Genomic DNA, 57,483 nt, shown 5'->3' with positions numbered 1-57,483 from the left:
CGCCTGACCGCCGTGCGGACCGAGGCCTCGCCGGCGGTCGAACCACAGCGGGTGCCGGTCGCGACCACGGGAGCGGCGTGAGCGGGCGGGACGGAGCCGGCACGCGCCTCCAGGCCGTCGACCTGCGCACCCGCGCGCTCGACCTGACCGAACTCATGGACGACCCCGACTGCGACCCGCGCGCGCTGGCGCGCACGTTCCGCCGCTTCGCGCTCGTGAACGCACTCGTCAGCGGGTGGCGGGCGGCGTGGCGGACGCACGTCGCCCCCGCGTTGCCCGCGAACGGGCGGGGGCGGATCCTCGACCTCGGGTGCGGCGGGGGCGACCTCGCGCGGGCGCTCGTGCGGTGGGCCGCGGCGGACGGGTTCGAGGTCGAGGTCGTCGGTGCCGACCCGGACGCCCGAGCCATCGACGCCGCGCAGCGCTCCACGCCACGCGGCGTCACCTTCCGACAGCAGTCCAGCCAGGAGCTCGTGGCCGCGGGGGAGCGGTTCGACGTCGTCGTGTCGAACCACGTGCTGCACCACCTCGGCGACGAGGAGCGGCACGGGTTCCTCGCCGACTCGGAGTCGCTGGCGGGCAGCCGGAGCCTGCACTCGGACATCCGGCGCTCCACCGAGGCCTACCGCCTGTACGCGATCGGGTCGGCGCTCGTCGCGGCGGGCACCTTCGTGCGCGTCGACGGGCTCCGATCGATCCGCCGGTCGTTCACGCTGCCGGAGCTCCGGGACGCGCTGCCGACCGGGTGGCGGGCGGAGCAGGCGGCGCCGCACCGGGTCCTCGCCATCCGGGACGCCTGACGCCCGACGCCGGATGCCCGCGCTCGACGCGCTAGCGTCGAGTCCATGGCTTCGACACCGCTGCACCGCGTCGCGGTCCTCGTGCTCGACGGAGCGAAACCGCTCGACGTCGGGATCCCGGCCCAGGTGTTCTCGAACCGGCAGAGCATGCCGTACGAGGTCCGGGTGTGCGGTCCGCGGGTCGGTCGGATCTCGGGCGGGGACGGCCTCGCGTACGCGGTCGACCACGGGCTGGAGGCCCTGCAGTGGGCGCAGACGGTGTTCGTGCCGGGGTACCGGTTCCCCGCGGACACGCCACCGCCCGCGGACGTGGTGGCCGCGCTCGCCCGGGCCCACGAGCGGGGTGTGCGGATCGCCGCGATCTCCACGGGGGCGTTCGCACTCGCGGCGGCCGGGCTGCTCGACGGACGCCGGGCGACGACGCACTGGCACTACACCCGGGTGCTCCGGGACCGGTACCCCGGGGTCGACGTCGACGAGGACGTCCTGTTCGTCGACGCCGGCTCGGTACTCACGAGTGCCGGTGCGGCGAGCGGGATCGACCTGTGCCTGCACATCGTGCGGCAGGACCACGGGGTAGCGCTCTCGAACCACGTCGCACGGCGCCTCGTCAGTGCGCCGTACCGGAGCGGCGGGCAGGCGCAGTACGTACCGCGGAGCGTGCCGGAACCCCTCGGTGACGTGTTCGCCGCGACGCGGGAGTGGGCGCTCCGGCACCTGGCCGACCCGCTCACGCTCGAGGTCCTCGCCCGGAACGCCCGGGTCTCGCCGCGCACGTTCTCGCGTCGCTTCGCGGAGGACACCGGGTACACGCCGATGCAGTGGGTGCTCCGCGCCCGCGTCGACCTGGCGCGTGAGCTGCTGGAGCGCTCGGACCTGTCGATCGACCAGGTCGCCGAGCGTGCCGGCCTCGGGTCGGACGCGAACCTGCGGACGCACTTCCGGCGGATCCTCGGGACCTCGCCGACCGAGTACCGCCGCACGTTCCAGGACTGAGGCGACCCGCGCCCTGTTGGCGAGATCCTTCCGGAGGATGGCTTCCCTGCCACTGGAGCCGCGCCTCCAGGCCGATGAGCATGGACCGCGGAACGAAAGGAAGTCCGCATGACCCGCATCGCCATCAACGGCTTCGGCCGCATCGGCCGCAACACCCTCCGAGCGCTCCTCGCACGTGGGGGTGACGACCTCGAGGTCGTCGCCGTCAACGACCTGACCGCACCCGACACCCTCGCCCACCTGTTCCGGTACGACTCCGCGCTCGGGCCGTTCGCCGGCACCGTCGAGGTCGACGGCGACACGCTCGTGATCGACGGGCGACGCGTCCGCGTGCTGGCGTCCCGTGAGCCCGCGGAACTGCCGTGGGCCGAGCTCGGCGTCGAGGTCGTCCTCGAGTCCACCGGGCGGTTCACGGCACGCGACGACGCTGCCGGACACCTCACCGCCGGAGCCCGCCGGGTCCTGATCAGCGCGCCGGCGACCGGGGCCGACGCCACGATCGCCTACGGCGTGAACACCGACGTGTTCGACCCGGCCGCGCACACCGTGGTCTCGAACGCCTCCTGCACGACGAACGCGCTCGCTCCGCTGGCGTCGGTGCTGGACGACCTCGCGGGCATCGAGCACGGGTTCATGACGACCGTGCACGCGTACACGCAGGAGCAGAACCTGCAGGACGGGCCGCACCGGGACCTCCGCCGGGCGCGTGCCGCCGGGGTGAACATCGTGCCGACGTCGACCGGTGCCGCGAAGGCCATCGGGCTCGTGCTGCCGCGCCTGTCCGGGAAGCTGTCCGGCGACGCCATCCGGGTGCCCGTTCCGGTCGGGTCGATCGTCGAGCTGAACACCGTGGTGTCGCGGGACGTCACGGTCGAGGAGGTCAACGAGGCCTACCGTGCCGCTGCGGCCGGGCCGCTCGCCGGAGTGCTGGCGTTCACGGCGGACCCGCTCGTGTCGACGGACATCACGGGGCGGCCGGAGTCGAGCGTGTTCGACTCGCTGCTCACCCGGGTCGACGAAGGTCGTCACGTGAAGGTCGTCGCCTGGTACGACAACGAGTGGGGGTTCTCGAACCGGGTGGTCGACACGCTGGGGATGCTGGCGCGCGCGTAGCGCGGCCGCGCCGCGCCGCGCCGCGGCCGGCCGGCCTGGGCCGCGAGACTCGGCCTGGGCGACACTTCTCGTGCTCCGGAGCGCGAATTGTGTCGCCCAGGCCGAGTCTCGCGCGGCATCGGCGGCGCGCGGTGGCCACGGCCGGACTGTGGCGCGGAAGCGACAGTGTGCCGCCGATCGTCGGCGGCACGCTGTCGTTTTCGCGTGTCGGGCGGGCGGGCAGGAGGGAGGGCGGGCGGGAGGGAACCAGCCGGGCCGCCGGGCCGCGTCAGCGGATGAGCGCCGTCGTGCTCGCGAAGGAACGGGAGCGCACGGCCTCGCGGTAGCGGTCGAGTGCGGCCTCGTCAGCACCGACCGACTCCAGCGCCGCCAGCCCCGCGCCGAGCACCGGCGGATCGGTCACCCAGGTCGGGACGGCCCCTGGGACCCGCTCCGCGAGCCCCGACACCACCCCGTCCACGAGCAGCGGGTGCCGAGCAGCGAGCACCCCGCCGCCGAGCACGACGGGGACCGGGTGGGCGGTCGACCCGCCGAGACCGAGCCGCTCGAGCGCGACCCCGGCGAGCAGGACGATCTCCTCCGCCTGGCGCTCCACGACGCTCCGGGCCACCAGGTCGCCGGCTCCGGCCACGTCGAAGAGCACCGGGCACAGTCGGTTGAACACCCGCTGGTCGAGGCGGCCGAAGTGGATGGCCTCGGTGACCTCGCGGACGCTGCGGAGCCCGAGCGCCGCCGGCACCGCGTCGACCAGTGCCGTGGCCGGTCCGCGGCCGTCGTCGGCCCGGGCGGCGTGCCACAGCGCCCGGTTGCCGAGGTAGGCCCCGCCGCCCCAGTCGCCGGAGACGTCGCCGATGGCCGGGAACCGGGCCGTGGTGCCGTCGGCCCGGACAGCGAGCGCGTTGATGCCCGTCCCGCACACCACCGCGGCCGCGTCCGGCGACAGGGTCCCCGCCCGCAACAGGGCGAACAGGTCGTTGTCGAGGACGTGCGGAGCACCGCCGTCGGACTCCCAGTGCGCGAGCGCCGTGGTGGCGGCGACGAGCTCGTCGTGCAGGTCGAGCCCGGCCAGGTAGACGTGCGTCGTCCGGATCCGACGATCGCCGAGGTCGCCGACGACCCGGGAGCGGACGTCGTCGAGGATCGGTCCGGCGACGTCCCATCCTCGGGTCTGCGGGTTCGACCCCGGGCCGCGTGCGTGCCCGACGATCGCGCCGTCCAGTGCGATGGCGACGACGTCGGTCTTGCTCCCGCCGCCGTCGACGGCGAGGACGACGTCGCTCGGGTGCGGGGGGACCGGGGCCGGCGGCCGTTCGACCCGGGCGGTGCCCGACGGACCCCGGTTCAGCCCGCCCACGTCAACTGCTCCGATCGCGTCCACGGCAGGTGCTCCGCGTTCGCGGCCAGGAGCAGGTCGGTGAGCTTCTCGGCCTTGTCGACCTGTCCGACGAGGGGGTGTGCCCACATCGCCCGCAGCACGCGGTCGCGGCCTCCGTGCACGGCGGCGTCGAGGGCGAGTCGTTCGTACCCGGCGACGTGCGACACCAGACCGACCATGTCCGGGGCGAGCGGCGAGACCGGCAGCGGGGTGATCGCCTGCCGGGTGACGCGCGCCGGGACCTCGATGACGTGGTCGTCGGGCAGGAACGGGAACGTGCCGTCGTTCCGGACGTTGAGGACCTGCACGTCACCGCGGTCGCCGAGGATCGAGGACAGCACGTCGATGGCGGCCTCGGAGTAGTACGCCCCACCCCGCTGCTCCAGCTCGACCGGCTTCGTGACGACGGACTCGTCGGCGTACTTGGTCAGCAGTGCCGACTCGGTCTCCATCACGGCCTCGGCGCGGGTGCGCTCGTGGAGCTGTTCCTCGAGCACGACGTCGTGGCTGTAGAAGTAGCGCAGGTAGTACGAGGGGACGGCGTGCTGCAGGCGGATGAGGTCGGCGGGCATGTGCACGCTCTCCGCCATCCGGTCGAGGGCACCGGTGTCGGCGCCAAGCAGCTCGGCCAGCACGTCACGCTCGCCTGAGGCGTCCGTGACGTGCACGCCGCGTTCCCACGTGAGGTGGTTGAGGCCGACGTGGTCGAGCCGGACGGCCGACGGGTCGACCTGGAACTCCTTCGCGAAGCGCCGCTGGAACCCGATCGCGACGTTGCAGAGTCCGACGGCGCGGTGGCCGGCCTCCAGCAGGGCGCGGGTGACGATGCCGACCGGGTTCGTGAAGTCCACGATCCAGGCATCCGGCTTCGCGTGCTTCCGGACGAGCTCCGCGTACTCGAGCACGACCGGCACGGTGCGGAGCGCCTTCGCGAACCCGCCGGGGCCGGTGGTCTCCTGCCCGATGCAGCACGCCTCGTGCGGCCAGGTCTCGTCCTGCTGCCGGGCGGCCTGGCCGCCGATGCGGAGCTGGAACATGACGGCGTCGGCGTCCGAGACACCGGCGACCACGTCGTCGGTGACGTGGACCGTGCCGGGGTGGCCGGCGTGGGCGAACATCCGCTTGGCGACACCGCCGACGAGTTCGCGTCGGACGGGATCGGGGTCGACGAGCCAGAGCTCGTCGATGGGCAGCTGGTCGCGGAGCCGGGCGAAGCCGTCCACGAGTTCGGGGGTGTAGGTGGATCCGCCACCGATGACTGCGAGTTTCACTGTGGTGCTATCCCTTCACGCCGGTGAGCGCGATGCCCTCGACGAATGCCTTCTGTGCGAAGAAGAAGATGACGACGACCGGGACCATGACGACGACGGTCATCGCCATCGTCATCGACCAGTCGGTGCCGTGCTGGCCGCGGAACGTCGCGAGCCCGTACGCCACCGGCCAGGCGGCCTGGTTCTCGGAGGCGTAGAGGAGCGGGCCGTAGTAGTCGTTCCAGGAGTGGAAGAACATGAAGATCGCCGCCGACGCGATGCCCGGACGCGCCATCGGCACGACGACCCGCCAGAGCACGCCCCACTCGCTGCAGCCGTCCATCCGGGCGGCGTCGCCGTACTCCTTCGGGATGGTCATGAAGAACTGGCGGAGCAGGAAGATGCTGAACGCGTCACCGAGCAGGTTCGGCAGGATCAGCGGCCAGAGCGTGCCGGTGAGGTGCAGCTGGGACCACATCACGTAGACCGGCACCGCGGTGACCTGCGGGGGCAGGAGCATCGCGACGATGATCACCGTGAAGACCAGGTTCGCGCCCTTGAACTTGATCTGGGCGAGCGCGTACGCCGCCGGGACCGAGCTGACGAGCATGAACGCGGTGGCGAGCACGGCGTACATCGACGAGTTGCCGAACCACTGCGCGAGCGGCAGTTCGGTGAACACCCGGGCGTAGTTCGAGAAGTCGAACGGGCGCGGCAGGATCGACGCCGTCAGGGCCTGGTTGCTCGACATGAGCGAGGTCAGGATGACGAACACGATCGGCGCGATCGTCAGGACACCGAGCGCCACGAGTGCGGCGTGCTCGGCGATCCAGACGAGCAGGCTGCGACGCGGACCGCGCGCGGAGCCGGACGCCGCACCGCGGGGAGCCCGGGCGAGCGGGGACTGGGACACGGCGGTCATCAGGACTCCTCGGGTCGGAAGACGGAGATGCGGCGCATCGTGAGGACGAGCACCACGGCGGTGACCACGAACAGCACCACGGCCATCGCTGACGCGTAGCCGAACTGGAAGTTCGCGAAGCCGTGCTGGTAGAGCAGCTCGGTGTAGGTGAGCAGCGACGTGCCCGGGTAGCCGAGCTGCGCCGCGGTCCCACCGCCGATCGTCGCCTTGCCGCTGGCGACACCCGACGCGACGGCGGCCTCGGTGAAGTACTGCAGGGCCGCGATCACCCCCGTGACGGCAGCGAAGCCGATGACCGGCGCGATCGTCGGCAGCGTGATGTGCCGCACCTGTTGGACCCCGTTCGCGCCGTCGAGCGACGCGGCCTCGTACAGGTCGCGCGGCACGTCGAGGAGCGACGCCAGGAAGATGATCATGATGTCGCCCATCACCCAGACGCCCATGATCACGAGCGAGGGCTTCGACCAGGCGGGGTCGTTGAACCACAGGGGGCCGTCGATGCCGAACACCCGGAGGATCTGGTTGACCGGGCCGGTGCCGGGGTTGAACAGGAACACGAACGCGACGACGCTCGCGACCGGCGGGACCAGGGCGGGCAGGTAGAACAGCGTCCGCCAGAACCCGGTCGCCGTCTTCGCACGGCTCAGCAGCCCGGCCACCAGGAGCCCGCAGACGATCCGGATCGGCACGAGGATCACGACGAACCACAGCGTGTTGACGACCGCCGGCCAGATCTGCGGGTCCTGCGTGAACAGGAACTTGTAGTTCAGCAGCCCGACGAACTCGGGTTCCTGCAGCTGGTTGTAGCGCGTGAACGAGTAGAAGATCGACGCGACGAGCGGGTACGCGAAGAAGATCACGAGGCCCGCGAGGGCCGGGGCCAGCATCGTCAGGGCGACCAGACGACGGCGGGACTCGGCGGAGCGACGCCGACGTGGCTGGCTCCCAGGGGCCGTCGAACGCGACCCGGCGCTGGCCGGCGGCCGGGAGGCGCGGGTGGGCCGCGCCTCCAGGCTGCCGGTTTCAGGGGTGGTGACGTCCGTCATGGTCACGGACCAGCCAGCTGGTTGGCGTTGTCGATGTCCGAGTCGAGCTTCTTGAGCTTGGCGTCGAGGTCTCCGCCGTTCTGCTGGTACGCCTGCCAGAACTTCGTGAACGTGCCGATGTAGGCGGCGCCGTCCGCGGTGCCCGGCGACGTCATGGTGTCCTTGTTGCCGGCGACGTCCACGAAGGTCTTGTAGTTCTCGTCGACCTCGAGCTTCGGTGACTCCAGGGCCGAGGTGAGCGTCGGGATGTTCTTCAGCCCGTTGCCCATCGTGACCTGCGCGTCGGTGTTCGTCGACAGGTACTTCAGCAGCGCCCACGCGAGCTCGGGGTGCTTCGAGCCCTTCGCGATGCCCGCCACGTTGCCCGCGATGTACGTCGAGCCGTAGTTGCCGAGCCCGTCCATCACCGGGGTCGGTGCGGTGCCGTAGTCGAGGTCCGGCTTCTGGTCCTTGATGAAGGCGGTGCGGTACTCACCGTCGATCTGCATCGCGACCTGGCCGGTCTGGAACGCGTTGTCGGCGGCGAACTCCTGCCCGAGCCCCGAGGTGAAGGCCTTGAGCTTGTCGTAGCCGATCTCGTCGACGAAGCCCTTCTGCCAGGTGATGAGCTTCTTCCACGCGTCGGAGGTGCCGATCACGCTGTTGCCCTTCTTGTCGAGCCACGATCCGTCGACCATCGGTGCCCAGTGCTCGGGGGAGTTCTCGTAGAAGTCGATGAGCGGGTTGAAGCCGAGCTGCTTGATGGACCCGTCGGCGTTGTACGTGGTGAGCTTCAGCGCGTCGGCCTTGAGCTCGTCGAGGGTCTTCGGCGGCGTCGTGATGCCCGCCTTCGCCAGGAGTGGCTTGTTGTACATCAGAGCACTCACGTCGGCGAGGGCCGGCAGGGTGCAGCGGGTGCCCTTGTACTGCGTGTACGACTGCACGGCCTTCGGGATGTCGGACAGGTCGACCTTGTCCCGCTTGACGTACGGCGACAGGTCGCGGAAGGCGCCCGACGAGCAGAAGCTGCCCACGATCGCCGTCGAGTAGGACAGCCCGACGTCGATGTTCTGCCCCGACGAGATCGCCTTCTGGAGCTTCTCGTCGTCCTGGCCGGCGTGGATGTCGACGGTGACGCCGGGGTTCGCCTTCTCGAAGCCGGCGACGGCGCTCTTCACGACACCGGCTTCACGCCCGGTGAAGAAGTGCCACAGCGACACGGTGCCCTTGAGCTCCTTCGGTGCGGTCTTGTCGATGGCGTCGGCGCTGCTCCCGGAGCTGCAGCCGGCGACGACGAGTGCACCGACGGCGGCGATGGCCGTGGCGGTGAGGATCCTCGTGGCGGATCGTTTGGCGGAGGGGTGCATCAGTACTCGCTCTCTGGTCTCGATTCGGCGGCTGCGTTTCCGGGCGCGCCGAAGAGCCCTGGGACAGGGCCGGGTGGTGGTGCCTCGAGTGGTGCGGGTGGAACTCCGCTGGGCGGAGCGGCTCAGGGGCGCTCGGCGGGGTCCGGTGCTGGCGCATCGTCACTGATGCGTTCGAGCCGGTCCGCGAGCGCGGTGCGGACGACGTCGATGAGGACGTGCCGCGCACCGTGCAGGACGGGGGTGTCGGGGACGCCGGGTGCCACCACGGCGGTGGACCAGCGTGTGCGGGTCCGGAGCCAGGCGGTCACGGCGGCGGCCAGGGCGGGTCCACCCGCGATCCCGGTCGGGCCGTGCAGGACGACCGTCTCGGGATCGGCGACGGCGAGGGCGGGGAGCACGTTGTGCCCCACGCGCTCGCCGAGGGCGGTGGTGAAGGGGTGCTGCTCGGGGAGCCCGGGCAGCTGCGGGAGCACCTGGCGCCAGTCGGCTGCGGTGCCGTCCGGTGCCGTGATCCCGTGCTCGGCGGCCAGGGCGATGATCGCGGACTCGGAGATGAGGTCCGCGACGATCGTGGCCGTCGGGTCGATGGAGCGTGCGTCGGCGGGCACGCTGAGGTAGCCGATCTCACCCGCGGCACCGGACGCGCCGGTGTGCAGGTGGCCGTGCAGGTCGAGGGCCATGCCGAGGCCCTCCGCCATCCAGAACAGGGCGAACGAGCCGGGAGCCCGTCCGGCGCCCATGTTCCGCTCGGCGATCGCCGCGAGGTTGGCGTCGTTCTCGATGACGACCCGGACACCGAGCGCAGCGGACAGGGTGGTCGAGACCTGGTCGCGGGGCCAGCCGGGCAGCCCGTCGGTGAAGATCAGGGTGTCGGTCGCGTGGTCGACACTCGCCTGGACCCCGACGGCGACCGCGGTGACGAGCTCCGGGTCGACGCCGGCGGCCGCAGCGGCCCGACTGACGGCAGCGGCGACGATGTCCTCGCCGGGGGCACGCATCTCGTGCTCGTCCATCCGGTGCTCGGCGACCGGGTACGAGCGGCCCGTGGCGTCGACGACCGTGGAGCGGACGTCGACGAGCTGGACGTCCACGGCGACGGCGAGGTCGCGGTCGGTCGTTGCCTGGTACACGACGGCGCTCGGGCCGCGGCGACCGGTCTGGGTCGCGGTGCCGGCTTCGTGGATGAGGTCGGCGGCCTCGAGCCGGCGGATGATCTCGGCGGCGGTGGGCTTGCTGAGCCCGGTGCGCTGTGCGATCTCGTTGCGGGTGAGCGGGCCGTCGTCGAGCAGGAGTTCGAGGGCCGCGCGGTCGTTGAGGACACGCAGGAGGCCGGGCTGGCCGGGGGTGCGTCCTCGAGTGGTCATGTCGAGGACTGTAACGGACAACCTTCTTTACTGAAAGGTTTGTTTACCGATTCGAAACACGCGTTCCGCTCCGCGAAACGTGCGGCGGCGGGACGGAGGCGGGACGGGCTCTGGACGCGACCACCACGGGCATGGAGGCGCGGTGCGGGCCGGCACCGCGCCTCCAGGCCCGTGGAGTGGTCGCGTGTGCGCCCTACGGGCGCAGCAGCACCTTGATCGCGCGACGCTCGTCCATCGCGCGGTACGCCTCGGCGGTCTCGTCGAGGGGCAGCTCGAGGTCGAACACCCGACCCGGCTCGATCGCACCCGAGAGCACGTCCGGCAGCAGTTCGGGGATGTACTTCCGGGCCGGGGCCATGCCGCCCGCGATCGTGATGTTCGTGTCGAAGAGGTACCGCGTGCCGATGGTCGGCACCCCGTGCGGGACCCCGACGAAGCCGAGGTTGCCGCCCGCGCGGACCGAGTGCAGCGCCTGGTCCATGCTCTCCTCGGTGCCGACGGCCTCGACCGCGCAGTCGGCCAGGTCGCCGCCGAGCAGGGCCTTGACGGCGGCGATGCCGTCCGCGCCGCGCTCCGCGACGATGTCGGTCGCGCCGAACTCCCGGGCGAGCGCCTGTCGGTCGGCGTGCCGGCTCATCGCGATGATGCGCTCGGCGCCGAGCCGCTTCGACGCGAGGACGGCGGACAGCCCGACCGCGCCGTCACCGACGACGACGACGGTCTTGCCCGGGCCGACGGCTGCGGACACCGCAGCGTGGTGCCCCGTCGAGAACACGTCCGACAGCGTCAGCAGCGACGGCACGAGCGCCGGGTCGACCGGGCCGGGGACAGCGACGAGCGTGGCTTCGGCGTCGGGGATGCGGACGTACTCGGCCTGGGCGCCGCCAACCGGGTCGCCGTAGGCGTCCTTGCCGCCGAAGCCGGACAGGTGGTCGCAGCCCGTGGTCATGCCGTGGCGGCAGGCCTGGCAGGTGCCCTCGTTCATGGTGAAGGGGGAGATGACGAAGTCACCGACGTGCAGGTCCGTCACGTCGTCGCCGACCGCGACGACGGTCCCGACGAGCTCGTGCCCGATCGGGTGCGGCTCCTTCGTCTTCGTGGCGCCGCGGTACGGCCACAGGTCCGAGCCGCACACGCACGCCGCGACGACCTCGACGACGACGTCCTTCGGGGTGATGAGCTCGGGCTGGTCGCGGTCCTCGACACGGATGTCGTTCGGGGCGTGGATGATCGCTGCGCGCATGGGGAGCCTTCCGTCGAGATGGTGGGGGATCGGCCGGTCGACGTCGTCCGGAGCCCTCTCGACAGTACCCTCGTGCGGGTGGACGACGACCGGTACGGCGGGGACGTGCTCTCGGGGGACTGGCGCTCCCGCGGGGTGAAGAAGGTGCGGCAGGTGCCGCTCGAACGCGACATGGTGCTCGAGGACCCGGACTCCGGGTGGGCGGGCGCCGTCGTGGGGCTCGAAGCGGGCAACATCGCCCTCGAGGACTGGAAGGGCCGCACGCGCTCCTTCCCCTTCACGGGGCAGTTCCTGCTCGAGGGGGAGCTCGTGACGCTCGGGCGTCCGCAGGCGCCGGTCGGGCGGTCCGGTGGTCCGTCTGGTTCCGCCGGGACGTCGGGTTCGGTGCACGCGGACTGGAGGCCCGGGGCCGGTCCCGCCGTCCGGCACGCGTCCGACGGTGGTCGCCTCCGCACCGCGTCCGGATCGTTCGCGGTGGAGTCGCAGCGTGCCCGGGTGGCGCTGCCCTCCCGGATCATGGTCGAGGGCAAGCACGACGCCGAGCTCGTCGAGAAGGTCTGGGGAGCCGACCTCCGCGTCGAGGGCGTCGTCGTCGAGGAACTCTCTGGCGTCGACAACCTGGCAGCGGTCCTGGACGACTTCCAGCCCTCGCGCGACCGCCGGGTCGGCGTGCTCGTCGACCACCTCGTGCCCGGGTCGAAGGAGTCCCGCTTCGCGTCCGCCGTGATGCAGGGGAAGTGGGGCGCGCACGTGCTCGTCGTCGGGCACCCGTTCGTCGACGTCTGGCAGTCCGTGAAGCCCGCCCGCGTCGGGCTGCGGGCGTGGCCGACGATCCCGCGGTCCATCGAGTGGAAGAAGGGCATCTGCCAGGCGCTCGGGTGGCCGCACGCCGAGCAGGCCGACATCGCGCGCGCCTGGCAGCGGATCCTCGGGCAGGTGCGGACCTTCGCGGACCTGGAGCCGCAGTTGCTCGGTCGCGTGGAGGAGCTGATCGACTTCGTCACGGAGCCGAAGGCCTGACGCGGGGCGGCGCGCGCTCGGCTGCTCGCGCCGCTCGCGGCTCGCGCTCGCGCCGCGCGCTCGCCTCGCACGGGGCGAGCCGCGCGCCCGCCGTGTTGCAGTGTGCGAGGTTCCGCCCAGTGTGGGACCCGCGCGGCCCCGCACCGCGCCCGGAACCTCGCACACTGCGTCGCGCGTGGCGCTCGCCTCGCACGGTGCGAGGCGCCCCGCCCGCCCGCACCCCGGAAATCCGGGGCGATCCCGGGCGTGGCGCATACCCTGGAGGCATGGACGGCATCGACGGACGCGTGCGCGGCGCCGTCGACGTCTGGCTCCGCTGGCTCCCGCGGTGGCAGATCGGCACGGCTCGACCCCGCACCCGCATCTGCCGCAAGTGCACGGGCTCGCCGATCGCCACCGCCGCCGGGTTCGGCCCGGACGTCCCGCACGCCGTCCAGCACGCCCTGATCGGCCGCATCTCGACCATCGTCGAGGACGCGGTCGACGACTACACCGCCCGGAACCTGCCCTTGCTCCAGCGCGAACTCGAGCGGGCCGCCGCACGGAAGCGGCACGCCGGGTACCAGCCGACCGAGGGCCTGCAGCCGGAGTTCCAGGGGCTCGACGTCGATCCCGAACCGTCGCCCGGTGAGCCCTTCCTGTTCACGCTCGGCGAGCTGACCGGCACCGGCGCGGGCGAGCAGGTTCCTCGTGAGCCGCTGTCGGACGAGGCGAAGTCGGCGCTCCGCCACGAGATCGAGCTGTCCGACGAGTGCGCCCAGGCCACCGGGGCCGCGGTCTGCCTGGCACTCATCGACCACCGACCGCGGATCGCCGAGGCCGTCGAACGCCTGGTCGAACCCCAGATCGAGGCGCTCGTGTCGGACATGTTCCGCGGGTTCGACGGACCAGAGGCCCCGCGCGCCGGACTCTTCTGACCGGTCAGCGCACGGTGCGCCGGCGCGTCCCGCGGAGGACCAGTCGGGCGATCCCTCGCCATCCGAGCAGGAACACCCCGAGCACGATCGTCGCGACGATCACGAACGAGATCGGCAGGGGGTTGCCGTCCACGTCGCCCTGCCCCGTGGCGACACGGATGGCCAGCCCGATGAAGACGGTCAGGATCCACACCACGACACCGGTCGGCCAGAAGCGCAGCGGTCGGGCCCACGCACCACTCGTGACGTAGCCGACGGCCCAGCCCGCGAGGAACGGGTACGCGGTCGTCCACAGCGCGAGGGCGGAGTTCGTCTCACCGTGCGAGGAGCGCCCGATCAGGGCGAACAGGACGATGAGCACGACGTCGATCACGGCTGCGAGCCAGCCCCAGGTGCGTTCGGTCACACCCCATTCTCGCAGCCGACGACCGCCCTGGATTCCGTGCGGCACCCCTGTGGACGGTTCGCGCTCGTCCACAGGTCTCCCGTCGGTGGTCGCACCATGCGACGCCACCACGACGATCGACCGATGACCGAGTCACCTGCCTTCCCCAACGTCCCCGACTGCCCCTGGCACGTCGTCAACGACGACCATCCCGACGTCGCCCGGGTCCTGCGTGCGCGCGCCCGCGCCGGGGAACTCCGACGGATCGCGCACGGCCGGTACGTCCCCGTCGAGGCGTGGGACGGTCTCCGAGCGGAGCAGCGTCACCACGTCCTGGTCAGGTCCCTCGTCGACCGGATCCGGCCGCGCTTCGTCGTGTCGCACCTGTCGGCGGCCGCGGTGCTCGGCGTGCCGTTCCTCCACCCGTGGCCGGGACGCGTCCACCTGATCCGACCGGGTGAGGACGCACGCACCACGAGCGCGACCTGCATCGTGCACGCCGACCTGGACCCGACGATGCGAGGCACCTGGCGCTTCCGTTCGGACGACCTGCGGGTGACGAACTCCGAGCGCACCGCGGTCGACCTCGCGATGACCCTGCCGTTCCTCGACGGTGTGGTCGCCCTCGATCGCCTGCTGCGGCTCGGCGCTGACGTGCGGACCATCCAGGACGGCATCGAGCGCCGTTCCCCTCGCGGCCGTCGCCGTGCCCTCCGCGCGCTCGCCTTCGCGGACGGAGCAGCGGACACACCCGGGGAGTCCGTCGCTCGCGTGCGGCTCGACGAGTACGGCGCGCCGCCCCCGGTGACGCAACACCGGTTCCGGGAGCGCGGGCACCCCGACATCGTCGTCGACCTCTGGCTGCCGGACACCGGCGTCGCGATCGAGTTCGACGGCGAGGTGAAGTACCGCGACCGTGCGCTCCGCGCCGGCGCACCTCCCGAGGACGTCGTGATCGCGGAGAAGTACCGCGAGGACCGCCTGCGAGCGTTCGACGAGGTCCGCCAGGTCGTCCGGCTCTCGTGGGGTGACCTCTGGAGTGAGACGTCGTTCCGTGGGAAGCTCCGCCGCGCGCAGGTCCCGATGCGGCACTGACCCCGCACCGTGCGAGGTGACGACCCGAGCCGTGCGAGGTTCGGCGCAGTGTGCGAGGGAGCGCAGCTCCCACACTGCGCGGAACCTCGCACACTGCGGAATCCGTGAGCGCAGCCGGCCGTTCACTCGCAGGCCACCTGCGGTTCGTCGCGGGTCACCAGGATGGTCCGATGACGTCGACCATGCGCGCGCCCGTCACGTCCGTCACGACATGGGCAGCGGCCGGGAGGCACGGCGTGCGTCCGCCACGGCTCGTCGCCCACCGCGGTGCGCCGCGCGTCCGGCGCGAGAACACCCTGCCGGCGGTCGCGGTCGCGGAGGCCCTCGGCGCGGAGGCCGTCGAGGTCGACGTCCGGCGGACGGCCGACGGCGTCGCGGTCCTGCTGCACGACGAGACGCTCGGGCGGATGTGGGGCGACGGTCGCCGGGTGTGCGACGTCGACTGGTGCGACGTCGCCCGGCTCGGGAACGGCCTCGACCGCATCCCGCGCCTCGACGCCGTGCTCGAACGCCTCGACGGCTGCCGCTCGACCCTGCTCGTCGACGTCGCGGACCCGGCCGACGCGGTCGTCGCTGCCCGGACCGTCGCGGGACACCGCGGCACGACGGGCGTCGCGTGGCGCGGCGCCCCCGCTGCGATGGCCGCCGTCCGAACCGAGCTACCCGACGCCGACATCTGGCTCGCGTGGGAGTCGCTCGTCCCGCCGACCACGGCCGACCTCGAGACGCTGGCGCCCTCCACGCTCGACCTCGACGTCGTGTTCCTCACCCCGCGGACCGTCGAGGCGGCGCACGCCCTCGGCCTCCGCGTCGCCGTCCGGGTCGTCGACGACGCCGAGCCCGCGCTCTGGGCCGCCCGCCTCGGGGTCGACTCGATCACGACGAACGACGTCGCGACGGTCCGCGCGGCGCTGGCCGAGGCCGAACGGGACGGCTGGCCCGAGCGCGAGCGTGAGCCCACCGAGACGGAGGTCGCCTCGCGTGCCCAAGCGCTCGCGCACCGGATCGCGCACGAAGTGATCGCCTTCACCCGGGAGCACCCGGTGGGCGAGGTCACGACCAAGGGGCACCCGGCCGACCTCGTCACCGACGTCGACCGGCTCGTCGAACAGCTCGTCCGCTCGCGGGTCCGGACGGTGTTCCCGACGCACGGGTTCACGGGAGAGGAGTACGGCGACGCCCCCGGTGACCGGCACCGGTGGTACCTCGACCCCGTCGACGGCACCACCAACCTGGCGAACGGCGTCCCGTGGACCTCGATGTCGCTCTGCCTCACCCGCTCCGGACGCCCGGTCGTCGGTGTCGTCGCCGATCCCTGGCGCGGCGAGGTGCTCGAGGCACGGCGCGGGCACGGCGCCACACTGCGGGACCGGACGCTGCACCTCGACGACGCGCCGCGTGCGCTCGCCGGCGCCGTGGTGGGCACGGAGCTCGACGGACACCGACCGTGGCCGGGGTTCGTCGCCCTCCTCGAGGCCCTCGCCGACCGCTCCTGCACGGTGCGTGTCCAGGGCTCCGGGACGCTCACGATCGCCCAGGTCGCCGCGGGGCGGGGCATCGGCGGGTGCGTGTCGGCGTTCGACCCGGTGGACCACGGTGCTGCCGTGCTGCTCGTGCACGAGGCCGGCGGGGTGGTCCTCACCCGCGGTGGCCCGGTCGACGGCTTCCCGCCGGTGGGGGAGCCGTTCCTCGTGGCGCATCCCGGCGCGGCGGACGAGCTGCACGCCGTGTGGACGGCGGCCCTCGCGCGCTAGGCCTGGGCGATCCGGACCATGTTGCCGGCGGGGTCCCGGACGGCGGCGTCGCGGACGCCCCAGAACTGGTCGGTCGGCTCCTGCACGACCTCGGCGTCGGGGCTCGCCGAGATGCGGTCGAACGTCGCGTCGAGGTCCGTCACGCGGAGCTGCAGCATGGAGAGGCCGCCCTTCGCGAGCAGCGCGGCGATCGCGTCGCCGTCCTCCTGCGACCGGCCGGCGTGGGGCTCGGAGAGCACGAGCTCGAGGTCCGCGTGCTCGTCGCTCACGAGGGTCACCCACCGGAAGCCGCCGTTCTCGACGGTGTTGCGGACGGTGAAACCGAGGACGTCGCCGTAGAACGCGACGGCGGCGTCGATGTCGTCGGCGAGCACGTGCACGCCACTGATCTGGATCGTCATGGCAGCGACACTAGGACCGCCGTGCGTCCCCGCGCTTCTCCGATCCTGCTCGAACCGGGCGGGTGACGACCATCGTGTGGCAGCTCCACTGCCCGGCGAGGTCGTCGTGGTCGGCGGCGCGGTACTGCGTGGGGGTCATCCCGACGAGCTCGGTGAACCGCGACGAGAACGACCCGAGGCTCGTCGCGCCGACGGCCGTGCAGACCTCGGTCACGCTGAGGTCGGTGCTGCGGAACAGCGCCTGCGCCCGCTCGATCCGTCGCGTCATCAGGTAGGCGTACGGCGTCTCGCCGTAGGCCGCGCGGAACCGGCGGCTGAAGTGCGCGGCCGACATGAACGCCGACGCGGCGAGGGACGGCACGTCGAGGGGCTCGGCGTACTCGCGGTCCATCCGACTGCGGGCTCGACGCAGCCGTCGGAGTTCGTCGAGGTCCGCTGCCATGCCCACATCCTGCACGACCGGCTCACGGAGGACTCTGTGCGGGCGTACAGTCAGCGGTCGTCCGTGCTCCCTACTGTGGCGACATGGGATTCCTCGACCGCTTGCTCGGACGTCCGGACCGCGACCAGAACGGCGCCGCACAGAACCAGTGGGGGCAGCCACAGTACGGCCAGCAGCCGCAGGGCTACCAGTACGGCCAGCAGTCGTACCACCAGCCCGCGCAGGCGCCCGGCCCGGCGGCGACCTCCGACGACGAGCGCGCGGTCGAGCGCTACCGCTACCTCCTCCGGACCGCCCCGCCGGAGCGCATCGAGGAGGTCCACGCCGAGGCGTTCGCGACCCTGACGCCCGAGCAGCGCCGGATGGTCTACGATGAGTTCACCCGCACGGCACCGGCGGGGGAGGCCCCTCGCGGTGACGACCCGCGCTCGTTGGCACAGGCGGCGACCCGGTCCGAGATCCGGCAGCCCGGGTTCATGGAGCGCTCGCTCGGTGGCGTCCGCGGCGTCGGCGGCGCCGGAGCGCGTTCGGGTCCGTCCTTCGGCAGCATGATCGGTGCCTCGATCCTCGGCACCGTGGCGGGCTACGTCATCGGTTCGGCCATCATGAGCGCCTTCCTGCCGGACCCGGGATCGTTCGACGGCGGTACGGACGCTGCGGGTGACGGTGGTTCGGAGGACACTGGTGCCGACTCCGCTGACGCCGGCGCGTCCGACGGCGGTGGGGTGGAGAGCGCGGGCTGGGGCGACGGCGGATCCGATTTCGGCGGTGGCTTCGGTGACTTCGGCGGTGACTTCGACGTGTGACGCGTCGCAGCTCCGACCGACCTACTGATATTCTCCTGGTCGACAAAGGAGCGACATGGCCATCATCGAAGCCTCCGGGCTGACGAAGACCTACCGTTCGAAGTCCGGGCCGGTCCACGCACTCGCGGGACTCGACCTCTCCGTGCCGCAGGGCACCGTGAAGGCGCTGCTCGGACCGAACGGTGCCGGCAAGACCACGACCGTCAAGGTCCTGACCACCCTCATCACGCCGGACGCCGGCACCGCGACGATCGACGGGATCGACGTCATCGCGGACCCTCAGGCCACGCGTCGGTCGATCGGGGTGTCCGGGCAGTACGCCGCGGTCGACGAGAACCTCACGGGGTTCGAGAACCTCGAGATGATCGGCCGCCTGTACCACCTGGGTCGCCGGACGGCCCGGGACCGTGCACGCGAGCTCATCGACGTGTTCGACCTGTCCGAGGCCGGGGACCGCCCCGTGAAGGGGTTCTCCGGTGGCATGCGCCGTCGGATCGACCTCGCCGGTGCGCTCGTGATGAACCCCCGCGTGCTGTTCCTCGACGAACCGACCACCGGCCTCGACCCCCGCAGCCGGCTGGCGCTCTGGGGCATCATCGAGGGCCTCGTGGCCGACGGCACCACGGTGCTGCTCACCACGCAGTACCTGGAGGAAGCCGACCAGCTCGCCGACGACATCGCGGTGATCGACGGCGGGACCGTCATCGCCGAGGGCACCTCCGACCACCTCAAGGCGCAGGTCGGCGGACACCGGGTGGTGGTGACCCTGGTCGACCAGGTCGACGGCGACGCCGCGACGACCGTGTTGCGGCGGTACGGCAGCGGCGACGTCGAGGTCTCCGGCGACGGCCGCACCCGAGCCGTCGCGGTGGACGCCGGCCCGTCGGCCCTCCAGCGTGTCCTCGCCGACCTGGGCGAGGCCGGCATCGAACTCCACGACGCCGGCATGCGTCGGCCCACCCTGGACGACGTGTTCCTCCGGCTCACCGGGCACGCGGCGACCGACGACGACGGCGATCCGGACGGCACCGCACCGAAGGGCAAGCAGGACAAGCAGCGCAAGCAGGACAAGCAGAAGGAGACGGCACGATGAGCGCCACCACCACGGCGCTCGGTCGGCAGCTGCCGGTCGTCGTCACCTCGCCCGCCGCGGTCTGGTTCGAGGACGGCTGGACCGTCACGAAGCGGAACCTCATCAAGATCAAGCGGTCGCCGGACATGCTCGTGTTCGCCGTCCTGCAGCCGATCATGTTCGTCCTGCTGTTCAGCCAGGTCTACGGCGGCGCGATCGCCGTCGAGGGCACGGACTACACGCAGTTCCTGATGGCCGGGATCTTCGCCCAGACCGTCGTGTTCGGCGCGACGTTCTCCGGGTCGGCCATGGCGCAGGACCTCAAGGAGGGGCTGATCGACCGCTTCCGCACGTTGCCGATGTCGGCGTCGGCGGTGCTGGTCGGCCGGACGAACTCCGACCTCGTGCTCAACGGAATCTCGATGGCGATCATGATGCTCACCGGCCTCGCGGTCGGGTGGCGCGTGAACTCCTCGCCGCTGGAGTTCCTCGCCGGCATCGGCCTGCTGCTGCTGTTCAGCTACGCGTTCAGCTGGGTGATGGCCCTGCTCGGCATGAGCGTGAAGACGCCGGAGGTGATCAACAACGCCTCGTTCATGATCCTGTTCCCGCTGACGTTCATCTCGAACGCGTTCGTCCCGAGCGACACCCTGCCGCTGGTGCTCCGGGTGTTCGCGGAGTGGAACCCGGTGTCGTCGCTCGTGCAGGCCGCACGTGAGCTGTTCGGCAACGTCGGCTCGGCTCCCGTGCCGGACATCTGGACGATGCAGCACCCGATCCTGACGGTCCTGATCGGGATCACGGTCATGCTCGTGGTCTTCGTGCCGTGGGCGGTCAACAAGTACACCCGCATCAGCGCGAAGTAGGGGAGGGACGGCTCAGAGCAGTTTCCGCTGGAGCGCCCACGCCGTCAGCTCGTGCCGGTTCGAGAGCTGCAGCTTCCGCAGCACCTTCGACACGTGGGTCTCCACGGTCTTCACCGAGATGAACAGCTCGCCCGCGACCTCCTTGTAGGCGTACCCGCGGGCGATCAGCCGCATGACCTCCTGCTCGCGGGCGGACAGGCGGTCGAGTTCGGTGTCGACCTGCGCGGTCTCGCCGCTCACCGCACCGAACGCGTCGAGCACGAAGCCCGCGAGCCGCGGGGAGAACACCGCGTCACCCTCGGCGACACGGTCGATCGCCTCGGCGACGTCGGCCTCCGAGGAGCTCTTCGTGATGTACCCGCGGGCACCGGCCCGGATCACCCGGACGACGTCCTCCGCCGCGTCCGAGACGCTCAGCGCGAGGAACCGCGTCTCCGGGTGGTCGGGGGCGGATCGGGTGATCACCTCGGCGCCGCCGCCTCCGGCTCCGCCGGGCAGGTGCACGTCGAGCAGGACGACCCGCGGTGCGGTCGCCGCGACGAGGTCGACCGCCTCGTCGACGGTGGCCGCCTCGCCGACGACCTGGAGGCGCGGTGGCAATCCGGCACGCACGCCGGCTCGGAAGATGGAGTGGTCGTCGACGATGGCGACCGTCAGCGGTCCGGCTTGCGGTTGCGGGGTGGCGTCGGTCACGAGGACTCCTTCGTCGGTCGACCATCGGCGGGGCCTGCGGGCGGGTGGTCGTCAGCGCGGAGCGGCAGCGTGAGCCGGACCTCGGTCCCGGTGCGACCCGGCCCCGGTCCGATCACGGCGGTGCCGCCGAGCCGGTCCATCCGACCGATGATCGACTCGCGGACGCCGTAGCGGCCCTCCGGGATCGTGTCCACGTCGAAGCCCGGTCCGCGGTCGCCGACGCTGACCTCGACCCGGTCCTTCGCGGTCTCGGCGTAGACGCTGACGGTGCCACCGGCGTGCCGGGCGGCGTTGCGGACGGCCTCGCGTGCGGCGGCGACGAGTCCCTCGGGCAGATCGGTGCGGGCGGGGCCGATCGCGATGACCTCGACCCGCGCCGGGTACTCCGCCTCGACCTCGGCGGCGACCGCACGGAGCCGGGCACCGAGGTCGCTGGCCGACTCCGACTGCTCGGTGAAGAGCCACGACCGGAGTTCCCGCTCCTGGGCGCGTGCGAGCCGGGCGGCGTCGGAGCCCGGCTCGGCCCGCTGCTGGATGAGCGCGAGGGTCTGCAGCACGGAGTCGTGGAGGTGCGCGGCCATCTCGGCCCGCTCGACGTCGCGGACCCGGGCGGCGCGTTCCTCGGCGAGGTCCCGGACGAGCCGGACGACCCACGGGGCGACCACGACGGCGACGCCGAGCAGCACGGCGGCCGCCGCGGTCAGCACGGTCCACACGTTCGGGTGGGTGCTCGAGGTGAAGAAGAGCAGGATGCCGAGCACGACGAGCACCAGCGCGCCGAGTGCGCGGACGACGAGCGCCGAGGACCCGGCGGCGCGGACGTTGCGGAGCGCGTCGAGCTGCCGCCACGCCAGCGCTGCTCCCGTCGCGACGACGATCCCGGGCACGACGAACTCGAGCGGGACGTCGACGCCCAGGCGAGCGGCGACCATCGCCCCGCCGGCCGCGAGCAGGGCGATGCCGAGGAGGATCTCCACGACCGGGGCTCGGCGCTCGTGCTGCTCGGCGTCGGAGTCGCCCTCGACGGACGGCCGGGTGAGCATGGCCTTGAGTGACGTCGGCGTCGCCGGCCCCTGGCTCGGCGTCGTCGCCCAGAGCCAGGCGTAGAGCAGGAGCCCGGCCCCGCCGCACACGGCGAGGACCGCGGTCGCCAGGCGCACCGCGCCGACGGGCAGCCCGGTGTGGGCAGCGAACCCGCCGCAGACGCCACCGACGACCCGGAGGGCCGGGCGGGACATCGTGGCGGTCGGCATGGGCCAATCCTGGCACCCTGCGTCGCTCGATCGTCGGCTCGGGGTCGGTGATCAGGGGCCGATCAGGGTGAACCCCGATGGTGCCGGTCGTCCGCTGCCACGATGCTGGTGGCCATGACACAACAGGACACCGGCGGCCCCGCGTCGGCGACACGGTTCTTCGACTGGATCCGGGGCATCCACGTCACCCGTTCCGACGACCGCTGGCTCGCCGGCGTGTGCGGCGCCGTCGCCGACCGGACTGGTCTCGACCCGCTCGTCGTCCGGGGTGTCGCGATCGTCGTGGCGCTCCTCGGTGGGCCGGTGTTCCTCGCCTACGCGGCGGGGTGGGCGCTGCTGCCGGACTCGTCCGGACGGATCCACGTCGAGCGGATGATCCGCGGCGTGCTCGACCCGGCGCTCGTCGCCATCGGTGTCCTCGTCGTGCTGACCTTCGTGCCGGCCGTCCAGGGCATCTGGTGGCGGGGCGTCCCGGTGGCGTGGGGGATGCCCGGCTGGCTCTCCGCCACGCTCGGGACCGCGTGGACGATCGCCCTCGTGGGCTGCGCGGTGTGGCTCGTGGTGGTCCTGGCGCGCCGGGGCTCGCAGCCTTCCGGCACCGACGGGGCCGACGCCGCCGACGCCGGGGCGCGACGCGACTTCTGGACGAGTGCCGACGAGCCCGCGCCGATGCCGGGCCGTGCGTCGGCGGGCGCGACCGCGGGGGGAGGAACCGACCCCTCCGGGAGCGCGACGTCCGCGACGGACGCGGGGCGTGCCTCCTGGCAGTGGGCCGCCCCGACCAGTGCCGCGGACCGTCACCGTCAGCACGTCGACCGGATGCGCGCCGAGCGTGAGCGCGCCGCGGAACGCCGCGCGGAGCGGGCGGAGCGGCTCCCCGGTGCGGCCTTCGTCGCGGTGAGCGTCGGGCTCGCGCTCGTCGCCGGTGCCGGCGTCGCGGTCTGGGCGCAGCAGGCCGACCTGCCGGTCCCGGTGCTCGGGATCGCGGCCGCCGTCGCGGTGCTCGCGGTGGCGACCATCGTGGCGGGCATCCGTGGGCGGGAGAGCGGCGGACTGGGTCTGTTCGCGACCATCGGGGTCGTCGCGCTCGTGGTCACGGGTGTGCTGCCCGGCGGGACGCAGGTCTCGGTCATCGGCGGGACGACGTGGCGGGTGGACGACGTCGGGCAGGGCGCCGAGCGGAACTACGCGATGGTGGTCGGCGGACCCACGCTCGACCTGCGCGGGCTCGGCGAGTCCGACGGCGGCGGGACGGTGAACCTCTGGCTCGGTGCCGGGGGAGCCGAGGTGCTGCTGCCGACCGAGGCGCCCGTCCGTGTGCAGGTGAGCGGCGTCGGGTACGGGGTCGACCTCCACCCGGACGACGACGCGGACGACAGCCTCGGCGGCGTGCTCGGCACGACGACCGTGGAGAACCGGGCAGCGCGGACCGCGGACGCTGCGGACATCACGACCGTGCACGTGTGGGTCGTCGGCGGTGGCGTCGACGTCCCGCGCGGCCTGGCCGTCGACCAGTGAGGAACGAGACGATGACGAACGACGAGACCACCCCCGTCGACCAGACCACCCCGGTCGACCAGACCACCCCGGTCGACCAGACCACCCCGGTCGAGCAGACCACCCCGGCGCCGCGCCCGCGTCGCACCCCGCGCTTCGGCACGGTCTTCTGGGGCGTCGTCCTCCTGGTCTTCGCCGCGGCGATGGCCGTGACCGCCCTGCCGTGGTTCGACGTCGACCCGACGACGCTCCTGCTCGGCGCCTGCCTGGCGGCCGGGGTCCTGCTCGTGGTGGCCGGTGTCGCCGCGGTGATCGCGAGACCACGGCGCTGAGACGGCCTACGATCGTCTCCGTGACCGCGACTGACTCCGAGCGGGCCGCGGAACGCGACGCGACCGAGCCGTCCCCCGACCGCTCCACCCGGGTGCGCCGGTGGATGCTGCAGGGATCCGACCAGGGCGCCTCGCACCAGGGGCCGCACCAGGTCGAGGTCGAGAAGACCCACTCGTGGTGGCGGGTGATGTGCCTGACCGGCGTGGACTACTTCTCGACGCTCGGCTACCAGCCCGCGATCGCCGCCCTGGCCGCCGGGCTCCTCTCGCCGATCGCGACGATCGTCCTCGTGCTCGTGACGCTCTTCGGCGCGCTGCCCGTCTACCGCCGGGTGGCCCAGGACAGCTTCCGGGGCGCCGGGTCGATCATGATGCTCGAGAAGCTCCTGCCCTGGTGGGCCGGCAAGCTCTTCGTGCTCGTGCTGCTCGGGTTCGCCGTGACCGACTTCATGATCACGATGACCCTGTCGGCGGCGGACGCCACGGCGCACATCGCCGAGAACCCGTACACGCCGCACTGGTTCACCGAGATCCCGGTGCCGCTCACCCTGGCGCTGCTCCTCCTGCTCGGCATCGTGTTCCTCCGCGGCTTCAAGGAGGCGATCGGCATCGCGGTCGCGCTCGTCGGGGTGTTCCTCGCCCTCAACGCGATCGTCGTCGTGGTGGCCCTGTGGCACGTGTTCGAGCACCCGATGGTGGCGAGCGACTGGTGGAGCGGCCTCACGGCGCAGCACAGCAACCCGCTCGTGATGATCGGCATCGCCCTCGTCGTGTTCCCGAAGCTCGCGCTCGGCCTGTCCGGGTTCGAGACCGGGGTCGCGGTCATGCCGCAGGTGCGCGGTGACGCGTCGGACGACACGAGCTCCCGACCGGAGGGCCGGATCCGCGGCACGAAGCGGCTGCTCACGGTCGCCGCCGTCATCATGAGCTCGTTCCTCATCACCTCGTCGATCGTGACGACGTTCCTCATCCCGCAGCACGAGTTCCAACCCGGCGGTGGGGCGAACGGCCGAGCGCTGGCGTACCTCGCGCACCAGTACCTCGGTGGCGTGTTCGGCTCGGTCTACGACTTCTCGACCGTCGCGATCCTGTGGTTCGCCGGCGCGAGCGCGATGGCGGGTCTGCTCAACCTCGTGCCCCGCTTCCTGCCCCGCTACGGCATGGCACCGCAGTGGGCGCGGGCGACCCGACCGCTCGTCATCATCTTCACGCTCATCGCCTTCGTCATCACCATCGTCTTCCAGGCGAACGTCGACGCGCAGGGCGGTGCCTACGCCACCGGCGTGCTCGTCCTCATCACGAGCGCCGCCGTCGCGGTGACCCTGTCGGCACGGCGCAAGCAGCAGAAGAAGCGCACCATCGGCTTCGGGATCGTCACGGTCGTGTTCGTCTACACGACCGTCGCGAACGTCATCGAGCGGCCCGACGGCGTCCGCATCGCCGCGATCTTCATCGTCGCGATCGTCGTCGTCTCGCTGGTCTCCCGTGTCCGCCGGTCGTTCGAGCTCCGGGCGTCGTCGATCGAGCTGGACGCCACCGCACGGCAGTTCATCGAGGCCGACGCCGACCAGTTCAGCTCCGTCTGCATCATCGCCAACGAGCCGGGTGCCGGCACCGCCGAGGCGTACCGGTCGAAGGGCCGAGAGGAACGCCGCGACTCCGGCATCCCCGCCCGCGTGCCGACGATGTTCCTTGAGGTGCTGCCCGCCGACTCCTCGGACTTCGAGGAGGACCTCGTGGTCGAGGGACACGTGATCCACGGCCACCGCGTGCTCAAGGTCCGCTCCGGGAACGTGCCGAACACCATCGCGTCGACCCTCCTGGCGATCCGGGACATCGCCGGCGTGGTCCCGAGCATCTACTTCGAGTGGAACGAGGGCAGCCCGATCCGCAACGCGATCCGCTTCGTGTTCACCGGTGTCGGCGACGTCGCCCCCGTCACCCGTGAGGTCCTCCGCGAAGCCGAGCCCGACGTGAACCGCCGACCGAGCGTCCACGTGTCGTGACGGGCGGGGCGGACGCGAGTCGTGCCTCCAGGCCGGTCGGCGGGATCGCGGCGGTCGTCGTCGCCGCTGCCGTCTGGGGGACCACCGGGACCGCGACGCACTTCGCGCCGGGCGTGCCGGCCTTCGTCTTCGGCGCGGTGACCTTCGGGCTCGGCGGCATCGTGCTCGCCCTCGGAGCCGGTCGCGGCAGCCTCCGTGCGGTCGCCGACCCGGCGACCCGGCGCTGGGTCCTGCTCGGCGCGACCTCGCTCGTCGTGTACGCGGTCGCGTTCTACGCGGCCCTCGCCGACGCGGGCGTCGCGCTGGGCACGACCGTGGCCATCGGGTCGTCCCCGGTGTTCGCGGGACTCGTCGAGTGGGCGACGGACGGGAGGCGCGTCACGCGCAGGTGGGTCGTCGCCACCCTGGTGAGCGTGGTCGGCATGGTCGTCGTGACGCTCGCGCGGTCGGAGGGGTCCGGGGCGGCCGACTCCGGGCTGGACGCCTCGCTCCTGCTCGGGCTGGGCAGCGCGTTGCTCGCCGGTCTGACGTACGCGTCGTACTCGTGGGCCGTCGCGCGCGGCATGCACGCGGTGTCCGGTCCGGTCGCGCTGCCGGGTGGGGCGTCCGTGGCCGATCGTGCGTCCCTGCCGGGTGAGCGCGGGCTCGTGGGCGCGGTGTTCGGACTCGCGGCGGTCCCGCTCGTGGTCCTCGCCGCCGTGGGCGGGCAAGCCTCGCTCGGGGTGGCGTCGAACTGGCCGGTGTTCGTGTACCTGGCGCTCGTGCCGACGGTGCTCGGGCACTCGCTGTACGCGGTCGGGCTGCGGTCCGTGAGCGCCTCGGTGGCGACGCTGCTCTCGTTGTTCGAGCCCGTCGTGGCCGCGGTCCTCGCCGTGCTGGTCGTGGGCGAGCACCTCGGTGCCGGCGGGTGGGTCGGCATCGGGCTGGTGGTGGTCGGACTCGCGGTGCTGGCCGTGCCGTCACGGCCGGGGAGGGCTAGTCGCCGATGATCTGGTCGCGCACCTTCCGCCGCAGCACCTTGCCGATCATCGAGCGGGGCAGGTCCTGCACCACGACGACCCGGCGCGGCACCTTGTAGGCCGCCAGGTGGTCCCGCGACCAGGCCCGGAGCGCGTCCGCGTCGAAGGTCGCCGGGTCCTTCGGCACCACGGCGGCGACGACCTGCTCGTTGCCGGCCTGGGTGATGCCGACGACCGCGACCTCCTTGACGCTGGGGTGCTTGAGGAGGGCGTCCTCGACCTCCGACGGGGAGACGTTGAAGCCGCCCGTGATGATGAGCTCCTTGAGGCGGTCGACGATCCGGACGTACCCGTCGGCGCCGATCGCCACGACGTCACCGGTGCGGAACCACCCGTCGGACGTGAAGACCTCGTCGGTCGCCTCGGCCTTGCCCCAGTACCCGCGGAACACCTGGGGGCCGCGGACCTGGAGCTCGCCGGGCTCGTCGGTGCCGAGCACCTTCGTCGGGTCGTCCGGGTCGGCCACCCGCGCCTCGGTGCTGGACAGCGGCAGCCCGATCGACCCGAGCCGGCGGTCGGGGGAGACCGGGTTCGCCATCAGGACGGGGGAGCACTCGGACAGCCCGTAGCCCTCGACGAGGTAGCCGCCGGTGCGGGCCTCCCACGGTTCGACGACGTCGGCCGACAGCGGCATGGCGCCGGAGATGCCGATCTCGATGCCCGCGAGCGAGACCTTCGCCGAGTCCGCCGCGTGCTGCAGCCGGGCGTAGATCGGGGGCACGGCCGGCAGGAACGTCGGCGGGTGCTTCTTCATCGCCGCGAGGACGAGCGCGGGGTCGAACGCCGGGAAGAGCACCAGGCGCGAGGCCATGCTCATCGCGAAGGTCAGGCACAGCGTCAGGCCGTAGGCGTGGAACATCGGGAGGACCGCGTACACGACGTTGTCGCCGCGGCGGATCTGCGGCACCCACGCCCGGGCCTGGGCCGCGTTCGCGATCAGGTTCCGGTGCGTCAGCACGGCGCCCTTCGGGACACCCGTCGTGCCGGACGTGTACTGGATGAGCGCGGTGTCATCGGTCGTCGGCCGCGGGTGCCGCTTCGACAGCTTCCGGGTGGACACGAGGTCGTCCCACTTCGTCGTCCCGCGGACCTTGGTGGTCAGCTTGGCACGGGACTCACGGGCCTTCGCGACCGGCAGGGACAGCGCGATCCGGGTGCCGCGGGGCATCGCCCGGGTGAGGTCCACCGAGACGATCGCGTCGAGCTTCACGTCGGCGGGGAAGTCCTGCAGCGTCGCGACGGACTTGTCCCACGCGATCGCGACCTTCGCGCCGTGGTCCTCGAACTGGTGGCGGAGCTCCCGCGGCGTGTACAGCGGGTTGTGCTCGACCACGATCGCCCCGAGCCGGAGCACCGCGTAGAACGCGACGATGTGCTGCGGGCAGTTCGGCAGGACGATCGCCACCCGGTCACCGGCCGAGACGCCGAGCTTGCGGAGCCCGTTCGCGGCACGGCTGATCTGCTCCTGCAGCTCCGCGTAGGTCGTCGTGCGCTTGAAGAACTCCAGCGCGACCTGCTTCGGGAAGCGCCTGGCGGACTCCTCCACGATGTCGGAGAGGGAACCCGTGGGCTCCTCGATGTCGTGCGGGACCCCCGGGGCGTACGAGGCAAGCCAGGGACGAGGCGTGTCGATGCTCACGCGACCCAACCTAGCGGGCCACCCGGACAGCCGCTGGGAGGTGTGCCGGCCCGACGCCGAGCGCGCTGTCAGGGGCAGGACGGACGATGGCCGCATGCCGTCCGTCGCCGATGCCTTCCGCTCCCGTCTCAACGACACGTTCACCGGGGGCGCCACGGAGCGCCCGGCCTGGATCGACGAGCTCGAACAGGGCACCGACGCCGGCTACTTCGGACCCGGCTCCGCCACCTGGTCGGTGCACGGCGGTCGGCAGACGATCCTCGCCGGGGTCCGCGCGCTCCTCGTCCAGGCGTTGCACCCCGGGGCGCTCGCGGGCGTCGCCGACCACTCCCGCTACCGCGAGGACCCGTTCGGACGCCTCGCCGGCACGGTCCGGTGGATCTACACGGTGTCGCACGGGGACACCGCTGCCGCCGACGGCGCGAGTGCCTGGGTGCGGAAGCTGCACGAGCGGGTCCGCGGGGAGTACGTCGACGGCCACGGAGTGACGAAGCCGTACGCCGCGAACGACCCGGACCTCGCCAGGTGGGTGCACCTCGCCTTCACCGACGCGTTCCTCCGCAGCGCACAGCTCTGGGGTGAACCCATCCCGGGAGGCGCCGACGCCTACGTCCGGGAGTGGGCGATCGCGGGACGGCTCATGGGCGTGGCGGACGCGCCGGAGTCGGACGCCGAGCTCCGCGAGCAGATGAACGGGTACCTCGACCGCGGCGAACTCGCCGTGACCGCCCGCACGCTCGACGTCGTCCGCTTCATCAAGGACCCGCCCCTCGCGTACATGCTGCGGCCCGGGTACCGCGCGCTCTTCGGTGGCGCGGTCGCCTCGCTCGACCCCCGGCACCGCTCGATGCTGCGGCTGCGGACGCCGGCCGTGGGGCCGGTCGAGTTCCCCGTGAAGCGGACCGCCGGGCTCGTGCTGGACGGCATCGGTGCCGTGCTCGGTCACCAACCCGGGACGGAGCGCGCGGCGCTCGTCCGGATCGCGCGGCTGGACAGCGCGCGCGGGGCTCCGGAAGCAACCGTCTGACAGCCTGGAGGCGCGGTGCCAGCTGGCACCGTCCCTCCAGGCTCGGCCGTCACCCCGCTGGCGCGGTGCGCCGGTACCGGCTGGTGGGGCCCACCTCCGGGCCGTCTGGTGGGTGCGTCAGAAACCGGACGGCACCCGGGGCGTGTACGCGGACTCGAGTCGCGTCACCTCGTCGTCCGTGAGCTCGATCGTGGTGGCGGTCACCGCGTCGTCGATGTGGTGCTCCTTCGTCGCGCCGACGATCGGGGCGCTCACCGCGGGCTGCCGCATCACCCACGCCAGGGCGATCTGGGCCATGCTCGCGTCGTGGGCCTCGGCGACCTGCTGCACCGCGTCGACGATCGCGCGGTTGGCGTCCTCGTCCTGCCGGTAGAGCGTCTTGCCGAACTCGTCGGTGTCCGCCCGGCTCCCGGAACCCTGCGCGTCCCAGGGGCGCGTGAGCTTGCCGCGGGCGAGGGGGCTCCACGGGATCACGCCGACGCCGGTGTGCGCGCAGAAGGGGTGCATCTCGCGCTCCTCCTCGCGTTCGAGGAGGTTGTACTGGTCCTGCATGCTCACGAACCGCGTCCAGCCGTGCAGCTCAGCGACGTGCTGCATCTCGGCGAACTGCCACGCCCACATGCTGCTCGCGCCGATGTAGCGGGCCTTGCCGGCCTTGACGACGTCGTGCAGGGCCTCCATCGTCTCCTCGACCGGCGTGAGCGGGTCGAAACGGTGGATCTGGTACAGGTCGACGTAGTCCGTGCCGAGCCGGGTCAGCGACGCGTCGATCTCGTGCATGATCGCGGCGCGGGACAGCCCGGCGCCGTTCCGTCCGGGGCGCATCCGGTTGAAGACCTTCGTGAAGACCTGCACCTCCTCGCGCGGGGCGAGCTCCTCGAGGAGGGTGCCGGTGATCTCCTCGGAGCTGCCGGCCGAGTACACGTTGGCGGTGTCGAACGTGGTGATGCCGGCCTCGAAGGCGCGGCGGACGAAGGGGCGGGCCTCGTCGATACCGACGCTCCAGGGGTGGGCGCCGCGGTCGGGATCGCCGTAGGACATCATGCCGAGGACGACGCTGCTGATCTCGAGGCCGGTGGCGCCGAGGCGGGTGGTCGCGGGTGCCGGTGTCTGCGCCGGACCGCTTGTCTTCGTCTGTGTCGTCGTCGGCCTGCTCGCCGAGCGGGCGGTTTCGGTCGTGCTCATGCACTCACCCTGGCATCGCGGCCTGTGACGGCGAGGAGGCGGACCTGGAGCGGGGCGTCCTCGCCGACCTCGACCGGGGGCGCGTAGAGGCCGGTGGCCGCGAGGTCCTCGATCTGCGGCTCGAAGTACTCCCACACGGCGCGGACGAGCTCGTCCGGCAGGGACTCGTCGGACCCGGTCGCTCGGGCGAGGTCCCAGGTGTGGATCGTGATGTCGCTCGTCTGCTCCGTGAGGTACTCACCGGCGGGCACGACGTCCGTGCTGAGGTGCACCGGGACGTCAGCGGGCGTGTTCCGCCAGGCTTCGGTCGCTGCCGTGGCGAACTTCGCCCACTCGGCGGCGAGGTCGTCGCCGATCGACTCGAGGTCCGCTTCGGCCTGGGCGTAGTCGCACCCCGTGAGGAGCTTCGGGATCCAGCGCTGCTCGTCGACGACGTGCTGCACGAGGTCGCGGGTGGTCCACTCGGAGTCGGGAGTGGAGGCGTCCCAGTCCGTCACGGCGGCGACGCGGCGGCCGAACTCGGCTGCCGCGAGGGCCTGCAACGCGATCCAGTCGGTGGCCATGGTGGTGCTCCTGTTCGTGGGGTGCTTCGTGCGCGTGTTCGGTTTCGGGGTGGTGCTGGCTGTGGCTCTGGCTCTGGCTCGTTCGGTGTCGGGGTGTTGTCCGGCGCGCGAACGGGCCTTTCCTGCAACCGTCCGCCGGCGGTCTCGATTCCCCGAGCCGCCGAGCGGGCGAAATGCACGGAACTGTCCTCACGCTACTGCTCACGCGGGGTGCCGAGCGGGCGAAATACCGCCTCGTCTGTCGGGAGTCTCGACGCGTTCCGCCCGCTCGCGCTTGGTCGGGGCGCATGCTGTGCCTGGCGCGGTCATGCCGGCGTCGGCTCGGGCTCGGGCTCGGTCACGGGAGCTTCGTCGGCGCGAGCGGGCGAAGTACGCAGTGGACAAGCGGGATCGGCTACCGATTCCGCCCGCTCGCCCGCGCGCCCGGTTGGTCGTTCGGTCGGGCGTCTACCGCCCGAGTGCGTCCGCGACATCGCGGGAGGCCGGGCGCCGAGCGGGTCAATCCGTGTGCGTTCGCGCCTGAAGGCGTGCGTGTTTCGCCCGCTCGCGCGCGGCGAAGCCGCCCCCGCTCGCGCGCGGCGAGGCCGCCCCACGCTCGCGCGAGGCCGCCCCCGCCCGCCCCCGCCCCCGAACGTGCACACGAGCGCCCGGGCGCGCTGGACACGGCGAACGGCCCGGCTCCTGGGGAGGAGCCGGGCCGTTCGTCTCGGGTGCTGCAGGGTGCTGCGGTTCGGTGCCCTCAGGTCACGCGCATCGCACGGACCCGGGGCTTGCGGAGTCCGTCGGGCGTCAGGCTGCCTGGAGGACGAACTGGACGTCGAGGTTGATCGTGACGTCGTTGCCGAGCGTGAAGCCGCCGGCCTCGAGCGCTGCGTTCCAGTTCACGCCGAACTCGGTGCGGTCGATCTTCGTCGTCGCCTCGGCGCCGAACTTGACCTGGCCGTAACCGTCGGTCGTGAAGCCGCCGAGCTCGGCCTTGAGGACGACCGGCTTGGTGACGCCGCGCAGGGTGAGCTCGCCGGCGATGTGCAGGTCGTCACCCTTGGCCTCGATGCCCGTCGAGCGGAACGTGAGCTGCGGGTGCTCCTCGGTGAGGAAGAAGTCGCTCGTCTTGAGGTGCTGGTCGCGCTGCTCCTGGCCGGTGTTGATCGACGCGACGTCGATGTTCGCCTCGACGGTCGACTCGAGCGGGTTCTCGGCGGTGACGACGGTCGCGTCGAACGTCTCGAACTTGCCCTTGACCTTGCTGATGGCGAGGTGGCGGACCGAGAAGGTGACCTCGGAGTGCGTCGGGTCGATCTTCCAGGTGCCGGTCTGGTAGCCGGGGATGGTGGTGGCGGTGAGCGTCATGGTGACTCCTTCGAAGCTGTGGTCTGCGTTCCCGAGCAGGCGTCGGACGGAACCCCAGTTCCATGCGCCTGCATCGAAGCTGATGCTAGCCCATTGTGCACCCGTTTGGTTGAAGCGTCAACCAATGTTCATCTCGATGTCGCGAGACGACGTCTCGGACGCGTGTCGTGCCTCCCGGTCGACACCCCGTCGATCAGGCGACGGACCCGCGAGACGAAGACCTCGACGTCCGCGCCGACGTCGTCGGCGGTTGCGCGGACGAGCCACCATTCGACGTCCTTCAGGTGTTCGCCGCGCGTGAGGTCCTTGCGGAACGTGCGGTCGTCCGTGCGGTGCAGGTCGCTCTCGTACTCGATCGCCACCCGGGCTGCCGGGTAGGCGAGATCGACGCATGCTACCCAGCGGCCGTCGACGACGACGTCGTGGTTCAGCTCGGGCTGGGGGAGGCCCCGCCGCGTCAGCGCCAAGCGGAGGCGCGTCTCTCCCGGCGAGCGCGAGCCCGGGCGGATCTCCTCGAGCGCTGCGCGGACCCGGCGGATGCCCCGCGCGCCGCGGTACCGACGGGCCGCTGCGACGAGTTCATCCCGATCGCACCAGCCGAGCCACCCGACGAGTGCGTCGCCGACCACGATCAACTCGTCGCGGCTGAGGAGCGTCGCCAGGGCGATGAACGTGTCCGCCGGGTGGGTGAGTGCTGCCGTCCCCGAGTGGACGACTCGGACGCGCCCGCGACGCGCGCGATGTCCGACCGTCCCACGCACCCGGATCGCCTGGTCGGTCCCGAGGGTCGTCACGTGGATACGGGGGTCGCGTTCGAGTCGACGCGGGAGCGGGATGCCGAGGATCGCCGCAGCCGTGGTGTGGCTGAACACCTGGTCGGGGCGCAGGCGGGGGAGGACTGCTCGTGCGCGTTGTTCGTGGGTGGTCGGGCGCGTCCACGCACGGATGCCGTGGAACGGGCGCAGGAGTGCACGGGTCCGGAGGCGGCCGGCGCTGACGCCGCGATGGAGGGCCTCCCGGACGCGGAACGGGCGGCCCCGGAGGGCCATCGGGAACGTCGCCTCGAGCTGCATGGGGACAGCGTTGCGGGGATGGCCGCCGGTCGGGGCACCCACGGGTCGATCTGTGGACGAAGCCGAGCGGAGCGGGATTGTGGAGGAACGGCCCGGCCTGGAGGCGCGGCGCGAGCGGGCGGAAAGCGTCCGGCTTCGGGGTGGTGGCGTGGGTATTCCGCCCGCTCGCGGTCAGGACGGCGGCCCGGCGGCCCGGCCGCCCGGCGGCCCGGCAAGGACGGGCCGGCAAGGACGGGCCGACAAGGACGGCCCGGCCTGGAGGCGCGGCGCGAGCGGGCGGAAAGCATCCGGCTTCGGGGCGGTCGCGTGGGGATACCGCCCGCTCGCGGTCCTCGGCTAGCCAGGAACGCCTCGGCCGCCCCCGGGCCCCACGCCGCGCGCCCGCGGCAGGTACTCGCACGGCCCCTCTGGGCGTCCGGAAGACCGGTAGCGTCGACACCATGGAATTCAGGTACCTGGGCAACTCCGGACTCAAGATCTCCGAGATCACCTACGGCAACTGGCTGACGCACGGCTCGCAGGTCGAGAACGACGTCGCCACCCAGTGCGTGCGGGCAGCGCTCGACGCCGGCATCACCACGTTCGACACCGCCGACACGTACGCCAACACCAAGGCCGAGACGGTCCTCGGCGAAGCACTCAAGGGCGAGCGTCGTCAGTCGCTGGAGATCTTCACGAAGGTCTACTGGCCGACCGGCCCGAAGGGCCACAACGACACCGGCCTCAGCCGGAAGCACATCATGGAGTCGATCGACGGGTCGCTCGAGCGGCTCCAGACGGACTACGTCGATCTCTACCAGGCGCACCGCTACGACCACGAGACCCCCCTCGAGGAGACGATGCAGGCCTTCGCCGACGTCGTCCGTCAGGGCAAGGCGCTCTACATCGGCGTCAGCGAGTGGAACGCCGAGCAGATCCGTGCGGGCGCCGCCCTCGCGAAGGAGCTCGGCTTCCAGCTCATCTCGAACCAGCCCCAGTACTCGATGCTGTGGCGGGTCATCGAGGGTGAGGTCGTCCCGGCCTCGAAGCAGCTCGGCCTGTCGCAGATCGTCTGGTCGCCCATCGCGCAGGGCGTGCTCACCGGCAAGTACAAGCCGGGTCAGCCGCTCCCCGAGGGCTCGCGCGCCACGGACGAGAAGGGCGGCGCCGACATGATCAAGCGGTTCATGCGCGACGAGGTCCTCGAGGCCGTCCAGCGCCTCCAGCCCGTCGCCGACCAGGCCGGGCTCACGCTCGCCCAGCTCGCGATCGCGTGGACGCTCCAGAACGAGAACGTCGCGAGCGCGATCGTCGGCGCCTCGCGTCCGGAGCAGGTCACCGACAACGTCAAGGCCGCCGGCGTCACGCTCGACGCCGACGCGCTCGCCGCGATCGACGCGGCCCTGGGGGACATCCCGGAACGCGACGCGTCGAAGACGGTCAGCCCGGCGTCGCGCCCCGCGTAAGCGCGACCAGCCCCGGACTGGAGGCGCGGTGCCAGCTGGCACCGCGCCTCCAGTCCGTCGTGGGGTCGCGTCCACCGCGACCCGCATGTGAACAGCACGTGTCGCGAAACTGGCAGAGGCATCCGTAAGCCTGTACCCCACCCAAACCACCCCGAGAAGCCCCCCGAATCGGGGGCATGACCCGAACCGATACCCCCGTTGTGGTGCCGTCCGCCACCGGTGCGGTGCCCGTCCCACCGCGCGCGACCCTCGCGCGGCTGGTGACCCTCGCCCGCCAGCTCGTGTCCTTCGGCAGCATCGGCGCCGTCTGCTTCGTCATCGACCTCGGCGTCTACAACCTCCTCCGCGCGACCGTGATGCCCGACGGGCCCATCGCCGCGAAGATCGTCTCCGCCGTCGTGTCCACCGCCGTCGCCTGGGTCGGCAACCGGTTCATCACGTTCCGCGCCGAACGCCAGACCGGTCGGCGAGAGACGCTCCGCGAGGGACTCCTCTTCGCGGCCACGAACCTCATCGGTCTCGGCATCGCCGCAGCCTGCCTGTTCGTCTCGCACTACGTCCTCGGCTTCACCTCCACCCTCGCCGACAACGTCGCCGGCAACGGGGTGGGCCTCGTGCTCGGCACCGCGTTCCGGTTCGCCGCGTACAAGGCCCTCGTCTTCCGTTCCACCGACGCTCACGCGAAGGAGCTCGCCGAATGACCATCTCCGCCACGCTGCTGACGGCCGCCGGGCCGCTGCTCCAGCCCAACGAGGGGACCGCTCCGTCCGGCGTCCCGAACCGGGGCACGACCGACGTCCCGACGGGAGGCTCGGGTCAGGTCTCGCAGGGCGCCTGGTCGCTGGGCGAGTGGATCGGGTACTCGACCCTCGTCGCCGTCTCCGTGCTGCTCACGATCATCGCGCTCACCACCCTCTGGTGGATGCTGCACGCCTGGCGGTCGCGCGACGCGCTGAAGTCGACGAGCTTCAGCCAGAGCCCACGCCCGGCAGCGCACCGCTTCACGCTGCTCGTGCCCGGCCGCCACGAGCAGGACGTCATGGGCGAGACGCTCGACATGCTCGCGAAGCAGGACCACCCCGACTTCGAGATCATCGCGATCGTCGGCGAGGACGACCCCGAGACGGACGCCGTCGTGCGTGCCGCCGCGGCCCGTCACCCTTCGCTGATCCGCGTCGTGGTGGACGACACGGCGCCGAAGAACAAGCCGAAGGCGATGAACCTCGCGCTGCAGTACGCCACTGGAGACATCGTCGGCGTGTTCGACGCCGAGGACGAGGTCTACCCGCGCCTGCTGTCCCTGGTGGACTCGCGCTTCCAGGAGACCGACGCCGACGTGGTGCAGGGCGGCGTGCAGCTCATGAACTTCAAGTCGAGCTGGTGGTCGCTCCGCAACGTGCTCGAGTACTACTTCTGGTTCCGCTCGCGCCTGCACTTCCACGCCGGCTCGAAGTTCATCCCGCTCGGCGGCAACACCGTCTTCGTCACCCGCTCGCGGCTCGAGTGGTCCAACGGGTGGGACGCGCACTGCCTCGCCGAGGACTGCGAACTCGGCGTCCGGCTCTCCGCCGACGGCGCCAAGGTCGTCGTCGCGTACAGCCCCGAGGCCGTCACCCGCGAGGAGACCCCGCCCACCTTCGCCTCCCTGCTCAAGCAGCGGACCCGGTGGAACCAGGGCTTCCTGCAGGTGCTCGGCAAGGGGGAGTGGAAGAAGCTGCCGAGTTTCCGACAGCGGTTCTTCGCGCGCTACATGCTGACGATGCCGTTCATCCAGGCGGCCACCGGCCTCCTCATCCCGCTGAGCGTCGTGATCATCCTGTTCGTCAAGGTGCCGACGGCGATCGCCCTCGTCTCCTTCGTGCCGCTCGCGCCGACGCTGATGCTGCTCGCGGTCGAGGTCGTGGGGCTCAACGAGTTCGGCCGGATCTACGGCGAACGCGTGCGGGTCCGCGACTACGTGAAGCTCGTGCTCGGTCTCGTGCCGTACCAGGTGTTCCTCGCCGCTGCCGCGGTCCGCGCCGTCGTCCGGCACGCCAAGGGGCAGAACGGGTGGGAGAAGACGGAGCACACCGGGCAGCACCGGACGGCTGGCCAGCCGGCCGAGGTCGTCGGGTTCGCGAACGCCGTCACGACGCGTGGGTCGGATTCGCCCGATCGCTCGGATGACCGTCAGCTCGCCGGTTCGACCGCCGGAGCTGCTTCGACCACTGGAGGGACCCGATGACCGCCAGCATCACCAACACGACGGGCATCCCGATCCGCGGTGCCGTCGCGGGCCAGCGCTCCGGCGTCGGCGCCTGGTTCCGCAGGCACGCCGCGAGCCTCGGCTGGCTGCTGCCCGTCCTCGCCGTCACGGTCGTCGTCCAGGCGTGGAACATGTCCGGCACGCCGCAGCGCATCGACGACGAGGGCACGTACACCGCGCAGGCGTGGGCGATCGCACACCTCGGCGAGATCACGCACTACACGTACTGGTACGACCACCCGCCGCTCGGCTGGATCCAGATCGCCGGGTACACCTCGCTGACCGGGGCGTTCGCGCGCTACCCGTTCGCCGTCGAGGCCGGGCGCGAGACGATGGTCTTCTTCGCTGCCGTGTCGAGCATCCTGCTGTTCGTCCTCGCCCGCCGTCTCGGAACCGGCCGGGCAACAGCGGCCGCCGCAGGCCTCGTGTTCGCCCTGTCGCCGCTCGCGCTGCAGTACCACCGCACCGTGTACATCGACAACGTCGCGACGCCGTGGCTCCTCGCCGCGTTCGTCCTCGTGCTGAGCCGACGCCAGCAGCTCGCCGGGTTCGCCGGGGCCGCAGCCTGCCTCGGGATCGCCGTGCTCTCGAAGGAGACGTACCTGCTCGCGCTGCCGTTCCTCATCTGGATCGCGGTGCGCCGGGCCGACAAGAGCACCCGCCGGTACACCCTGAGCGTCGCCGGAGCCGTGCTCGCCGTGATCGGGGGCGGCTACCTGCTGCTCGCCGCGGTGAAGGGGGAGCTCCTGCCGGGGACCGGTCGGGTCAGCCTGTTGGAGGGCATCACCTACCAGCTCGGGTCCCGCGCGGCGTCGGGGTCGGTGTTCGACTCCGGGAGTCTCGCGAACGAGGCCGCGTCCCAGTGGTGGGCACTCGACCCCGTGTTCATCGTGCTCGGGTCCGTGGCCGCCGTCGTCGGGCTCTTCCTGCGCCGGGTCCGCCCGATCGCCGCGATGCTCGTCTTCCTGCTGCTCATGATGTTCCGCCCGAACGGGTACCTGCCCGTGCCGTACGTCATCATGCTCATCCCGTTCGCGGCGCTGCTCGTGGCGTACACCGCCGAGCGAGCCGTGCTGGCCGTCGCCGGTCGCACCCGGACCCGCACGCGCCTCGGCGGCGCCACCCGGCGTGGTCTCGGCATCACCTGGCTGGCGGTCACCACCGCGGCGCTCGTCGTGGCGGTCCCGCTCTGGGGCGGCCAGCTGCGCGGGTTCGTGCTCGGCAACCTCGACCTGCCGATGCAGCAGGCCGAGGAGTGGGTCGGCGACAACGTACCGAAGTCCTCCCGGCTGCTCGTCGACGACGCCATGTGGGTCGACCTCGTGCAGGACGGCTTCGCGCGGAACAACGTCGTCTGGTACTACAAGCTCGACACCGACGCCGCGGTCGAACGCCAGTCGCCGAACGGGTGGAAGGACTCGGACTACGTCATCACGACGGACTCCATGCGGACCGGCGGCAACTCGTCGTCCGACATCCGGCAGGCGATCGAGAACTCGACGTCCGTCGCCGCGTTCGGCACCGGGAACCAGCGGGTCGACGTCCGTCGGATCCACTCCGAGGGCACGACCGCCGCGCAGGCCGCGATCACCCGCGCGACCGACCTGCGCAAGACGATGGGCACCGAGCTGGCCGCCAACCCGGCACTCCGAGCGGACGACGGGACGAAGTCGCAGTTCCGTGCCGGCCAGGTCGACTCGCGGGCGATGATCGCGCTCGGCCAGGTGCTCGCCGACCGGGCGATCCGTGTCGACCGGTTCACGCCGCTCGAGGGGGAGACCGGGCAGCCGTTCCGCCGGGTGGTCCTCGACGCGTCCGACGCCTCGGCTGCCGCACGGGTCGCCGCCACGCTCGACGCGATGTCCGACGCCTTCCGCCCCGCCTCGGTGGAGCGCGACGGCTCGGAGCTCACCGTGACGTACACGCCCGCCGACCCCACCTCGACGCCGACGAGCGCCACGTGACCGCCCCCGGCCGCGAGCGGGCGGAACACGCGGGGTCCCGCCCCGGGGCCGGACCGGAAAGGCCCGCTCGCGTGGAGGTTCGCGTGGACGTGGACGTTCGCGCGGACGGCGTCGCGAGTCAGGGGCCCGCCCCCGGCCGCGAGCGGGCGAAACATGCAGGGTCCGGCCCGGGATCCGGACCGGAAAGGCCCGCTCGCGTGGAGGCTCGCGTGGACGGGGTCGTGAGTCGGGGGAGCGCGTCCGGCGAGCGGGCGGAACACGCGGGGTCCCGGCCCGGAACCGGACCGGAAACGCCCGCTCGCGACACGAGCGAGACGAACGACACGGACGACACGAACGACACGAACGACACGAACGACACGAACGAGCAGACCGAGCAGACCGACAACGCCGAGACCACGCAGCACCAGACCCGAACCACGACCAGAAGGAGCACCACCATGCCCACACCTCGTCGCACCCACACCCGCACCCTCGCAGTCGGAGCCCTCGCCGCGACCCTCGTGGCCGCCGCCGTCGGCCTCGCCCCGCAAGCAGCAACCGCAGCCAGCGCCACCACCGCCGCCACTCCCGCGGCCACCACGGGTGACGAGGGCTGGCTCCGCGTCGGCCACCTCTCCCCGGACACGAAGGGCGTCGACGTCGAACTGTCGAGCCTGTCCGGCGGCAAGAAGGTGTTCGAGCTCGACGACGTCACCTACGGCCAGGTCAGCCCGTACCAGGAGCTCCCGGTCGGCACCTACGTCCTCTCGATGCGCGCCGCGAACGCCCCCGACTCGACGCCCGTGATCTCCACCGACGTCACGGTCGACAAGGGCGACGCGAGCACCGTCGTCGCCTACGGCAAGAACGACTCCCTGAAGACGACGGCCTTCACGGACGACCTGCAGCAGCCGGGCGACGGCAAGGCGAAGCTCCGGCTCGTCCAGGCCGCGACGACCGCGAAGAAGGTCGACGTGAGCACCTCCGAGGGCACCGCCGTCGCCGAGGGCGCCGCGTTCGGCACCGCCACGAAGTACGCCACCGTCGACGCCGGCAAGTGGACGCTCGACGTCTCCGGCAGTGGGCAGCAGGGAACCGCCAAGGTCGACCTTGCCGGCAACACGGTCTCGACGCTGTTCGTGCTCGACGACAGCAAGGGCGACCTCACGGTCGTCCCGGTCACGGACGCCGCGGCCACGGCCTCGACACCGTCCGGCGGCGTGCAGACCGGCGGTGGCGGCGCAGCCGCCGACCCGACCACGCAGGCAGTCCACGCGGCCATCGCGACCCTCCGTTCGCTGTTCCGCTGACGCACCGTCCTGGAGGCACGGATCACCGCAGCCGATCCGCTCACGTGATCCGCGCCTCCAGTCCGACCCCCGCACCCACTCAGGAAGGCAGGCCGCATGACCCGCAGGACCTGGATCCCCGTGACCGCCGCAGCCGCGCTGGTCGTCGCCGTCGGCATCGCGCTCGTCGCGGTGCGCCCGTGGGGCGACCCCACGCCGCAGGCCGGAGGTGCGTCGACCCCGACGTCCTCCGCGGCACCGGACGCGGCGCGCTCACCGGAGCAGCTCCGGACGGACTTCCTCGACCGGTACGTCCGCGACGGCCGCGTCGTCCGCACCGACCAGGGCGGCGACACCGTCAGCGAGGGGCAGGCCTACGGGTTGCTCATCGCCTACGCGAACGGTGACCGGAAGACCTTCGGCGAGATCTGGTCGTGGACGAAGCGGCACCTGCTGACCGACGACGACCTGCTCGCCTGGCGGTGGACCCCCGACGAGGGCGTCGCCGACGGGCAGTCCGCGAGCGACGCCGACCTCGACGCCGCACGGGCCCTCGTGCTCGCCGGCTCGGAGTGGGGCGAGTCGCGGTACACGGCGGCGGGGAAGACCATGGCGTCCGCGATCCTCGAGCACGAGACCGCGACGACCGACCTCGGCACGATCCTGCTCCCGGGGCCGTGGGCCGACTCGGAGCCGTACCGCTACGACGCCTCGTACGCGTCGCCCGCGGCGTTCGCGGTCCTCGCGAAGGCGACGGGCGACGACCGCTGGACGGCGCTGTCGGCGGGGTCCCGTGCGGTCACCGCGGCGGTGCTCGACGAGTCCGACCTGCCGAGTGACTGGTCACAGGTGCACGCCGACGGCAGCGTCGACCCGATGCCGGCGACCGGCGGCGACGGACGCGTGCTGTACGGCTACGACGCGATGCGGATGCCGCTCCGGTACGCCGAGGGGTGTGCGGCGGCGGACCGGTCCCTCGCGGGGTCGATCGCGCCGACGCTCCGGCGGAGCACGCAGCTCGCCGCGCAGCTCGACCTGGGCGGGACGGCCGTGACCGGCGACACGAGCGCCCTGGCGTACGCGGCCCGGGCCGCGGCGGAGCAGGCGGCGGGGCAGTCCTCCGCGGCGACCGCCGACCTCCGTCGGGCGGACCGGACGGCCGCGACCACGCCGACGTACTACGGGGACGCATGGGCGGCGCTCGGCGCGACCATGCTGACCTCGGACGTCCTCGGCGGATGCGGGACCTCGGCAGGAGGGGCGTCGTGACCGGCCGACGCCGCGCGGCAGGGGGTCGCGGGGCCGAGTCTCGGGGTGAGCGACAGGTCTCGCGGGCCCGAGGCCGAGCGACGTCGCCACGGCCGAGTCTCGGGCCGTGGGCCCGGCGGCGCGGAGTCGTCGTGGGCGCGGTCGTCGCGGCGGTGGTCGTCGTGGGCGGGGTCGCGGGCGTGGCTGTTGCGACGACCAACGACGCGCCGCGGACCGCGGGCACCACGAGCTCGCCGTCCGCGACGGCGTCCGGGCGGAACTCCGCCGCGGGGTTCCAGGACCCGGCGGCGCCCGCCGACCGCTCCGACGCGACCCCGGTCAGCGTGACCATCCCGGCCATCGGGGTGTCGTCCTCCCTCGAGGACCTCCACCGCGGTGCCGCCGGCGAACTCGACCCGCCGAAGGACTGGGACAGCGCCGGCTGGTTCAGCGACGGCATCGTCCCCGGCCAGGTCGGCCCAGCCGTCATCGCCGGGCACGTCGACAGCCCCACCGCCGCGGCCGTGTTCTTCCGGCTCGACGAACTGGTCGCCGGCGACGAGGTCCACGTCGCCATGTCCGACGGCACCACCCGGACCTTCACGGTCGACCGATCGGAGCGCGCGGCGAAGTCCGCGTTCCCGACGAGCGACGTCTACGGCACCGCACCCACGCCACAGCTGCGGCTCATCACCTGCGACGGCACGTTCGACACGGCCACAGGGCACTACACGGACAATCTGATCGTGTTCGCAGACCTCTCGTCGGGTTGACGCAGCACCCGACCGATACCTTCGATGTCAAGCGCAAGGAGCATCATGAGCACGACCCTGGTCATCATCCCGACCTACGACGAGGCGGAGAACGTCCGACCCATCGTCGCGCGCACGCTGGCCGCGACCGACGACACCGTGCACGTGCTCGTCGTGGACGACAACTCCCCGGACGGCACCGGCGACATCGCCGACGCGATCGCCCGCGAGACCGACCGGGTCCACGTGATGCACCGAACCGTGAAGGACGGCCTCGGCGGGGCGTACCTCGCCGGGTTCGCCTGGGGACTCGAGCACGGCTACGACAAGCTCGTCGAGATGGACGCGGACGGCTCGCACCACCCCGAGTACCTGCCGTGGATGATCGAGCTCGCCGACACGAACGACCTCGTCCTCGGATCCCGCTGGATCAAGCACGGCAAGGTCGAGAACTGGCCGTGGTACCGCGAGGCGCTCTCCCGCGGCGGCAACCTCTACACACGGCTCGCCCTCGGCATCGCCGTGCGGGACGCGACGGGCGGCTTCCGGGTGTTCACCTCCCGGGCGTTCGAGCGCATCGACCTCGCCGGCGTCGCGTCGAAGGGGTACTGCTTCCAGGTGGACCTCTGCTGGCGCGCCCTCGAGGCCGGCCTGCGCGTCGTCGAGACGCCCATCACCTTCACCGAGCGCGAGTTCGGCGTCTCGAAGATGAGCGGCAACATCGTCCGCGAGAGCCTCACGCTCGTCACGAAGTGGGGCATCGACCGGCGGCTGCGCGAAGCGCGCTCCCTGGTCAAGGACCACCGTCGGCTGCCGTCCGTGCGGGCGAACGCGCACGCGGTCGCCGACCACGCGGCCTGACGGCCGGAACGGACGGACTGGAGGCGCGGTGCCAGCTGGCACCGCGCCTCCAGTCCGTGGTCGCGGCGTCCGCCGACGGTGGAGCCGCGTGCCGTCGGTGGCGCGTGTCGTCGCTGGTGCCGCGAAAGCGACGCCGTGCGGACCTGCGTGGCGTTCCTGGCGGCAGCGCGACGGTCTCCCGGAGGATCGCCGCGGGAACCTGTCGCTTTCGCGAGGGGCCGCGGACGGACGAACGGCCCGCGGCGGACTCGCCACGGGCCGTTCGGTCAGCGCTGGTCAGCGCAGGACGACGACGCCTCGGCCGGTGAAGCGCACGCAGTCCGTCGCGACCTCGGCCTCGCCGAAGCGGTAGAGCTCGTCGCCGGTGGCACCGGGCACCGGGACCTCGGCGGCGTCGTCGAGGAAGTTCACCACGACGTGCACCGGTCGGACGTCCGGACCCAGCAGCCCCCGCGTGAGCACGAGCCAGCGGCGGTCCTCGCTGAACCGCACGGCGTTCGCCTCGTACCGCGGGTCGACGAACGCCTGGTCCGTGCGGCGCAGCGCGACGAGCACCCGGTAGGCGCGGAGGATCCGTGCCCCTCGGTCGGAGTCCACGTCCGCCCAGTCGAGCTTCGAGTTCGTGAACGTCGACGGATCCTGCGGGTCCGGCACGGCGGACTCGTCCCACCCGTGCTCCGCGAACTCCCGGATGCGTCCCTCGGCAGTCGCCTTGCCGAGCTCGGGCTCCGGGTGCGAGGTGAAGAACTGCCACGGCGTCGAGGCGGCGAACTCCTCGCCCATGAACAGCATGGGCGTGAACGGTCCGAGCAGGGTGAGGGCCGCGGCGATCACGAGTCCTTCGTCGCTCACGGTCGCGGCCAGGCGGTCACCCGCGGCGCGGTTGCCGATCTGGTCGTGGTTCTGGTTCGCCACGACGAGCGCGGTCGCGGGGGAGGTCCCGCGGTCGATCGGTCGTCCGTGCCGCTTCCGCCGGAACGACGACCAGGTGCCGTCGTGGAAGAACCCGTGGTCGAGGACCTTCGCCAGCGCCGACAGCGGGGCGAAGTCGGCGTAGTAGCCGTTCGTCTCGCCCGTGAGGGCCACGTGCACCGCGTGGTGGAAGTCGTCCGACCACTGCCCGGCGAGGCCGTGGCCTGAGGCCTCCTGCGGGCGGAACATCACCGGGTCGTTGAGGTCCGACTCCGCGATGAGCGACAGCGGCCGTCCGACGAACGCCGAGAACGCGTCGGTCTCCGAGGCCATGTCCTGCAGCACGTGCGGTCGGGTGGTGTCCCGGATCGCGTGCACCGCGTCGAGCCGGAGCCCGTCGACGTGGTGGTCCCGGAACCACATCCGGACGTTGTCGAGCACGTACCGGCGGACCTCGGGGTGCTCGACGTTCACGGAGTCGCCCCACGTGTTCGCGAGTCCCTGCACCAGGTACGGGCCGTACAGCGGGAGGTAGTTGCCGCTCGGTCCGAGGTGGTTGTAGACGACGTCCTGGATGACGCCGAGACCCAGCGCGTGCGCGCGGTCGACGAACCGGTCGTAGGCGTCCGGGCCGCCGTAGGGGGCGTGCACCGCGAACCACGCGACCCCGTCGTAGCCCCAGTTCCACTCGCCGTTCACACCGTTGACGGGCAGGAGCTCGACGAACTCGACGCCGAGCTCGACGAGGTGCTCGAGCTTGGCGGCCGCGGCGTCGAGCGTGCCCTCGGGCGTGTAGGTGCCGACGTGCATCTCGTAGATGACGCCCCCACGCGCCGGGCGCCCGGTCCAGGCCTCGTCGGTCCACGAGAACCGTTCCGGGTCGACGACCTCGGACGGGCCGTGGACGCCCTCGGGCTGGTACCGGCTGCGCGGGTCCGGCCGGACGGCGTCGTCGTCGTCGAGTCGGAAGCCGTAGCGTGCACCGACGACGGGGACGACCGCGTCGGTGGTCCACCAGTCGTCGTCCCCGCGGGTGAGCGGGTACTCGGTGCCGTCGACGACCAGGCGGACGCGCTCCGGCGTCGGGGCCCAGACGGCGTAGCGGTCGGGTGCGGTCATGCGTGGCCCTCCAGGATGTCGATCTCGGCCTGCGCGTCGGACTCGGTGACCGGCGTCGTGGCGGTCGTTGCTCCGCCGTCCGCTCCGGTCGAGGCGTCCGTGCCGTGGTCGGTCGGCTCGACGACGTGCGCCGGGACGAGCAACGCGACCGGGTAGTCGGTGAGGAGCTCGGCGAGCGGGATGCCCCGGCCCGCCGGGACGCTCCGACCGGTGAGCAGGTCCACGCGGTCCAGCGGAACGGCGTGCACGAGCGTGTCGCCCCAGCCGCCGACCCGCTCGAGCCCGATCGGGAGTCGTGTCGCGATCGTCACGGCGCCGCCGCGGTCGAACGCGAGCACGTGGTCCGCCGCGCTGCCCGTCGCCTCGAGCGCCAGGTACCGGGTGAACAGCTCGGGGTGGTCGCGCCGGAGACGGAGCGCACGGCTGGTCACGAGGAGCTTCGCCACCCCGTCGATGCCGATGGTCGGCAGGTGCTCGGGACCGTCGTCGTCCGGGCCGTCGAGTTCCGCCAGGACGTGCCGCCGCTCGGTGTAGTCCACGGGGCGTCGGTTGTCCGGGTCCACGAGCGAGCGGTCCCAGAACTCGGTGCCCTGGTAGACGTCGGGGACGCCGGGTGCCGTCACCTGCACGAGCTTCTGTCCGAGGCCGTTCGACCACCCGGCAGCGTCGATCCGCTCGTCGAGGGCGTCGAGCACGGCGACCACGGCGGGGTCGTCGAAGGCGGCGTCGACCAGCGCGTGCATGCGCCGCTCGAAGTCCTCGTCCGGCTCGGTCCACGTGGTGCTGTCGCCGGCCTCGCGCGAGGCCTTCTCGGCGTAGGCGTGCAGGCGCTCCCGGCTGGCCGGACGTGCGCCGACGATCGCCTGCCAGAGCAGGTCGGCCAGCACCGCGTCGTCGAGGGGCGCGAGCGACTGCAGCCGCTCCAGGGTGCTCGACCACTCCGTGCCGAGCTCGGCCAGGACGGCGATGCGGGCTCGGGTGTCCTCGCTGCGCTTCGTGTCGTGCGTGGTCAGCGTGGTCATGGTGTGCGGCCAGCTGCCGAGTCGGTCGCGCTGGGTCTGGTGGAACTGCTCGACGGACACCGAGAACACGCTCGGGTCGCCGCCGACCTCGCTCAGCGACGTCAACCGTGACGTCCGGTAGAACGCCGTGTCCTCCACGCCCTTCGCCATCACCATGCCGCTGGTCTGCTGGAGGCGGATCGCGGCGGCGTTCGTCGGGTCGATGAGCGCGGGTGCGATGCGGTCGATGACCGGATCGAGCTCCGGACGGCTCGACGCTGCGCGTTCGAGGGCGTCGATGAGGTGGTGCGCTCCCTCGGGCAGGTAGGTGCGGTACACGTCGAAGGACGCCACCACCTCGGCCACGGCGTCGACGATCATCGCGTGGTCGACGTCCGGCGCGACCGGACCGAGCAGTCGGGCGAGGCGTTCGACCTCGCTGCCGAGGATCCCGTCGGCGATGCCACGGCGGGTGTCGTGCGTCAGCCGCTGCCAGTCGGACGGCTCCGCACCGGACGCCGCGGTGAGTGCCGGTTCACCGGCGGGGTCGACGAACACCCGGTCGAGCACGCCGAGCGCGTCGTACCCGGTCGTGCCGTCGACGGGCCACGACGACGGCAGCTGTTCGCCCGGTTCGAGGATCTTCTCGACGAGCGTGTACGCGCCACCGGTCAACGCGGCGAGGTCCTGCAGGTACCCGGCCGGATCGTACAGGCCGTCCGGGTGGTCGATCCGCAGGCCGTCGGCGATCCCGTCGCGGAACCAGCCGCCGATCGTGTCGTGCGACGCCGCGAAGACCTCGGGTTCCTCGACCCGGATCGCCGCCAGCGTGTTCACCGCGAAGAACCGGCGGTAGTTCAGCTCGTGGTCGGCACGCTTCCAGTGGACGAACTCGTAGTGCTGGCGGGCGTGGACGTCTGCCACCGAGTCGCCGTCGTGCACCGTGCCGGGAGCGGTCGGGTAGGCCGTGTCGCCGAGGTACAGGCGGCCGTCGCGCAGCTCGACGCCGTCGAGCAGACGGTCGTCGAGCACCGGCACGCGGAGCTTGCCGTCGCCGGCGGCCCAGTCCACGTCGAAGGCCCAGGCCACGGGGGAGCCCTGCCCGAGTTCGAGCAGGGACCACCACCACGGGTTCGCCTCGGGCGTCGCGACGCCCACGTGGTTCGGGACGACGTCGATGAGGACGCCGAGCCCCGCAGCGTGCGCCGCGTCCGCCAGAGCACGGAGGGCGGCGTCGCCACCACGCTCCGTGTCGACGTGGGCGTGGTCGACGACGTCGTAGCCGTGCTGGGAACCGGGCTCCGCCTGGAGCACGGGCGAGAGGTACAGCCAGTCGGCCCCGAGGTCCCGCACGTAGTCGACGACGTCCGTCGCGGCGGCGAGGTCGAAGTCCGGCGTGACCTGCAGCCGGTACGTCGACGCCGGAACCCGCCGCGCGGTCACTGCTGGCCGCCGCTGGTGTCGGACGGAGCCGTCGACCCAGCGGGGTTCGCCGGCGTCACGGCGTCCTGCGGCGCGCCGGTTGCCGGACGCGAGGAGTCCGTGTCGACCGAGGTGACCGTGACCTCGTGGTCGGGCTCGGCGCGCAGCACGATCATCGAGCGTGCCGGGACGTCGAGCGGCGTGCCGGCCTCGATGACCTCGTCGCGTGCACCCGGTTCGGCGGTGTCGATCCGGACGGTCCAGCCCGGCGAGTACTCCTCGGGCGGGAGGGTGAACGTCACGGTGTCGTCGTGGGCGTTGAAGTACGTGATGAACCCGACGTCGGTGACCCGCTCACCGCGGACGTCACGACCGCGGATGCCCTCGCCGTTCAGGTACATGCCGACGCTCTTCCCGAAGCCGGAGTCCCAGTCCTCGGGGTCCATCGCTTCGCCGGAGGGGGTCAGCCACACGACGTCGGGCAGCGGTTCGCCCTCGCCCCGACGGACCGGACGGCCGTTGAAGTACCGCGTGCGGCGGAACGTCGGGTGGTCGTGCCGGAGCTTGACGACGTCGGCCGTGAACTGGATCAGTTCCTCGTCAGCGGTCTCCCAGTCGATCCAGCTGAGCTCGGAGTCCTGCGCGTACACGTTGTTGTTGCCCGACTGCGAGCGCCCCAGCTCGTCGCCGTGCGCGATCATCGGCACGCCCTGGCTGAGCAGGAGCGTCGCGAGGAAGTTGCGTCGACGCTGCAGGCGCAGGGCGTTCACTGCCTGGTCGTCGGTCGGTCCCTCGGCACCGGAGTTCCAGGACCGGTTGTGGCTCTCGCCGTCGTTGTTGTCCTCGCCGTTGGCCTCGTTGTGCTTCTCGTTGTAGGCGACGAGGTCGTACAGCGTGAAGCCGTCGTGTGCGGTGATGAAGTTGATGCTCGCCTTGGGTGTGCGGCCGTCGTGCTCGTAGAGGTCGGCCGAGCCGGAGATCCGGGACGCGAACTCGCCGAGGGTCGACGACTCGCCTCGCCAGAAGTCGCGGACGGTGTCGCGGTACTTGCCGTTCCACTCCGACCACTGGGGCGGGAAGTTACCGACCTGGTACCCGCCGGGTCCGACGTCCCACGGCTCGGCGATGAGCTTCACCTGCGACACGATCGGGTCCTGCTGCACGAGCTCGAAGAACGCCGACAGTCGGTCGACCTCGTAGAACTCGCGGGCGAGCGCCGACGCGAGGTCGAAGCGGAAGCCGTCGACGTGCATCTCGGTCACCCAGTAGCGCAGCGAGTCCATGATGAGCTGCAGCGAGTGCGGGTGCCCGACGTTGAGCGAGTTCCCCGTGCCCGTGTAGTCCATGTAGTAGCGCTTGTCGTCGTCGACCAGGCGGTAGTACGCCGCGTTGTCGATGCCGCGGAACGACAGGGTCGGACCGAGGTGGTTGCCCTCGGCCGTGTGGTTGTAGACCACGTCGAGGACGACCTCGATGCCGGCGCGGTGCAGCTCGCGCACCATCGTCTTGAACTCCTGCACCTGCTGACCCTGGTCGCCGGACGACGAGTAGTGGGAGTGCGGCGCGAAGAACCCGATGGTGTTGTAGCCCCAGTAGTTCGACAGCCCCTTGTCCTGCAGGGTCGAGTCGTTCACGAACTGGTGCACCGGCATGAGCTCGAGCGTCGTGACGCCGAGGCGCTTGAGGTGCTCGATGACCGCCGGGTGCGCGACGCCGGCGTAGGTGCCGCGCTGCTGTTCCGGCACGTCGGGGTGCGTCTCGGTGAGGCCCTTGACGTGCGCCTCGTAGATCACGGTCTCGCCGTAGGGGGTCCGCGGTGCGCGGTCGCCCTGCCAGTCGAAGAACGGGTTGATGACGACGCCCTTCATCATGTGGGACGCCGAGTCGTCGTCGTTGGTCGAGTCCGGGTCGCCGAACGTGTACGAGAACAGCGACTGGTCCCAGTCGATGTCGCCGCTGGTCGCCTTGGCGTACGGGTCGAGCAGGAGCTTGTGCGGGTTCGCGCGCGATCCCGTGGCGGGGTCGTACTCGCCGTGGACGCGGAAGCCGTACTGCTGTCCGGGTCCGACGTTCGGGAGGTACGCGTGCCAGACGTAGGCGTCCACCTCGACGAGGGGGACGCACGTCTCGTTGCCGTCGTCGTCGAAGAGACAGAGTTCGACGCGCTCGGCGACCTCACTGAAGAGCGCGAAGTTCGTTCCGCTCCCGTCGTAGGTCGCCCCGAGCGGGTACGGGTTGCCGGGCCAGGTGTGCAAACGGTCCTCCAGGTGTGGGTTGCGCCAACATATCGGTGGGACCCGTCCGCGTCCGCAGACAAGCCCCAGCTGTGGACAGTTCCGGCGCGCCGTCGCCTGTGGAGGAACGGACGAGTAGCCTCGCGCGCATGGCCAACATCGTCACGCAGATCGCAGAGAAGGTGCGCCCCGTGGGCGTGTCCACCAACTACGGGGAGCCGGTCGAGGTCGGCGACCAGACCCTCATCCCGGTGTCCCTCGGCTGGTTCGGGTTCGGCGGCGGGGGCGACGGGGACGAGAACGGCGGCGGTGGCGGCGGGGCCGTCTCGGTCCCGATCGGCGCCTACGTGCGCCGTCCCGGGAAGGACCTCGAGTTCGAGCCGAACCTCATCTCGCTCCTCGCGGTGAGCGTGCCCGTGATCTGGGTGACCGGCACCGTCCTGCGCAAGCTGGTGCGGGTCCTGAAGAAGTAGCGGTCGACGGCCTGGCGCGGACCGCTCAGCGGTGACGCGCCAGCGGCACGCGGGCCGCGCCGACCGAGCCTGCGAGGGAGGACGTGGCGGGCCCGCCACGCGCCTCCAGGCCGTCATCCGGTCGCGATCCGTCATCTGGACGCGACCGCGTCTAGACTGACGGGACACACACGGGAGTCCGGGATCGCCGGGCTGAGAGGGAGCGAGTGGCGCTCCGACCGTCGAACCTGATCCGGATCATGCCGGCGCAGGGAGGAGTCCAGGACCATGTCCACACGCACGTCAACCGCTGTTCCGTCCACCCCCGTCCGGCGCTCGTTGCGCTGGCGAGTCGTCGACATCGTCGTCGCGAGCGTCCTCGCGGTCGCGCTCGGCGTCGTCTTCCGACTGTGGGAGTTCGGCTACGAACCGATCAGCGCCGTCATGGACCTCGTGCTGCCGGGCACGAAGGCCCTGTTCGGCGGGGTGTGGCTGCTCGCCGGCCCGCTCGTCGCGATCATCGTCCGCAAGCCCGGCGCCGCGCTCTACGCCGAGATGGTCGCCGCCTCGGTCGAGGCGCTCTTCGGCACGCAGTGGGGGTGGCTGACGCTCGAGGCCGGGCTCGTCCAGGGCCTCGGCGCCGAGATCGTCCTCGCCCTGTTCCTGTACCGCGTGTACCGGCTGCCGGTCGTCGTGCTCGCCGGTGCCGTCGCCGGGCTCGCGCTCGGCCTGAACGACACGTTCCTCTGGTACCCCGGACTCGACCTCGCGTTCAAGGTCGTCTACGTCGTGTCCGCGATCGTGTCCGGCGCGGTGATCGCCGGCGTGGGCTCGTGGTTCCTCGTCCGGGCGCTCGCCGCGACCGGTGTGCTGTCCTCGTTCGCCGCGGGCCGCGAGCACTCCAGGCGCGGGACCCGCGCCGTCGCGTGACGACCGCAGCCGCGCGGATCACCTTCTCCGACTGGGGGTGGCGGTACGCGGAACGTGACGCCTGGGCGGTCCGGGGCGTCGACCTGACCGTCGAACCGGGGGAGCGCGTCGCGATCGTCGGACCCTCCGGGGCCGGCAAGTCGACCCTGCTCCGGGCGGTCGCGGGCGTGCTCCCCGACGAACCGGACCCCGACGACGACACCGCTGCCGCCGTCCAGGGCACGGTCCGGGTCGACGGCGCCGAACCCCGCGCGGTCCGCGGGCGTGTCGGCCTGGTCATGCAGGACCCCGAGGCGCACACGGTGATGTCGCGCGTCGGGGACGACGTCGCGTTCGGCTGCGAGAACGCCGGCATCCCGCGGGACGAGATCTGGCAGCGGGTGCGGTCGGCCCTCGACGTCGTCGGGCTCGACCTGGCGCTCGACCGGTCCACAACGATGCTGTCCGGCGGGCAGCGGCAGCGGCTCGCGCTCGCCGGCGTGCTCGCCATGCGTCCGGGGGCCCTCGTGCTCGACGAACCGTGCGCCAACCTCGACCCGTCCGGGGTGGTGCAGGTGCACGACGCCGTCCGGGCGCTGCTCGACGAGACGGGGTGCTCGCTGCTCGTCGTCGAGCACCGCATCGGGACGTGGCTCGACCTGGTCGACCGGCTCGTGCTGCTCGAACCGGCGGGTGGTGTCGTCGCGGACGGCACGCCGGCCGAGGTCCTCGCGGCGCACGGTCCGGCCCTGACCGCGGCCGGGGTGTGGGTCCCCGGCTCCGAGCCGGAGCGCGGTTCGGCGCGACGGGGCACCGGCACGCCCGCGCGAACGGGCGATGTGCACGGGGTCGAGCGCGGGGGACCTGGTGCATTCCGCCCGCTCGCGGAATCTGAGTCGGAGTCGGAGTCGAGGGCGGAGTCGGGGGTCGGGCTGCTCGAGGCGCGCGGACTCGCGACCGCCCGGGGCAGGCGGCAGCGGGTCGGGAGCGGGATCGACCTCGACGTGCGGACCGGCCGGGTGCTCGCCGTCACCGGGCCGAACGGCATCGGCAAGTCGACGCTCGGCCTCACGCTCGCCGGACTCCTCCGCCCCGCCGACGGTGTGCTCCGTGCCACCCCCGAGCTGGCGGAGGGTGTCGGCGACGTCCCCGCGGCGTGGACCAGTCGGCAGCTGGCCGCCCGGATCGGCACGGTGTTCCAGGACCCCGAGCACCAGTTCGTCGCCCGCACCGTGCGGGAGGAACTCGCCGTCGGCCCCCGGGCACTCGGTGCCGAGGACGTCGAGGAGCGGGTCGACGAGCTCCTCGACGCGTTCGGCCTCGCGCACCTCGCCGACGCCAACCCCTTCACGCTGTCCGGCGGCGAGCAGCGGCGGCTGGCGATCGGGACGGTCATCGCCTCGCGGCCGCCGGTCGTCGTCCTCGACGAGCCGACCTCGGGGCAGGACCGCGCCACCTGGCAGGCCGTGCTCGACCGGCTCGGCGACCTCGCCGACACCGGCACCGCGATCGTGGCGGTGACGCACGACCAGGACCTCGTGCGCGCGCTCGACGCCGACGAGGTCGTGCTCGGGGCAGCGGGTGCGCGACCCGTCCTGCGCGACCCGGCCACGGGGGTGCGACGGTGACCGCCCCGGGGACGGCGGCCGGCCTGCCCGGGCGATCCGTGCCTCCAGGCGGGGTCCGCGGGGTCCGCGGTGTCCAGCCGGTGGCGTCGCTGCTGGGCGTCCTCGCGCTCGGTGTGTGCCTCGTGCTGAGTCTCGACGTCGTGTCCGCGGCCGTCGCGCTCGTGCTCGAGGTCCTGCTCCTGCCGCTCCTGCGGATCCCGCCGCGCACCCTGTTGCTGCGGACGTCACCGGTGCTGGTCGCCGTGCCGTTGACCGCGGTGAGCATCGCGCTGTACGGCCGGCCGTCGGGGCGTTCCTGGTTCGACCTCGGGTTCGCGCACGTCACCGACGGGTCGCTCGAACTCGCGCTCGCCACGGCGCTGCGCGTGCTGGCGGTCGGGCTGCCTGCGGTGGCGTTGTTCGTCCGTGTCGACCCGACGGACCTCGCGGACGGGCTCGCACAGCTGCTGCGGCTGCCGGCCCGGTTCGTGCTCGGTGCGCTCGCGGCGATCCGGATGATGACGCTCCTCGGGGACGACTGGCGGCAGCTCGGCATGGCCCGACGTGCGCGTGGCGTCGCCGACACCGGGCGGCTGCGGCGTGGGGCGTCGATGGCGTTCGCGCTGCTCGTGCTGGCGCTCCGGCGCGCGACGACGTTGGCGGTGGCGATGGAGTCGCGGGGGTTCGGCGCTCCCGGTCGGCGGACGTGGGCCCGGACGGCCCGGTTCGCGGGGCCGGAGTGGGCGATGGTCGGCGTGCTCGTCGGCGTCGGGCTCGTGTCGATCGCGGTCGCGGTGGGTGCGGGGACGTGGCGTGCCTGAGGTCGAGGGGCTCGCCGCTGCGGCAGCTGGTGTCGCGACGGCGTCGGGTGCGCGGCTCGTGGTGCTCGTCGACGGGCGGTCCGGCACGGGCAAGACCACGCTCGGCGGTTCACTGGCCGACCGGCTCGGTGCGCAGATCGTCCACCTCGACGACGTCTACCCGGGGTGGGACGGGCTGCATGCCGCCGCGCGGGCCGTGGTGACGGACGTCCTGGGGGAGCCGTCGGGCTACCGGCGCTGGGACTGGGCGGCGTCGCGTCCAGCCGAGTGGGTGGCGGTGGACCCGGCGGGGCCGATCGTCGTCGAGGGGTGCGGTGCGCTGTCCCGCGCCTCGGCGCCGCTCGCGTCCCTGCGGGTGTGGCTCGAGGCCGACGACGACACCCGGTGGGCGCGGGCGATCGGTCGCGACGGCGACTCCTTCGCGCGCGAGTGGGACCGGTGGGCTGCGCAGGAGGCGGCGTTCATCGCGACGGAGCAGCCGGCTGGGCTGGCGGACGTGGTGCTGCGGACCTGAGCGCTGCCATACTGGCGCGGTGACGATGGCGCAGCCCGTCATCGGGCGTGAGCGGGAGATGGCGGTCCTCCGGGATGCGCTCCGTGACGTGGCCGACGGCGGTTCCGCGTTCGTGGTCGACGGCGAGCCGGGCATCGGCAAGTCGTCGCTGGTCGCCGAGGCGATCGCGTCCGCGAACGCCCGGGGCGTGCGGACGATCACGACCACCGGCACCATGGCCGAGTCGGCTGAGCCGTACGCCGCGCTCCACATGCTCCTGTACCCGTTGCGCGCCGGCATCGCCGACCTGCCGGGACCACAGCGACGCGCGTTGGACGTGGCGTTCGGGGTCGAGAACGGTGTCCAGCCGTCGCCACTCCTCGCCGGGCTCGCGGCACTCACGCTGCTCTCCGACGCGGCCGCCGAACGCCCCCTCCTGGTCGTCGCCGAGGACCTGCACTGGATCGATGCGCCGTCCGAGTGGGCGCTCCGGATGATGGCCCGCCGTGTCGGCGAGGACCCGATCGTCATGATCATGACGACCAGGAACACCGACCTGACGGAGACCCCGGGCCTCCAGCGTCTGCACCTCGCACCGCTCGACGACTCGGCGGCAGGTGCCCTGCTCGACGGGATCCCCGGAGCGCCCAGGGGGCAGGCTCGACGCGACCTCGTGCTCCGCGCCGAGGGCAACCCCCTGGCGCTGTACGAACTCGGACGGTCGGCGTCGGCGGACGGCGCCCGTGAGCGGCCCGTCGTGGGTCGGGTCGAGCGGGAGTTCGCCGGACGGTACGCCGAGCTGGACCAGTCCGTCCGGTTGGCGATCCTCGCTGTGGCGCTCTCCGGGGGCAGCAGCGCCGAGGAAGCGGCGCGGGTGGCGGCTCGGGCGATCGGCAGGTTCCCGGCGCCGACGTGGACGGAGCAGGCGTCGGCGTCCTCGCTCCTCGAGTGGGTCCCTCCTCGTGCGATCCGGTTCCGGCACCCGCTCGTGCAGTCGGCGGTCCTGGCAACCGCACCGGCGACGGCGCGCACCGCGGTCCTCCGGTCGCTCGTGCGCGAACACGAGGACGATCCGGCCCGGACGATCTGGTGGCGTGCCGAGCTCGCCACCGGTCCCGACGATCCCCTCGCCGACGAGATCGCCACGCTCGGCGACGGACGGACGGCGATGTCCGACCCGTTCGCCGCGAGCCGGGCGTACGAGCGCGCGGCCGAACTGACGTCGGACGTGGCCAGACGCGTCGAGCGGCGCATCCTCGCGGCCGAGCTCGCCGGGCTGTCCGGCAGGATCTCGGACGCGTCGATCCTCGTCCAGCGAGCACGCGACGAGGCGCCCGACCGGTTGCTCGCGGCGCGCGCGGCATGGGTCGCCGAGACCCTGCCCACCGGCAGGACCGGGCTCGCCGTGGGGGACCTCGGACCGGCGCTGCACGCGGTCTCCGAGATGCAGGCGGCCGGCGGGGTCGAACACGCCACCGCCGCGCTGCTGTACCTCGCCGCCATCGCATGGGACCACACCGCCGAGGCGAACCCGGGGGACCCGATGCTCGCGGTCATCGAGGCCCTCGCGCTCCCGGACGACGATCCGCGGGCGATCCTGCTGGCCGCTCGGACCGAGCCGGTGGCCCGCGGGGACCGCGTACTGGAGCTCGCGCTCGCGTCGGCTCCGGCGGCCACGGACGAGGAGTCCGCCTGGCTCCTCGGGTACGCGCTGAACCTCGTCGGTGAGATCGACACCGCCCGCGTCCTGCTCGACCGCGCCCTCGCCAGCATGCGGGCACGAGGCGAGCTCCGGACGTTCCCGCAAGCGCTCATGGGTACCTCGATGACGACGTACCTCGCCGGCGACGTCGCAGGCGCCCGAGTCCTCGCGGAGCAGGCCGCATCGCTCGGTCGTGACATGGGAGACGCCGGGTTCGCGGCCGCGGCGCGCTGCGCGCTCGCCTGGTTCGACGCACTCGACGGCGCGCAGCCGGACGTCCAGCGCATCGCCGGCGGAACGACCGCGGGAGCCCAGGTCCTCCGTTCCAGCGCGATGCGCGCGACGCTCCTCGGCGCCGCCGGAGCGGCGTTCCTCGTCTCGGGCCGCGCGGTCGACGCACTCGAGCGCCTCCGGTGCCTCTTCGACGCCCACCACGACGCCTTCAACCCGTCGTTCGCCGTCATGACCTCGCACGACTACGTCGACGCCGCGTTGGAGTCGGGCAACCGGGCGGACGCCGAGCAGCGGTTGGCGGACCTCGAACAGCTCCACGCGCGCTGGCACGCGCCCATGGTCCGCACGGCCATCGACTACGCACGGCTCGCACTCGCTCCCGACGACGAACTCGAGCCGGCGTGGGCGACCCTGCAGCACGATCGCTGGCCGATGCCGTACCTGCGGGCCCGCGCGCTCCTCCGGCTGGGCCGCCGTCTGCGCCGTGCGGGCCGGAACGACACTGCGCGGGCGGTCCTGCACGCGGCCCTCGAGGGGTTCGAGGCCATGCCGGCGCCGGCGTGGGCCGATCGTGCACGTGACGCGATCCGGGCCACGGGCGAGCGGCTGCCGGCGTCCGGACGCCGCAGCGTCGAGCTCCTCACCCCGCAGGAGCTCCGCGTCTGCGAGCTCGCGGCGCGCGGGATGAGCAACCGGGCCATCGGCGAGCACCTGTTCGTGTCACCGAGGACGGTGGGCGCCCACCTGTACGCGGCGTTCCAGAAGCTCGGGATCTCGACGCGGCGGCAGCTGCCGGCGGTCCTCGCGACGGCGACCGCGCCGTCCGCTGCGCCGCCGGTCGCGCCGTCCACTGCGTCGCCTGTCGCGCCGTCCGCTGCGCCGCATGTCGCGTCGCCTGTCGCGCCGTCGGTCGGCGACTAGGTCATCCTCCGGGGGATCTC

General features: G+C 72.3%; 50 protein-coding genes and 1 riboswitch (1 of these 51 running past the window's edge). Of the genes, 30 read left to right on the top strand and 20 right to left on the bottom strand.

The features are described 5' to 3' along the window. From CRP27_RS10585 to gap, 4 genes are all read left to right on the top strand, one after another. Positions 1-81, top strand: the 3' portion of a protein-coding gene (locus tag CRP27_RS10585; RefSeq protein ID WP_097180633.1) for a type III polyketide synthase. Its footprint begins 1,062 nt before the window's first position; the window shows 81 of its 1,143 coding nt (coding positions 1,063-1,143); its start codon lies beyond the left edge, outside the window; it ends in the stop codon at positions 79-81. Continuing rightward, positions 78-800, top strand: coding sequence for a methyltransferase domain-containing protein (locus CRP27_RS10580; protein WP_097180632.1), 723 nt, complete (start codon positions 78-80; stop codon positions 798-800). The genes CRP27_RS10585 and CRP27_RS10580 overlap by 4 nt, the downstream gene beginning before the upstream one ends. 45 nt (positions 801-845) lie before the next feature. After that, positions 846-1,796, top strand: a complete 951-nt coding sequence (locus CRP27_RS10575) for a GlxA family transcriptional regulator (protein ID WP_097180631.1) — start codon at positions 846-848, stop codon at positions 1,794-1,796. Between the two features lie 108 nt (positions 1,797-1,904). After that, positions 1,905-2,909 carry a type I glyceraldehyde-3-phosphate dehydrogenase gene (gap, locus tag CRP27_RS10570; RefSeq protein ID WP_097180630.1) on the top strand — a complete coding sequence of 335 codons (1,005 nt, stop codon included), beginning with the start codon at positions 1,905-1,907 and terminating at the stop codon, positions 2,907-2,909. A gap of 268 nt (positions 2,910-3,177) precedes the next feature. Here gap and CRP27_RS10565 read toward each other — a convergent pair whose 3' ends face one another. The 7 genes from CRP27_RS10565 to CRP27_RS10535 all read right to left on the bottom strand — a co-directional run bounded on the left by CRP27_RS10565 (position 3,178) and on the right by CRP27_RS10535 (position 11,455). Then, a complete protein-coding gene (locus CRP27_RS10565) occupies positions 3,178-4,263 on the bottom strand; it encodes an N-acetylglucosamine kinase (protein WP_255257540.1) in 1,086 nt (361 codons plus the stop codon). Further along, entirely contained in the window at positions 4,251-5,555 is a 1,305-nt protein-coding gene (locus CRP27_RS10560; protein WP_097180629.1) for a 6-phospho-beta-glucosidase, read from the bottom strand. Before CRP27_RS10560 ends, CRP27_RS10565 begins: the two co-directional genes overlap by 13 nt. 7 nt (positions 5,556-5,562) lie before the next feature. Further along, positions 5,563-6,456: a carbohydrate ABC transporter permease gene (locus CRP27_RS10555; RefSeq protein ID WP_101686008.1), complete on the bottom strand. Its 894-nt coding sequence runs from the start codon at positions 6,454-6,456 to the stop codon at positions 5,563-5,565. Further along, a complete protein-coding gene (locus CRP27_RS10550; RefSeq protein WP_217990735.1) occupies positions 6,456-7,502 on the bottom strand; it encodes a carbohydrate ABC transporter permease in 1,047 nt (348 codons plus the stop codon). The genes CRP27_RS10555 and CRP27_RS10550 overlap by 1 nt, the downstream gene beginning before the upstream one ends. Positions 7,503-7,504: 2 nt before the next feature. Then, on the bottom strand, positions 7,505-8,848 hold the full coding sequence (locus tag CRP27_RS10545; protein ID WP_097180627.1) for an extracellular solute-binding protein: 1,344 nt from the start codon (positions 8,846-8,848) through the stop codon (positions 7,505-7,507). 122 nt (positions 8,849-8,970) lie between these two features. Next, entirely contained in the window at positions 8,971-10,212 is a 1,242-nt protein-coding gene (locus tag CRP27_RS10540) for an ROK family transcriptional regulator (protein ID WP_097180626.1), read from the bottom strand. A 193-nt stretch (positions 10,213-10,405) separates the two neighbouring features. Beyond that, complete coding sequence (locus tag CRP27_RS10535; protein WP_097180625.1) at positions 10,406-11,455, bottom strand: alcohol dehydrogenase catalytic domain-containing protein; 1,050 nt, start codon at positions 11,453-11,455, stop codon at positions 10,406-10,408. Positions 11,456-11,533: 78 nt separating this feature from the next. Here CRP27_RS10535 and CRP27_RS10530 point away from each other — a divergent pair, with 78 nt between their 5' ends. Then, entirely contained in the window at positions 11,534-12,475 is a 942-nt protein-coding gene (locus CRP27_RS10530; RefSeq protein ID WP_097181025.1) for a DUF3097 domain-containing protein, read from the top strand. 266 nt (positions 12,476-12,741) lie between these two features. Then, on the top strand, positions 12,742-13,392 hold the full coding sequence (locus CRP27_RS10525) for a spermidine/putrescine ABC transporter substrate-binding protein (RefSeq protein WP_079238484.1): 651 nt from the start codon (positions 12,742-12,744) through the stop codon (positions 13,390-13,392). A gap of 4 nt (positions 13,393-13,396) precedes the next feature. On the opposite strand, the gene CRP27_RS10520 is transcribed toward CRP27_RS10525, so the two are convergent. Then, entirely contained in the window at positions 13,397-13,798 is a 402-nt protein-coding gene (locus CRP27_RS10520; protein WP_097180624.1) for a DUF3054 domain-containing protein, read from the bottom strand. A 123-nt stretch (positions 13,799-13,921) separates the two neighbouring features. On the opposite strand from CRP27_RS10520, the gene CRP27_RS10515 reads away from it, so the two are divergent. Together CRP27_RS10515 and CRP27_RS10510 are read left to right on the top strand one after the other, a co-directional pair. Beyond that, a complete protein-coding gene (locus CRP27_RS10515; RefSeq protein WP_097180623.1) occupies positions 13,922-14,872 on the top strand; it encodes a hypothetical protein in 951 nt (316 codons plus the stop codon). 170 nt (positions 14,873-15,042) lie between these two features. Next, positions 15,043-16,626 (top strand): inositol monophosphatase family protein, encoded by a 1,584-nt coding sequence (locus tag CRP27_RS10510; RefSeq protein ID WP_097180622.1) that lies wholly within the window; start codon positions 15,043-15,045, stop codon positions 16,624-16,626. Here the strand turns inward: CRP27_RS10510 and CRP27_RS10505 are convergent. After that, entirely contained in the window at positions 16,623-17,027 is a 405-nt protein-coding gene (locus tag CRP27_RS10505; RefSeq protein WP_097180621.1) for a VOC family protein, read from the bottom strand. The two genes, CRP27_RS10510 and CRP27_RS10505, sit on opposite strands and share 4 nt — an antisense overlap. 10 nt (positions 17,028-17,037) lie before the next feature. After that, positions 17,038-17,469 (bottom strand): helix-turn-helix transcriptional regulator, encoded by a 432-nt coding sequence (locus tag CRP27_RS10500; protein ID WP_097180620.1) that lies wholly within the window; start codon positions 17,467-17,469, stop codon positions 17,038-17,040. An 83-nt stretch (positions 17,470-17,552) separates the two neighbouring features. On the opposite strand from CRP27_RS10500, the gene CRP27_RS10495 reads away from it, so the two are divergent. From CRP27_RS10495 to CRP27_RS10485, 3 genes are read left to right on the top strand one after another with little or no spacing between them, the layout of a single operon-like run. Continuing rightward, positions 17,553-18,275 carry a hypothetical protein gene (locus tag CRP27_RS10495; RefSeq protein ID WP_097180619.1) on the top strand — a complete coding sequence of 241 codons (723 nt, stop codon included), beginning with the start codon at positions 17,553-17,555 and terminating at the stop codon, positions 18,273-18,275. 55 nt (positions 18,276-18,330) lie between these two features. Beyond that, positions 18,331-19,368, top strand: coding sequence for an ATP-binding cassette domain-containing protein (locus CRP27_RS10490; RefSeq protein ID WP_097180618.1), 1,038 nt, complete (start codon positions 18,331-18,333; stop codon positions 19,366-19,368). Beyond that, positions 19,365-20,213, top strand: a complete 849-nt coding sequence (locus tag CRP27_RS10485) for an ABC transporter permease (RefSeq protein WP_097180617.1) — start codon at positions 19,365-19,367, stop codon at positions 20,211-20,213. Before CRP27_RS10490 ends, CRP27_RS10485 begins: the two co-directional genes overlap by 4 nt. A gap of 12 nt (positions 20,214-20,225) precedes the next feature. On the opposite strand, the gene CRP27_RS10480 is transcribed toward CRP27_RS10485, so the two are convergent. Then, positions 20,226-20,906, bottom strand: coding sequence for a response regulator transcription factor (locus CRP27_RS10480; protein ID WP_097180616.1), 681 nt, complete (start codon positions 20,904-20,906; stop codon positions 20,226-20,228). Then, a complete protein-coding gene (locus CRP27_RS10475; protein WP_097180615.1) occupies positions 20,903-22,159 on the bottom strand; it encodes an ATP-binding protein in 1,257 nt (418 codons plus the stop codon). Before CRP27_RS10475 ends, CRP27_RS10480 begins: the two co-directional genes overlap by 4 nt. Before the next feature lie 114 nt (positions 22,160-22,273). Here CRP27_RS10475 and CRP27_RS10470 point away from each other — a divergent pair, with 114 nt between their 5' ends. From CRP27_RS10470 to CRP27_RS10455, 4 genes are read left to right on the top strand one after another with little or no spacing between them, the layout of a single operon-like run. Beyond that, positions 22,274-23,677 (top strand): PspC domain-containing protein, encoded by a 1,404-nt coding sequence (locus tag CRP27_RS10470; protein WP_176505554.1) that lies wholly within the window; start codon positions 22,274-22,276, stop codon positions 23,675-23,677. An 11-nt stretch (positions 23,678-23,688) separates the two neighbouring features. Then, a complete protein-coding gene (locus CRP27_RS10465; RefSeq protein ID WP_097180613.1) occupies positions 23,689-23,988 on the top strand; it encodes a hypothetical protein in 300 nt (99 codons plus the stop codon). A 20-nt stretch (positions 23,989-24,008) separates the two neighbouring features. After that, complete coding sequence (locus tag CRP27_RS10460; RefSeq protein WP_097180612.1) at positions 24,009-25,994, top strand: APC family permease; 1,986 nt, start codon at positions 24,009-24,011, stop codon at positions 25,992-25,994. Beyond that, the gene (locus CRP27_RS10455) at positions 25,991-26,983 is read left to right on the top strand and encodes an EamA family transporter (protein WP_097180611.1); all 993 of its coding nucleotides are present in this window, start codon (positions 25,991-25,993) and stop codon (positions 26,981-26,983) included. The genes CRP27_RS10460 and CRP27_RS10455 overlap by 4 nt, the downstream gene beginning before the upstream one ends. Here the strand turns inward: CRP27_RS10455 and CRP27_RS10450 are convergent. Continuing rightward, positions 26,970-28,652, bottom strand: a complete 1,683-nt coding sequence (locus CRP27_RS10450) for a long-chain-fatty-acid--CoA ligase (RefSeq protein WP_097180610.1) — start codon at positions 28,650-28,652, stop codon at positions 26,970-26,972. The two genes, CRP27_RS10455 and CRP27_RS10450, sit on opposite strands and share 14 nt — an antisense overlap. A gap of 94 nt (positions 28,653-28,746) precedes the next feature. Here CRP27_RS10450 and CRP27_RS10445 point away from each other — a divergent pair, with 94 nt between their 5' ends. After that, entirely contained in the window at positions 28,747-29,679 is a 933-nt protein-coding gene (locus tag CRP27_RS10445; protein WP_097180609.1) for an oxygenase MpaB family protein, read from the top strand. 117 nt (positions 29,680-29,796) lie between these two features. On the opposite strand, the gene CRP27_RS10440 is transcribed toward CRP27_RS10445, so the two are convergent. The 4 genes from CRP27_RS10440 to CRP27_RS10425 form a co-directional block, all read right to left on the bottom strand. After that, complete coding sequence (locus CRP27_RS10440) at positions 29,797-30,723, bottom strand: aldo/keto reductase (protein WP_255257578.1); 927 nt, start codon at positions 30,721-30,723, stop codon at positions 29,797-29,799. A gap of 137 nt (positions 30,724-30,860) precedes the next feature. Beyond that, positions 30,861-31,427, bottom strand: a complete 567-nt coding sequence (locus tag CRP27_RS10435; protein WP_097180607.1) for a TIGR03086 family metal-binding protein — start codon at positions 31,425-31,427, stop codon at positions 30,861-30,863. Positions 31,428-32,216: 789 nt separating this feature from the next. Further along, positions 32,217-32,777, bottom strand: coding sequence for a YceI family protein (locus CRP27_RS10430; protein WP_097180606.1), 561 nt, complete (start codon positions 32,775-32,777; stop codon positions 32,217-32,219). A gap of 128 nt (positions 32,778-32,905) precedes the next feature. Then, the gene (locus CRP27_RS10425; protein ID WP_097180605.1) at positions 32,906-33,850 is read right to left on the bottom strand and encodes a hypothetical protein; all 945 of its coding nucleotides are present in this window, start codon (positions 33,848-33,850) and stop codon (positions 32,906-32,908) included. A gap of 440 nt (positions 33,851-34,290) precedes the next feature. Here CRP27_RS10425 and CRP27_RS10420 point away from each other — a divergent pair, with 440 nt between their 5' ends. The 8 genes from CRP27_RS10420 (at position 34,291) to CRP27_RS10385 (ending at position 43,636) form a co-directional block, all read left to right on the top strand. After that, on the top strand, positions 34,291-35,295 hold the full coding sequence (locus CRP27_RS10420) for an aldo/keto reductase family protein (protein WP_079238504.1): 1,005 nt from the start codon (positions 34,291-34,293) through the stop codon (positions 35,293-35,295). Positions 35,296-35,471: 176 nt separating this feature from the next. Continuing rightward, positions 35,472-35,996, top strand: a complete 525-nt coding sequence (locus CRP27_RS10415) for a GtrA family protein (RefSeq protein WP_097180604.1) — start codon at positions 35,472-35,474, stop codon at positions 35,994-35,996. Then, positions 35,993-37,519 (top strand): glycosyltransferase, encoded by a 1,527-nt coding sequence (locus CRP27_RS10410; protein WP_176505553.1) that lies wholly within the window; start codon positions 35,993-35,995, stop codon positions 37,517-37,519. Before CRP27_RS10415 ends, CRP27_RS10410 begins: the two co-directional genes overlap by 4 nt. Next, positions 37,516-39,504, top strand: coding sequence for a glycosyltransferase family 39 protein (locus CRP27_RS10405; RefSeq protein WP_097180603.1), 1,989 nt, complete (start codon positions 37,516-37,518; stop codon positions 39,502-39,504). The genes CRP27_RS10410 and CRP27_RS10405 overlap by 4 nt, the downstream gene beginning before the upstream one ends. Positions 39,505-39,944: 440 nt before the next feature. After that, entirely contained in the window at positions 39,945-40,796 is an 852-nt protein-coding gene (locus tag CRP27_RS10400; protein ID WP_141399741.1) for a DUF4397 domain-containing protein, read from the top strand. Positions 40,797-40,892: 96 nt separating this feature from the next. Then, positions 40,893-42,044: a glycosyl hydrolase family 8 gene (locus tag CRP27_RS10395; protein WP_097180601.1), complete on the top strand. Its 1,152-nt coding sequence runs from the start codon at positions 40,893-40,895 to the stop codon at positions 42,042-42,044. Between the two features lie 131 nt (positions 42,045-42,175). After that, positions 42,176-42,796, top strand: coding sequence for a class F sortase (locus tag CRP27_RS10390; protein WP_217990726.1), 621 nt, complete (start codon positions 42,176-42,178; stop codon positions 42,794-42,796). 45 nt (positions 42,797-42,841) lie between these two features. Next, on the top strand, positions 42,842-43,636 hold the full coding sequence (locus CRP27_RS10385; protein ID WP_217990725.1) for a polyprenol monophosphomannose synthase: 795 nt from the start codon (positions 42,842-42,844) through the stop codon (positions 43,634-43,636). 276 nt (positions 43,637-43,912) lie between these two features. Here CRP27_RS10385 and treZ read toward each other — a convergent pair whose 3' ends face one another. From treZ to glgX, 3 genes are read right to left on the bottom strand one after another with little or no spacing between them, the layout of a single operon-like run. Continuing rightward, positions 43,913-45,667 carry a malto-oligosyltrehalose trehalohydrolase gene (treZ, locus tag CRP27_RS10380; RefSeq protein ID WP_097180598.1) on the bottom strand — a complete coding sequence of 585 codons (1,755 nt, stop codon included), beginning with the start codon at positions 45,665-45,667 and terminating at the stop codon, positions 43,913-43,915. Beyond that, positions 45,664-48,111, bottom strand: coding sequence for a malto-oligosyltrehalose synthase (gene treY, locus CRP27_RS10375; protein ID WP_097180597.1), 2,448 nt, complete (start codon positions 48,109-48,111; stop codon positions 45,664-45,666). Before treY ends, treZ begins: the two co-directional genes overlap by 4 nt. Further along, a complete protein-coding gene (gene glgX, locus CRP27_RS10370; RefSeq protein WP_097180596.1) occupies positions 48,108-50,345 on the bottom strand; it encodes a glycogen debranching protein GlgX in 2,238 nt (745 codons plus the stop codon). The genes treY and glgX overlap by 4 nt, the downstream gene beginning before the upstream one ends. A gap of 128 nt (positions 50,346-50,473) precedes the next feature. Between glgX and CRP27_RS10365 the strand changes: the two genes are divergently transcribed. The 6 genes from CRP27_RS10365 to CRP27_RS10340 all read left to right on the top strand — a co-directional run bounded on the left by CRP27_RS10365 (position 50,474) and on the right by CRP27_RS10340 (position 57,463). Continuing rightward, complete coding sequence (locus tag CRP27_RS10365) at positions 50,474-50,797, top strand: hypothetical protein (RefSeq protein ID WP_079238514.1); 324 nt, start codon at positions 50,474-50,476, stop codon at positions 50,795-50,797. 161 nt (positions 50,798-50,958) lie between these two features. Then, a riboswitch (TPP riboswitch) is annotated at positions 50,959-51,068 on the top strand. After that, positions 51,065-51,706: an ECF transporter S component gene (locus CRP27_RS10360; RefSeq protein WP_097180595.1), complete on the top strand. Its 642-nt coding sequence runs from the start codon at positions 51,065-51,067 to the stop codon at positions 51,704-51,706. Its footprint overlaps the riboswitch before it by 4 nt. Beyond that, positions 51,703-53,313, top strand: a complete 1,611-nt coding sequence (locus tag CRP27_RS10355; protein ID WP_097180594.1) for an ABC transporter ATP-binding protein — start codon at positions 51,703-51,705, stop codon at positions 53,311-53,313. The genes CRP27_RS10360 and CRP27_RS10355 overlap by 4 nt, the downstream gene beginning before the upstream one ends. Continuing rightward, positions 53,310-54,113 carry an energy-coupling factor transporter transmembrane protein EcfT gene (locus tag CRP27_RS10350; RefSeq protein ID WP_255257539.1) on the top strand — a complete coding sequence of 268 codons (804 nt, stop codon included), beginning with the start codon at positions 53,310-53,312 and terminating at the stop codon, positions 54,111-54,113. The genes CRP27_RS10355 and CRP27_RS10350 overlap by 4 nt, the downstream gene beginning before the upstream one ends. Beyond that, positions 54,106-54,627 carry an ATP-binding protein gene (locus CRP27_RS10345; RefSeq protein WP_255257538.1) on the top strand — a complete coding sequence of 174 codons (522 nt, stop codon included), beginning with the start codon at positions 54,106-54,108 and terminating at the stop codon, positions 54,625-54,627. Before CRP27_RS10350 ends, CRP27_RS10345 begins: the two co-directional genes overlap by 8 nt. 25 nt (positions 54,628-54,652) lie before the next feature. Continuing rightward, positions 54,653-57,463, top strand: coding sequence for a LuxR family transcriptional regulator (locus CRP27_RS10340; RefSeq protein ID WP_097180593.1), 2,811 nt, complete (start codon positions 54,653-54,655; stop codon positions 57,461-57,463). Positions 57,464-57,483 lie beyond the last annotated feature (20 nt).

It is taken from the genome of Curtobacterium sp. 314Chir4.1, assembly GCF_900215175.1.
GTDB classification, from domain to species: domain Bacteria; phylum Actinomycetota; class Actinomycetes; order Actinomycetales; family Microbacteriaceae; genus Curtobacterium; species Curtobacterium pusillum_A.
Note: the sequence above shows the minus strand (reverse complement) of the source record. Positions and strands in the feature narration are given on the sequence as shown.

Bases quoted from the DNA above. Each gene is read 5' to 3' on its own strand.
- CRP27_RS10575 (WP_097180631.1), top strand. From the start codon at position 846: ATGGCTTCGACACCGCTGCACCGCGTCGCGGTCCTCGTGCTCGACGGA.
- gap (WP_097180630.1), top strand. From the start codon at position 1,905: ATGACCCGCATCGCCATCAACGGCTTCGGCCGCATCGGCCGCAACACC.
- CRP27_RS10555 (WP_101686008.1), bottom strand. From the start codon at position 6,456: ATGACCGCCGTGTCCCAGTCCCCGCTCGCCCGGGCTCCCCGCGGTGCG.
- CRP27_RS10550 (WP_217990735.1), bottom strand. From the start codon at position 7,502: ATGACGGACGTCACCACCCCTGAAACCGGCAGCCTGGAGGCGCGGCCC.
- CRP27_RS10545 (WP_097180627.1), bottom strand. From the start codon at position 8,848: ATGCACCCCTCCGCCAAACGATCCGCCACGAGGATCCTCACCGCCACG.
- CRP27_RS10540 (WP_097180626.1), bottom strand. From the start codon at position 10,212: ATGACCACTCGAGGACGCACCCCCGGCCAGCCCGGCCTCCTGCGTGTC.
- CRP27_RS10535 (WP_097180625.1), bottom strand. From the start codon at position 11,455: ATGCGCGCAGCGATCATCCACGCCCCGAACGACATCCGTGTCGAGGAC.
- CRP27_RS10525 (WP_079238484.1), top strand. From the start codon at position 12,742: ATGGACGGCATCGACGGACGCGTGCGCGGCGCCGTCGACGTCTGGCTC.
- CRP27_RS10515 (WP_097180623.1), top strand. From the start codon at position 13,922: ATGACCGAGTCACCTGCCTTCCCCAACGTCCCCGACTGCCCCTGGCAC.
- CRP27_RS10510 (WP_097180622.1), top strand. From the start codon at position 15,043: ATGACGTCGACCATGCGCGCGCCCGTCACGTCCGTCACGACATGGGCA.
- CRP27_RS10505 (WP_097180621.1), bottom strand. From the start codon at position 17,027: ATGACGATCCAGATCAGTGGCGTGCACGTGCTCGCCGACGACATCGAC.
- CRP27_RS10500 (WP_097180620.1), bottom strand. From the start codon at position 17,469: ATGGCAGCGGACCTCGACGAACTCCGACGGCTGCGTCGAGCCCGCAGT.
- CRP27_RS10495 (WP_097180619.1), top strand. From the start codon at position 17,553: ATGGGATTCCTCGACCGCTTGCTCGGACGTCCGGACCGCGACCAGAAC.
- CRP27_RS10490 (WP_097180618.1), top strand. From the start codon at position 18,331: ATGGCCATCATCGAAGCCTCCGGGCTGACGAAGACCTACCGTTCGAAG.
- CRP27_RS10485 (WP_097180617.1), top strand. From the start codon at position 19,365: ATGAGCGCCACCACCACGGCGCTCGGTCGGCAGCTGCCGGTCGTCGTC.
- CRP27_RS10475 (WP_097180615.1), bottom strand. From the start codon at position 22,159: ATGCCGACCGCCACGATGTCCCGCCCGGCCCTCCGGGTCGTCGGTGGC.
- CRP27_RS10470 (WP_176505554.1), top strand. From the start codon at position 22,274: ATGACACAACAGGACACCGGCGGCCCCGCGTCGGCGACACGGTTCTTC.
- CRP27_RS10465 (WP_097180613.1), top strand. From the start codon at position 23,689: ATGACGAACGACGAGACCACCCCCGTCGACCAGACCACCCCGGTCGAC.
- CRP27_RS10445 (WP_097180609.1), top strand. From the start codon at position 28,747: ATGCCGTCCGTCGCCGATGCCTTCCGCTCCCGTCTCAACGACACGTTC.
- CRP27_RS10440 (WP_255257578.1), bottom strand. From the start codon at position 30,723: ATGATGTCCTACGGCGATCCCGACCGCGGCGCCCACCCCTGGAGCGTC.
- CRP27_RS10435 (WP_097180607.1), bottom strand. From the start codon at position 31,427: ATGGCCACCGACTGGATCGCGTTGCAGGCCCTCGCGGCAGCCGAGTTC.
- CRP27_RS10430 (WP_097180606.1), bottom strand. From the start codon at position 32,777: ATGACGCTCACCGCCACCACCATCCCCGGCTACCAGACCGGCACCTGG.
- CRP27_RS10425 (WP_097180605.1), bottom strand. From the start codon at position 33,850: ATGCAGCTCGAGGCGACGTTCCCGATGGCCCTCCGGGGCCGCCCGTTC.
- CRP27_RS10420 (WP_079238504.1), top strand. From the start codon at position 34,291: ATGGAATTCAGGTACCTGGGCAACTCCGGACTCAAGATCTCCGAGATC.
- CRP27_RS10415 (WP_097180604.1), top strand. From the start codon at position 35,472: ATGACCCGAACCGATACCCCCGTTGTGGTGCCGTCCGCCACCGGTGCG.
- CRP27_RS10410 (WP_176505553.1), top strand. From the start codon at position 35,993: ATGACCATCTCCGCCACGCTGCTGACGGCCGCCGGGCCGCTGCTCCAG.
- CRP27_RS10405 (WP_097180603.1), top strand. From the start codon at position 37,516: ATGACCGCCAGCATCACCAACACGACGGGCATCCCGATCCGCGGTGCC.
- CRP27_RS10400 (WP_141399741.1), top strand. From the start codon at position 39,945: ATGCCCACACCTCGTCGCACCCACACCCGCACCCTCGCAGTCGGAGCC.
- CRP27_RS10395 (WP_097180601.1), top strand. From the start codon at position 40,893: ATGACCCGCAGGACCTGGATCCCCGTGACCGCCGCAGCCGCGCTGGTC.
- CRP27_RS10385 (WP_217990725.1), top strand. From the start codon at position 42,842: ATGAGCACGACCCTGGTCATCATCCCGACCTACGACGAGGCGGAGAAC.
- treZ (WP_097180598.1), bottom strand. From the start codon at position 45,667: ATGACCGCACCCGACCGCTACGCCGTCTGGGCCCCGACGCCGGAGCGC.
- CRP27_RS10365 (WP_079238514.1), top strand. From the start codon at position 50,474: ATGGCCAACATCGTCACGCAGATCGCAGAGAAGGTGCGCCCCGTGGGC.
- CRP27_RS10360 (WP_097180595.1), top strand. From the start codon at position 51,065: ATGTCCACACGCACGTCAACCGCTGTTCCGTCCACCCCCGTCCGGCGC.
- CRP27_RS10340 (WP_097180593.1), top strand. From the start codon at position 54,653: ATGGCGCAGCCCGTCATCGGGCGTGAGCGGGAGATGGCGGTCCTCCGG.